This is a genomic window from Pseudoalteromonas issachenkonii (assembly GCF_002310795.1).
GTDB classification, from domain to species: Bacteria; Pseudomonadota; Gammaproteobacteria; order Enterobacterales; family Alteromonadaceae; genus Pseudoalteromonas; species Pseudoalteromonas tetraodonis.
In genome coordinates this window covers 230,686-288,356 of record NZ_CP011031.1, presented here as the reverse complement: position 1 = coordinate 288,356, position 57,671 = coordinate 230,686, and the positions used below count along the sequence as shown (strand labels likewise).

General features: G+C 38.4%; 50 protein-coding genes (2 of these 50 only partly in view). 13 read left to right on the top strand and 37 right to left on the bottom strand.

Translation table 11 applies throughout. The annotated features are described in order from the left end of the window. The 19 genes from PISS_RS16950 to tagH form a co-directional block, all read right to left on the bottom strand. A protein-coding gene (locus PISS_RS16950) for a hypothetical protein (RefSeq protein ID WP_036955207.1) crosses the window boundary here: on the bottom strand, nt 1–239 show its 5' portion. Its footprint begins 121 nt before the window's first position; 239 of the gene's 360 nt are visible here — the first part of the coding sequence; the start codon lies at nt 237–239; its stop codon lies beyond the left edge, outside the window. Continuing rightward, complete coding sequence (gene tssI, locus PISS_RS16945; RefSeq protein ID WP_058155795.1) at nt 239–2,092, bottom strand: type VI secretion system tip protein TssI/VgrG; 1,854 nt, start codon at nt 2,090–2,092, stop codon at nt 239–241. The genes PISS_RS16950 and tssI overlap by 1 nt, the downstream gene beginning before the upstream one ends. Nucleotides 2,093–2,165: 73 nt before the next feature. Beyond that, nucleotides 2,166–2,645 carry an Hcp family type VI secretion system effector gene (locus PISS_RS16940; protein WP_013462973.1) on the bottom strand — a complete coding sequence of 160 codons (480 nt, stop codon included), beginning with the start codon at nt 2,643–2,645 and terminating at the stop codon, nt 2,166–2,168. A gap of 220 nt (nt 2,646–2,865) precedes the next feature. After that, a complete protein-coding gene (gene tssH / locus PISS_RS16935; protein ID WP_058155793.1) occupies nt 2,866–5,484 on the bottom strand; it encodes a type VI secretion system ATPase TssH in 2,619 nt (872 codons plus the stop codon). Between the two features lie 23 nt (nt 5,485–5,507). Next, the gene (gene tssG, locus PISS_RS16930) at nt 5,508–6,497 is read right to left on the bottom strand and encodes a type VI secretion system baseplate subunit TssG (RefSeq protein ID WP_033102982.1); all 990 of its coding nucleotides are present in this window, start codon (nt 6,495–6,497) and stop codon (nt 5,508–5,510) included. Next, the gene (gene tssF, locus PISS_RS16925; RefSeq protein WP_013462970.1) at nt 6,494–8,320 is read right to left on the bottom strand and encodes a type VI secretion system baseplate subunit TssF; all 1,827 of its coding nucleotides are present in this window, start codon (nt 8,318–8,320) and stop codon (nt 6,494–6,496) included. The genes tssG and tssF overlap by 4 nt, the downstream gene beginning before the upstream one ends. Next, complete coding sequence (gene tssE / locus PISS_RS16920) at nt 8,317–8,802, bottom strand: type VI secretion system baseplate subunit TssE (RefSeq protein ID WP_013462969.1); 486 nt, start codon at nt 8,800–8,802, stop codon at nt 8,317–8,319. The genes tssF and tssE overlap by 4 nt, the downstream gene beginning before the upstream one ends. Nucleotides 8,803–8,817: 15 nt before the next feature. Beyond that, nucleotides 8,818–9,597 (bottom strand): type VI secretion system accessory protein TagJ, encoded by a 780-nt coding sequence (locus tag PISS_RS16915; protein ID WP_024602744.1) that lies wholly within the window; start codon nt 9,595–9,597, stop codon nt 8,818–8,820. A gap of 2 nt (nt 9,598–9,599) precedes the next feature. Further along, nucleotides 9,600–11,126, bottom strand: a complete 1,527-nt coding sequence (tssC, locus tag PISS_RS16910; RefSeq protein ID WP_028834236.1) for a type VI secretion system contractile sheath large subunit — start codon at nt 11,124–11,126, stop codon at nt 9,600–9,602. A 37-nt stretch (nt 11,127–11,163) separates the two neighbouring features. Then, nucleotides 11,164–12,654, bottom strand: a complete 1,491-nt coding sequence (gene tssC, locus PISS_RS16905; RefSeq protein ID WP_013462966.1) for a type VI secretion system contractile sheath large subunit — start codon at nt 12,652–12,654, stop codon at nt 11,164–11,166. Next, nucleotides 12,651–13,154, bottom strand: coding sequence for a type VI secretion system contractile sheath small subunit (tssB, locus tag PISS_RS16900; protein WP_010389380.1), 504 nt, complete (start codon nt 13,152–13,154; stop codon nt 12,651–12,653). Before tssB ends, tssC (PISS_RS16905) begins: the two co-directional genes overlap by 4 nt. A gap of 15 nt (nt 13,155–13,169) precedes the next feature. Further along, nucleotides 13,170–14,285, bottom strand: coding sequence for a type VI secretion system protein TssA (gene tssA / locus PISS_RS16895; protein WP_024602746.1), 1,116 nt, complete (start codon nt 14,283–14,285; stop codon nt 13,170–13,172). A 203-nt stretch (nt 14,286–14,488) separates the two neighbouring features. After that, a complete protein-coding gene (locus PISS_RS16890; RefSeq protein WP_058155791.1) occupies nt 14,489–15,286 on the bottom strand; it encodes a PP2C family protein-serine/threonine phosphatase in 798 nt (265 codons plus the stop codon). After that, the gene (tagF, locus tag PISS_RS16885; protein ID WP_024602748.1) at nt 15,279–16,007 is read right to left on the bottom strand and encodes a type VI secretion system-associated protein TagF; all 729 of its coding nucleotides are present in this window, start codon (nt 16,005–16,007) and stop codon (nt 15,279–15,281) included. The genes PISS_RS16890 and tagF overlap by 8 nt, the downstream gene beginning before the upstream one ends. Continuing rightward, on the bottom strand, nt 15,989–19,498 hold the full coding sequence (gene tssM, locus PISS_RS16880) for a type VI secretion system membrane subunit TssM (RefSeq protein WP_058155789.1): 3,510 nt from the start codon (nt 19,496–19,498) through the stop codon (nt 15,989–15,991). The genes tagF and tssM overlap by 19 nt, the downstream gene beginning before the upstream one ends. A 10-nt stretch (nt 19,499–19,508) precedes the next feature. Next, a complete protein-coding gene (gene tssL, locus PISS_RS16875; RefSeq protein WP_036955228.1) occupies nt 19,509–20,789 on the bottom strand; it encodes a type VI secretion system protein TssL, long form in 1,281 nt (426 codons plus the stop codon). A 22-nt stretch (nt 20,790–20,811) separates the two neighbouring features. After that, on the bottom strand, nt 20,812–22,140 hold the full coding sequence (tssK, locus tag PISS_RS16870) for a type VI secretion system baseplate subunit TssK (RefSeq protein ID WP_058155788.1): 1,329 nt from the start codon (nt 22,138–22,140) through the stop codon (nt 20,812–20,814). Between the two features lie 15 nt (nt 22,141–22,155). Further along, nucleotides 22,156–22,620 (bottom strand): type VI secretion system lipoprotein TssJ, encoded by a 465-nt coding sequence (tssJ, locus tag PISS_RS16865; protein ID WP_013462959.1) that lies wholly within the window; start codon nt 22,618–22,620, stop codon nt 22,156–22,158. Between the two features lie 15 nt (nt 22,621–22,635). Beyond that, nucleotides 22,636–23,907 carry a type VI secretion system-associated FHA domain protein TagH gene (tagH, locus tag PISS_RS16860; protein WP_058155787.1) on the bottom strand — a complete coding sequence of 424 codons (1,272 nt, stop codon included), beginning with the start codon at nt 23,905–23,907 and terminating at the stop codon, nt 22,636–22,638. Between the two features lie 393 nt (nt 23,908–24,300). On the opposite strand from tagH, the gene PISS_RS16855 reads away from it, so the two are divergent. Then, nucleotides 24,301–26,274 carry a serine/threonine-protein kinase gene (locus PISS_RS16855; protein ID WP_058155785.1) on the top strand — a complete coding sequence of 658 codons (1,974 nt, stop codon included), beginning with the start codon at nt 24,301–24,303 and terminating at the stop codon, nt 26,272–26,274. 176 nt (nt 26,275–26,450) lie between these two features. Then, nucleotides 26,451–26,795, top strand: coding sequence for a PEGA domain-containing protein (locus PISS_RS16850; protein WP_028834242.1), 345 nt, complete (start codon nt 26,451–26,453; stop codon nt 26,793–26,795). 47 nt (nt 26,796–26,842) lie between these two features. Here the strand turns inward: PISS_RS16850 and PISS_RS16845 are convergent, their stop codons facing one another. Continuing rightward, the gene (locus PISS_RS16845; RefSeq protein ID WP_058155783.1) at nt 26,843–27,208 is read right to left on the bottom strand and encodes a DUF1294 domain-containing protein; all 366 of its coding nucleotides are present in this window, start codon (nt 27,206–27,208) and stop codon (nt 26,843–26,845) included. A 51-nt stretch (nt 27,209–27,259) separates the two neighbouring features. Between PISS_RS16845 and PISS_RS16840 the strand changes: the two genes are divergently transcribed. Further along, nucleotides 27,260–27,790, top strand: a complete 531-nt coding sequence (locus PISS_RS16840; protein ID WP_013462954.1) for a hypothetical protein — start codon at nt 27,260–27,262, stop codon at nt 27,788–27,790. A 104-nt stretch (nt 27,791–27,894) separates the two neighbouring features. Here the strand turns inward: PISS_RS16840 and PISS_RS16835 are convergent, their stop codons facing one another. Beyond that, on the bottom strand, nt 27,895–28,437 hold the full coding sequence (locus PISS_RS16835) for a carboxymuconolactone decarboxylase family protein (RefSeq protein WP_058155781.1): 543 nt from the start codon (nt 28,435–28,437) through the stop codon (nt 27,895–27,897). Nucleotides 28,438–28,550: 113 nt separating this feature from the next. Between PISS_RS16835 and PISS_RS16830 the strand changes: the two genes are divergently transcribed. Continuing rightward, nucleotides 28,551–29,138, top strand: a complete 588-nt coding sequence (locus tag PISS_RS16830) for a TetR/AcrR family transcriptional regulator (RefSeq protein ID WP_058155779.1) — start codon at nt 28,551–28,553, stop codon at nt 29,136–29,138. A gap of 124 nt (nt 29,139–29,262) precedes the next feature. Here PISS_RS16830 and PISS_RS16825 read toward each other — a convergent pair whose 3' ends face one another. The 5 genes from PISS_RS16825 to PISS_RS16805 all read right to left on the bottom strand — a co-directional run bounded on the left by PISS_RS16825 (nt 29,263) and on the right by PISS_RS16805 (nt 34,746). Next, a complete protein-coding gene (locus PISS_RS16825; protein WP_058155777.1) occupies nt 29,263–31,380 on the bottom strand; it encodes a methyl-accepting chemotaxis protein in 2,118 nt (705 codons plus the stop codon). Nucleotides 31,381–31,493: 113 nt separating this feature from the next. Then, nucleotides 31,494–32,714, bottom strand: a complete 1,221-nt coding sequence (gene arsJ, locus PISS_RS16820) for an organoarsenical effux MFS transporter ArsJ (RefSeq protein ID WP_058155776.1) — start codon at nt 32,712–32,714, stop codon at nt 31,494–31,496. A gap of 15 nt (nt 32,715–32,729) precedes the next feature. Next, a complete protein-coding gene (locus PISS_RS16815) occupies nt 32,730–33,743 on the bottom strand; it encodes an ArsJ-associated glyceraldehyde-3-phosphate dehydrogenase (protein ID WP_058155774.1) in 1,014 nt (337 codons plus the stop codon). 16 nt (nt 33,744–33,759) lie between these two features. After that, entirely contained in the window at nt 33,760–34,116 is a 357-nt protein-coding gene (locus PISS_RS16810; RefSeq protein WP_013462948.1) for a metalloregulator ArsR/SmtB family transcription factor, read from the bottom strand. Nucleotides 34,117–34,317: 201 nt separating this feature from the next. Next, the gene (locus PISS_RS16805) at nt 34,318–34,746 is read right to left on the bottom strand and encodes an organic hydroperoxide resistance protein (protein WP_013462947.1); all 429 of its coding nucleotides are present in this window, start codon (nt 34,744–34,746) and stop codon (nt 34,318–34,320) included. Nucleotides 34,747–34,875: 129 nt separating this feature from the next. On the opposite strand from PISS_RS16805, the gene PISS_RS16800 reads away from it, so the two are divergent. The 5 genes from PISS_RS16800 to PISS_RS16780 all read left to right on the top strand — a co-directional run bounded on the left by PISS_RS16800 (nt 34,876) and on the right by PISS_RS16780 (nt 41,437). Further along, a complete protein-coding gene (locus PISS_RS16800; protein ID WP_024602753.1) occupies nt 34,876–35,310 on the top strand; it encodes a MarR family winged helix-turn-helix transcriptional regulator in 435 nt (144 codons plus the stop codon). Nucleotides 35,311–35,357: 47 nt separating this feature from the next. Then, nucleotides 35,358–36,452, top strand: coding sequence for an L-dopachrome tautomerase-related protein (locus PISS_RS16795; protein ID WP_013462945.1), 1,095 nt, complete (start codon nt 35,358–35,360; stop codon nt 36,450–36,452). A gap of 429 nt (nt 36,453–36,881) precedes the next feature. After that, nucleotides 36,882–38,228, top strand: a complete 1,347-nt coding sequence (gene astB / locus PISS_RS16790; protein ID WP_036955249.1) for an N-succinylarginine dihydrolase — start codon at nt 36,882–36,884, stop codon at nt 38,226–38,228. A 258-nt stretch (nt 38,229–38,486) separates the two neighbouring features. Beyond that, the gene (locus PISS_RS16785) at nt 38,487–39,167 is read left to right on the top strand and encodes an SDR family oxidoreductase (RefSeq protein WP_058155772.1); all 681 of its coding nucleotides are present in this window, start codon (nt 38,487–38,489) and stop codon (nt 39,165–39,167) included. Between the two features lie 182 nt (nt 39,168–39,349). After that, nucleotides 39,350–41,437, top strand: coding sequence for a bifunctional diguanylate cyclase/phosphodiesterase (locus PISS_RS16780; protein WP_058155770.1), 2,088 nt, complete (start codon nt 39,350–39,352; stop codon nt 41,435–41,437). A gap of 26 nt (nt 41,438–41,463) precedes the next feature. On the opposite strand, the gene PISS_RS16775 is transcribed toward PISS_RS16780, so the two are convergent. The 5 genes from PISS_RS16775 to PISS_RS16755 form a co-directional block, all read right to left on the bottom strand. Then, nucleotides 41,464–42,261, bottom strand: coding sequence for a response regulator (locus PISS_RS16775; RefSeq protein WP_013462940.1), 798 nt, complete (start codon nt 42,259–42,261; stop codon nt 41,464–41,466). A 120-nt stretch (nt 42,262–42,381) separates the two neighbouring features. Then, nucleotides 42,382–45,309 (bottom strand): TonB-dependent receptor, encoded by a 2,928-nt coding sequence (locus PISS_RS16770; RefSeq protein ID WP_058155768.1) that lies wholly within the window; start codon nt 45,307–45,309, stop codon nt 42,382–42,384. A gap of 256 nt (nt 45,310–45,565) precedes the next feature. Then, the gene (locus PISS_RS16765; RefSeq protein WP_013462938.1) at nt 45,566–46,381 is read right to left on the bottom strand and encodes a TlpA disulfide reductase family protein; all 816 of its coding nucleotides are present in this window, start codon (nt 46,379–46,381) and stop codon (nt 45,566–45,568) included. A gap of 155 nt (nt 46,382–46,536) precedes the next feature. Beyond that, nucleotides 46,537–47,256 carry an SIR2 family NAD-dependent protein deacylase gene (locus PISS_RS16760; RefSeq protein WP_024602760.1) on the bottom strand — a complete coding sequence of 240 codons (720 nt, stop codon included), beginning with the start codon at nt 47,254–47,256 and terminating at the stop codon, nt 46,537–46,539. 279 nt (nt 47,257–47,535) lie between these two features. Continuing rightward, nucleotides 47,536–47,781 (bottom strand): YfhL family 4Fe-4S dicluster ferredoxin, encoded by a 246-nt coding sequence (locus PISS_RS16755; RefSeq protein ID WP_058155766.1) that lies wholly within the window; start codon nt 47,779–47,781, stop codon nt 47,536–47,538. Between the two features lie 122 nt (nt 47,782–47,903). Here PISS_RS16755 and PISS_RS19135 point away from each other — a divergent pair, with 122 nt between their 5' ends. Continuing rightward, nucleotides 47,904–48,026, top strand: coding sequence for a hypothetical protein (locus PISS_RS19135; RefSeq protein WP_257720507.1), 123 nt, complete (start codon nt 47,904–47,906; stop codon nt 48,024–48,026). Nucleotides 48,027–48,075: 49 nt separating this feature from the next. Here PISS_RS19135 and PISS_RS16750 read toward each other — a convergent pair whose 3' ends face one another. The 5 genes from PISS_RS16750 to PISS_RS16730 are packed head-to-tail and all read right to left on the bottom strand — an operon-like array spanning nt 48,076 to nt 52,437. After that, complete coding sequence (locus PISS_RS16750; RefSeq protein WP_036955265.1) at nt 48,076–48,690, bottom strand: class I SAM-dependent methyltransferase; 615 nt, start codon at nt 48,688–48,690, stop codon at nt 48,076–48,078. A 36-nt stretch (nt 48,691–48,726) separates the two neighbouring features. Beyond that, nucleotides 48,727–50,403: a bifunctional protein tyrosine phosphatase family protein/NAD(P)/FAD-dependent oxidoreductase gene (locus PISS_RS16745; protein WP_036955268.1), complete on the bottom strand. Its 1,677-nt coding sequence runs from the start codon at nt 50,401–50,403 to the stop codon at nt 48,727–48,729. After that, nucleotides 50,400–50,750 carry a protein tyrosine phosphatase family protein gene (locus tag PISS_RS16740; RefSeq protein WP_016900098.1) on the bottom strand — a complete coding sequence of 117 codons (351 nt, stop codon included), beginning with the start codon at nt 50,748–50,750 and terminating at the stop codon, nt 50,400–50,402. The genes PISS_RS16745 and PISS_RS16740 overlap by 4 nt, the downstream gene beginning before the upstream one ends. A 13-nt stretch (nt 50,751–50,763) precedes the next feature. Next, nucleotides 50,764–51,618: an MBL fold metallo-hydrolase gene (locus tag PISS_RS16735; RefSeq protein WP_016900097.1), complete on the bottom strand. Its 855-nt coding sequence runs from the start codon at nt 51,616–51,618 to the stop codon at nt 50,764–50,766. Nucleotides 51,619–51,630: 12 nt separating this feature from the next. Then, entirely contained in the window at nt 51,631–52,437 is an 807-nt protein-coding gene (locus PISS_RS16730) for a sulfite exporter TauE/SafE family protein (protein ID WP_058155764.1), read from the bottom strand. 274 nt (nt 52,438–52,711) lie between these two features. Here PISS_RS16730 and PISS_RS16725 point away from each other — a divergent pair, with 274 nt between their 5' ends. From PISS_RS16725 to PISS_RS16715, 3 genes are all read left to right on the top strand, one after another. Further along, a complete protein-coding gene (locus PISS_RS16725; RefSeq protein ID WP_058155762.1) occupies nt 52,712–54,781 on the top strand; it encodes a TonB-dependent receptor plug domain-containing protein in 2,070 nt (689 codons plus the stop codon). A gap of 16 nt (nt 54,782–54,797) precedes the next feature. Continuing rightward, complete coding sequence (locus tag PISS_RS16720; RefSeq protein ID WP_058156106.1) at nt 54,798–55,304, top strand: DUF2938 family protein; 507 nt, start codon at nt 54,798–54,800, stop codon at nt 55,302–55,304. 124 nt (nt 55,305–55,428) lie between these two features. After that, entirely contained in the window at nt 55,429–55,776 is a 348-nt protein-coding gene (locus PISS_RS16715; RefSeq protein ID WP_051894365.1) for a rhodanese-like domain-containing protein, read from the top strand. A gap of 633 nt (nt 55,777–56,409) precedes the next feature. Here PISS_RS16715 and PISS_RS16710 read toward each other — a convergent pair. After that, a protein-coding gene (locus PISS_RS16710) for an amino acid ABC transporter ATP-binding/permease protein (protein ID WP_036955276.1) crosses the window boundary here: on the bottom strand, nt 56,410–57,671 show its 3' portion. Its footprint extends 388 nt past the window's final position; the window shows 1,262 of its 1,650 coding nt (coding positions 389–1,650); its start codon lies beyond the right edge, outside the window; its stop codon occupies nt 56,410–56,412.

Sequence of the window (57,671 nt, the reverse complement as noted above, 5' to 3'; positions counted from 1 at the left end):
AAGTTTGAAATTACATTTTCACTATTAAGTGCATCACTTAAATGAATAAAAAACTGCTGAGCATAATAGCCATTCATGGCTTTTAAATGACTTAAAGCTGGGCTTAGTAATGGATCGTCTGGCCTGTTTATCGGTAAACACACTAAATGCGGTAAACCATAACGGCAGTAAACAACGTGCCCGTTATTTGCAATGCCGTTTCTAAATCCTGATTGAAAGTTATTGACTATTTCCATCATTAATTTAACTTAATTACACCAGCAGATAAGGTAATGGCACTGCCATCTACTTTTACATTACTGCCTTTAATATCAATGTTTGTACCTTCAATAGTAATATTACCACTACTGCTCATTTTAATTTGCGCAGAGCCTGTTTTAATCACTATTTCGTCACCGGCTTCAATATTAAGTGTTTTACCGACTTTTAAGGTGTCATTTTCACCCATTTCAGCAACACGGTTAGCTGTGACTTTGAGATTATCGTTATTAAGGATTTCAACATTACGGTCGTTATCTATTTTTTCGTTTTGATCGTTTTTAACGTAAAGCTGTTTATCTTTTTCGGCTTGCATATACACAAGCTCGCTGCCTTTTTTATCCTCAAAACGTAATTCATTAAAATTATCTGCCCCACCTTCTTTAGTTGAGCGGGTTTTAATACCACTTTGCGTTTTTTCGCCAGGTAATGCGTACGGAGGCATTAGGTCTGCGTTATAAACAGCACCGCTTATTATAGGTTGATCTGGGTCGCCATTAATAAAGTCGACGAGTACTTCTTGACCTACGCGGGGAAAGAAAAAGGCGCCCCACTTTTTGCCAGCCCAGTTTTGTGCAACTCGGATCCAGCATGAACTTTTAGAGTCTTTTTTACCTTCACGATCCCAATCAAATTGCACCTTAACGCGGCCATATTGGTCAATCATAATTTCATCGGCGCTATCACCCGTTACTAGGGCTGTTTGTACGCCGTTGATAACCGGTTTCTTTTTGCTCACTTGCGCTCTGTATGGAATGTCTTTTGGCACACATTCAAAGTGGTTAGAATACACTTCTTCACTCGATGCCTGTGCAGCGCCTGATTGGTTTGGTACCACAATCGACGTCATCATCGAGGTGATAGCAAAGGTTTTACCTTCAAGGCGTGGGTCTTCATGTTTTTTGAAACTAAACAGTTTACCAACAGAGAATGAGCGGCAGTCACTGCGCCCGCTCGAGAGCTTCATGTCTCTTTGCAGTGACTCTAGTTGAACTGATGCCAAATTAGCCGCGCGGGGATGACACTCTGCTTCAGCTGTATATTCAAAAATTTCTGATACCGATTGGGTCGGTAATTCTGCGTTTGCTTGCTCTGCATCAGGGTAACGTGATGGCTGTTTAAAATCGTAGCCCAAACGTTTGAAACTACCTGGCGCTAAGCTTAATCCGCCCTGCCAACGCGAAACATGAGACTCACTTAAATGGCCAGTTGAATGAACAACTTTAGCCTCACCACACATTTCATATGCGGTAATATCATCTGCTAAAACTAATGTATGATTACTTTTTGTATGCTCAAAGAAGTAAAAAATCCCCTCGCTTTGTAATAAGCGTTGGATAAAGTCAAAATCTGACTCTTGGTATTGCACACAGTATTCGTATTTGGGGTAGGTTTTACTGGTTTTATCTGAAAAAGCCACATTGTGTTGGCCAAACAAATCAGCAAATATATCTTTAATTGTTTTCTTTTGGAAAATGCGACTGTTTTTACGATTACGCATAGAAGCGGCAAAAGGTACAATGGTAGCTTGATAATCAATGTAATTTTTTTGCTCATCAACATCCGCCGTACGGCTTCCGTTAGAAACAAGCTGACTCACAATACCGTGATAATAACGCTCTCCGCCACCCTCGGCATTTTTTACCTTGATAGAAACAGGCTTGCCAACCAGATCTTCATGTGCAATTTGTTGGCCTATGGTGTACATATTGACCGACATAACAAACAAATCTGACATGGCTTCTTGCGCAACGAAGCGTGTTAAATAAAGGGCGTCTTTACCAACAGGAGTACTAATTTGAATTACGTTTTTATCTTGTGTTGCTTTTTGCATTCCTTGCTTTTCCCATCCTGAAGATCAAAAAAAGCCCTGGGCAAAGCCCAGAGCTACAATCGGGTAACAAATATTACATTTGTTGACCTTTAACACCGCTGTAACCATATACAAGTGGTGCAGTGATGTTGTTTTGGTCGTCAGTAGGTGTAACAGTCATCATCATTTCAGTGTAGCTGATAGTGATTGTTTCAATTGGACGGTCGTTTTGAACTGATACTGAGTAGCTAGAGATCATGGCATCTGTAAGTTCGATTTTCATGATTTCTTCAACTTTATCACCTTGTTTAGTGATATGGAAAACAGCAGGTAGACCTTTACCAATAGTTGCTTCTTTGAAAAGATCCGGAGATGCTTTATCTTGAAGTTTAGTAATAGTCACATCGCCTAAACGAGTAGAGCTAGATTCACGATCCATCGCCGTACCAGTCGCTGCGCTAATTTCACGGCTAACGTTCCAATCTAAAGATAAAACTGTAATTAAATCTTTGAAAGACTCAGCAGTAGTTTCGCCTTTGATTGAACCGTATTTTAAATATGTATTTGCTTGCATTTGATAATGCTCCTTTTTATTAAACAATATTATCCATTATGTGGATTCGTTTACTTTGGTTACCCAAAATTCCTTGAAATCATTATCTTTAAAACAGCAATGAAAAGGTCTTCAGAATTCCTTTCCCTAGATGAAGACAATGTCTCAAAAATTCCTTGTTTCTATATAAGACACACGAATTATAATGCCCTAAAACTAAAGAAACAACCTTAAAAACAAGTTATTTTGAATTAACTTTAGTTAATTCAACATCGAACTCATTATCTTTAATTAACAATGAGATAGATGTTACTTTTTCACCTTCAACCATGCTTGAAAGCAAGATCTCAGACAATAGAGGTAGTACTTTATTCTGTAATATGGTGTGAATATTTCGTGCACCCGATCCGGCATTTTGACAATTTGCAATAATGTGCTCAATCACATCATCGTTATACGTTAATTGCGCATCATAGTGCTTTTTAACACGCTTAATTATTTTACTAATTTGCAACGCAGCAATCTGGGTAAGAATTTCATCACTTAACGGAATATATGGAATAACGTTAATTCGTCCTAAAAATGCAGGCTTAAATGCCCCTAATAAATCATCTTGTAATGCTTTTAATAAGCCTTTAATACTTGGCTTACTTTCTTCATCTTCAAATAAGCTCATTGTGGTATCAGTACCCACATTTGAGGTCATAATAATGATGGTATTTTTAAAGTCGATATCTCGGCCTTCACCGTCTTTTATGGTGCCTTTATCGAATACTTGATAGAAAATATCTTGCACGCCAGGATGCGCTTTTTCCATTTCATCAAGTAGCACTACACTGTATGGTTTTCTTCTTACTGCTTCGGTTAAAATACCGCCTTCGCCATAACCAACATAACCTGGAGGTGAGCCAAGTAGTAATGACACTTTATGCTCTTCTTTAAACTCAGACATGTTGATAACCGTTACGTTATCTTCACTGCCATACACTTCTTGTGCTAGTGAAAGTGCGGTCTCTGTTTTACCCACTCCGCTTGGGCCTGCCAGCATAAATATACCATTAGGGCGACTTTCATCTGCAAGCTGAGCACGGGAGGTTTGTACTACTTTAGACATAAGTTCAAGCGCATGATCTTGGCCAACTACGCGTTGTTTCATTTGCTCAGCTAAATTTAAAATGCCATGAATTTCGTCTTCATGCATTTTACCAACAGGAATACCAGTCCAATCAGAAATAACCTGTGCAATCAACTCTTCATCAACTTGCCAATGCACCATATTATGTTCGTACGAGGCTAGCTTAAGCTTGCTTTCTTTTAACTGCTCAAGTACTTCAACAGAAGAGTCTGCATCGTTGGTGTTAATCGATTCAAGCGCTTGGTTTAATTCTGCAACGATGCCTTTTTCAACGTTGAACTGCTCATTTAATGGTTCAAGTTGCTGTTCAATCTCAACTAGTTCAGATTTAAGTGCTGATAATTGTTCGCTGTGATCTAAACCGGTTTTTTGCTCACGATTTAACATTAAAACTTGCGCTTCAATTTCACTAAGTCTATTCATTAACTGCTCAATCGCATTAGGTGTCGATGCTTGGCTCATAGCAACGCGTGCACAGGCTGTATCTAGTAGAGCAACGGCTTTGTCTGGTAGTTGTCTAGCAGTAATGTATCTGTGTGATAAATGGACCGCACTTTCAAGTGCTTGCTCTGAAATAAACACTTTATGATGCTTTTCCATAACAGGAACTAAACCACGTAGCATAGCAACCGCTTTTTCTGGCGTTGGCTCTTCAACCTTTACCACTTGGAAACGACGTGTTAGTGCAGCATCCTTTTCAAAAAACTTTTTATATTCAGCCCACGTTGTTGCTGCAATTGTACGTAATTCCCCTCTTGCTAAAGCAGGTTTTAGTAAGTTAGCCGCATCGTTTTGACCCGCTTGTCCGCCACTACCAATCATAGTGTGAGCTTCATCGATAAAAAGAATCACAGGGTCAACAGCGTTTTTAACTTCGTTAATTAACGACTTTAAGCGATTTTCAAACTCACCTTTCATGCCCGCACCTGCTTGAAGCAAAGCCAAATCTAGGCTGTGCAACTTAACGTTTTGTAATACTGCAGGTACGTCTTTTTGGGCAATTCTTAGGGCAAGTCCTTCAACCACAGCGGTTTTACCTACACCCGCTTCACCCGTTAGGATTGGGTTGTTTTGACGACGTCTAGTTAAAATATCAACCATTTGACGTATTTCAAAATCACGACCTAGAATAGGGTCTATTTTCCCCGCTTTTGCTTGAGCGGTTAAATCAACTGTAAATTGATCTAAGCTTGGTGTTTTAGATGAACCATTTGCAGGTGTTGTAGCACTTGCAGTGCTGGTATTACGTTCTTGCGATTGGGCAACAATTTCAGGCCATGCGTGTAACAGTTGTCCAGGTTCTATATTATTGAAAAGCTTACTACAACGCGTTACTAAACTAGACAAGGTATCATCTTTTGTTAGCGTGTAAATAACGTAAGCACTACGAATTTGCTCATCGGTGAACTCAATACTGGTACTTAACCATGACTGCCTTAATAAGGTAGTCACATGCACTGATAGGCTAGGCGATGAATCACTGCCCGTTTTAAATGACTCTAGTGATTGGTTTAAATCTTGCTTTACCTGATCAATATCAATATCGAAAGAACCGAATATGAGTCTAACATCGTCTAGTTGCTGCTCAATCATAGCTAACAACCAATGCTCTAATTCAACCGTAAAATGGCTGCGGCTATTACATATTGCAACAGCTGCCTCTAAGCTTTTTCTACAATCTGGACTTAGTTTTTCAACTAATTTATTTAATGTCATCGTTGACATACGCTGTTCCTTTTAATTTTTAATTATCCTTTAAACGATAACTTAATAGGGTTAAATTTAGGGGTGTTTTTACTCGCCATTAAAAAGCTATTAGCGCCAAGTTGGCATTCCCGTTTAGACAACTGCACCGCATCAAGTTGTTGAAAATCTGATTCGATGATAAGTCGAAATGAAATCGCATTGCCCGCATAATCTTTTACAATCTTTGTAGCTAACTCAAATAACTTGCCTTTCGGTAACAAGGATTTTGCTTTATCAATATCAGTAGTGCTGATATGAATCTCAATATTAGAAGAAATATCCCATATCTTTTTACCTATTACGGTATCAACGCCTAAGCGAGCATGTTGTCCCTCATATAGGCGCTCACTTGCTAAACAAGTTTGTTCTTGTGGTTTCAGATCATGCCACTTTCCTACCATTTGTTTGATAACAACATCACAACCAAGGTAAGAGCTCAATACACTTTTTAAATCAAAAGCGTTGCGAATTTTTCGGCTATAAAGGCCTGAAAAGTGCAACTGATGATCATTGTAGCCGCCACTTAAAAGTCCCAATATTTGTGTATATGGGTCTTTGTTTTTATCTTTGTTCACATGATTTAAAGACGGCTTATATTTTTTCCACGCTCGATAATATAAAGACACCAAACGATGATTAAACATATCGTAAAAGTCACGCATGGTGGTATCTTTATAGCGAAGACGCTGCATCACCAGCTCGCTGTAAAATTGGGGTAAAGCACCTGAGCAACCCGTTAATCCCATAAAAGAGATCTGCATGTTGACTTTATGCAACCCATCTTCAAAGCTAGCTTGCTCTAATTTTGTGATAGCGTTACCTGGGTAACCAAATTTTTGTGTTGCGGTAAATTTAATTAACTCTTGCTTTGGGCTACTGTCATACCCTACATAGCGATATTCTAAGCCATGCTTTTTAAGCTGGTTTTCAATAATGAAAACAGCTTTATAAAAATCAACTTGTGACGCTTGAGAAATAATATGCTGGATCATATTAACGGGCTTTCCCCAACTCGGGCAGGCCATTGATAATACACTTGCTCTTGTTCTTTGAGCCTTAAACTAACACGCGTGAAACTATTGATTGCCGCAAATTGTGCAAAGAAATGATCGAGGATAGAAGCAAAGAAAAACATACCACTTCCCGAAAAATCATCATTGGCAAAGGTAATTTCTATTTCGCTTCCCGTTGCGAAGCTTACTCGTCCTTTTTGTACGACACGCGCCGTTGCTGGTTCTACAATCACGCGGTAAATATTATCGATAAGGCCTTTTGTTTGCGGTGAAGCTCTAAAGTCATACAGCCGTAACACTTCTTTAAGCTTGTTACATGCATCATCTCCACTAAACGCATCAAGGGTTAAATGATTAACTAATTGCCAACGAGTTGCATCGGCTAATATCGGTCTAACTGCATGAGTAAATGGGATTAAACAACGTATTTTTTTAATTACATCGCCACGTTCAGGCATTAAAAGCCCGAGTTCATCATCTCCAAAGGGCATGCTTGCAGGAAGGTTTCGATTACTGCAATTAGCACGTACTGTTAATACCGTGTTCCCTTCAGCATAATCCATAGCGCTATTTTCAAATCGTGCATCTACTAATGATAGAAACGATTCCGTACCTGACTCAACATAGCCACCGGCCCATGAGGCGGTTTCTCTGCGGATGTGCCAAAATAAATCATCATGGCCTTGGTATCGTGGATGAGTCTGCCCATAAAAAGGACACACTATTTGTTTGTTCCCTTTGTGATCAAACGCAATAACTTCTGAGATACCAATCACCTCTGAGATTTCAGAGTCCATATAGCGTGGTGTTAATTGGTATTCGTATTCACTCAGCTCTGGGCGAATCGGTTCTAGTTCTTGCTCAAACATATTGATAATGGGTGTACATCCCATTAAAAACATATTTTTGTCTACTTGCTTTTCAAGCTCGGTTGACTCTGAATCAAGGTAAATATACACACTGCATTTGTTAGACTTTTTAGGCAGTGATGAACGAATATTTTCAAGCTCAACAAAGCGAAACTTTTCCGGAAAGGTAAAGTTTTCCACCAGTAACCGATAACCAGCACTTGAGCGCTGCGAATAGGGCACCACCGCTTCATTTGCATCAAAGCCTACGGCTTTTAACTGGTTTTTAGAAAGGTACTTTATACCCTCTTCACCATTATCAAAAGCAATACCAATAGCGTGTTTAAATAATAGTTCATACACTTTAAGCGTATGATGCCATTGGCCATTTATAAATAATCGTAATTTTTCCAGCCCGGTTTCAGCTAATGATACACCCGGATATTCACCGGTTAGCTCAAGTTTGAAAATTGACTTAGCTTTTTCATGCCAACGAGGCTTAGGGGCAACAAACGGACTATTATCAAATTGGGCACTTGTGATCTCAACCGGCCATAAATAAGTTTCGTAACAGGTTTGAAACTTACATTGCTTCATCGACTCAACATTGGTTTCTACTTCACTGCCTCTTGGAATGACCACACCCGTGGTGGACAGATTTTCAGCTTCTAATTTTACCACCGACATAGAAGGGATAGGCGCTTGGTAGTCTGGCAGCATCTGTCCCAATAGAGCATCAGTTAGCTCAGGAAAGCTGTCATCGAGTTTTTGCCTAATATTAGCAGTTAAAAATGCGAACGATTCGATTAGTCTAGATACATGAGGGTCTTCAATATGGTCATCGCTTAACTTTAATCGCCCAGCAACTTTAGGGTACTTTTCAGAAAAGTCTTTACCCATGTGGCGAACAAACGCTAGTTCGCGGTTGTAGTACTTTAATAACTCATCGTTCATAAAGAGGCCTCAATAATCTTCATACCTAAATTAACCGGCTCAACTTCAGAATCAAAGCTAATAAATTCAGGTTCTGGATCGGCATACAACAAGGCGTTAATCCTTAGGTTTAATACTCTGTTCACGGGTACTTCATCATCGGTAAACACTTCTACCTCAATAAACCGCGGTTCAAATTTTAAAATTGTATTTCTTACGGTTTCGCATAAAAGTGCACGCCCTTCGTGTGAGCTTACAGACATACTCGAAAAGTCAGGCAAACCATATGATAAACAAGAAGTCGACAACTCAGCATATTGTGATGGCCAGGTATGCCACTGAATTCGAGCATTTAGCAGCGCTTCTATGTCTCTACGCACATTTTTTCTCAGCTCACTAATGCTGATCCCCTCAGTACGAGAAGGTGCATCTTGAAAGTCAGGCTCATCGTCAATGAGCCTATCTAAAATAGATGCTTGGAGTTGCTGCTTATGTTCAATCATAATCGTTTATTGCACTTACTCTGCTGTTTCAACGGCGTTGATTTTTAGACTGGGAATAGTGATTGCTTCATCGTTGACAAATAACATTTTCATTCCTTTACCTACAATAAACTCATCTTGTAGCTCATCCCAATCAGAAACCTGACCTAACTTTTCCAGCTCAGTATTTGAGTTTGCATAAACCAGCGGTAAATGTGCCGTGCCTGACGGACCGTCTTTGATAGTGATCTCAACACGTAACCAGATGCTCTCTAATAAAGACGCTACAGGTTCTACTTTTAATGTTTCAATTTCATTAAAGTTTGCAAGATAAAACTCGCCATTCGTGCCTAGCACTTCCAAATATGGGCTTAAGCTATCATCTAAATCTCTAATTGCTGAATGCTCATCATCAACGCTTTCAAGACGAAGCGCTTCCATTTGTTTTGCAAGCGTTGCCGCTTCAGATGTTTCGCCTTCAAGTAGGGCTACGTGCATTTTTAAGAACAAGGTGTCTAGCTCATTAGCTTCATGAAAGAGTTTAGGAATGCCCTTACCTTGATAAAAATCTACACGCGATTGTTGTGCGCGAATTAAATGCCTAAGATTAACCGCACCTACAGCAAATTCAGGGTTCTTTTGCACCATAAAATCTAGCTGTTTATCTGCTTTTTCAAGTTCACCGTTAATGCAAAGTAATTCAGAATAAAGACTTCTAATATCAAAATTTAAAGGCTCATCTTGCAACTCTGTAGCGCAACATAATAAAGCATCAGCAAGTTTTCCCTCGCGAATTAAACTGTGTATTTTCTTCATGACTATTCCTTTATTTTATGATGAGGACTGAGCTCTGTTATTAACTTAATACTCGAGACCATTTGGTCTAACTGAAAATGGGGCTGTAACTGCAAAACCGAAAAGTAATGACCCGGATTAGCCTTGTTTTCACTTACTTTTATTTTTGCATTACTGAGTGGGTATTTACTTCTAATGTGCTCAGACGCAGAGTCTGACGCGGTTGTGTAGTTATTGATCCACGCTTGTAAATCTCTTTCACAGGCCTGTGCTGTGCTATAAGAACCAACACGATCTCGGGCCAATAATTTTAAATAGTGCGCAAAGCGCGATACACATAAAATGTATTGCAACATAGACGATAAGCGCGCATTGATATTAGCAGCGCTTGAGTCGTAATTTTTTGTCTTTTGAACCGACGCATTACTGTAAAAAACAATATGTTCGGTATTTGTGACCGAAGAGGCTGGGATAAAACCGAGTTCAGAAAATTGCTTTTCAAACTTACTAGTTACTAACAAATCCAGTGGCGGCTTGGCTTCTTTTTGATAAGTATCATTAGCAAAACTATCGCGAGCTAGCCCTGTGACTAAGCCTTTTGACACTTTCCCTGGCTCTATACCACGTATATGCCCAAACCAGCCGCTATCGCAGTAAGCTCTGATTATTGTTGATACAAATTGATAGGCTGCATTCCCCCAAAGCATATCTGTTTCTGGATTAATAATTTGTTCTTTAAAATAGAATTCTTGATGCCGCTTGCCATCATTAGCATAAGGCGGCCTAACTAGCACATGAGGGAGTGTAAAACCCATGAATCTAGCTTCTTCCATTTTTCTAAAGCTTTGCCATTTTATATATTCAGGTTGCTCAAAATGATTAAATAAATCAGAGTAATAACCTAAATCTGAAAAGCTATCAGCGCCAAATAAGTTAGCCGATGCCGAACATATAAAAGGAGAAAATGCGGCGGCAGCCGTTCTTGACACTTCTTTAATCGTATCTATATCGTTGTAAATAGTGCCCGCTGAGCAACCATTACTAATTTCATAATCACCAATCACAATACCAAAGGGCTCGCCGCCGGCACTGTCAAATTCGTTTTGATAGAGTAATTGAAAAAACGTACTTTGATCGAAATCTATCGCTTTATTTACGTCTTTTGAGAGCGTTGGCCAGTCACAATTAAGCAATTTAACTTTTACTTTTTTTTCTTTGTCTTGTTGCTCTGTTTGTAATAATAGCCACCATAGATTTCGCCAACTAGCTTCTAAATTTTGAAAGCTTTTTGCATGAATTATATGATTGAGTTGTGCAGAAATCAGTTGATCGAGTTCAATGATCACACGCTGTAAATAAGGACTCAATGACTCCTTATTCCAAGAAAGTGGAGAATCAGAAGAGCCTTCAAGCCATAATAATAACGCTTTATCTAGGTTTTTTTCGTTCAAAAACCTATCGAGTAAAGCGTCATTATCACTTATTCGAGACTGCGACTTTTGTTGAAAAGTGAAGTCTTGATTGATAAATGAAAACTCTTCGTGATTCATTCTATTGCATCATCCTTAATGCGAGAGAGCGGTATTATTAACCGATCTCTGGGATTTTAGCTACAAGGCGTAAAGAAGAAGTAAGCTCTTCCATTTGTAACCAAGGTTTAAGCCAAGCAACAGCGTTATAAGCACCAGGTTGTCCTGGGATCTCTTTTACAGATACTTTCGCATCAGCAAGAGGGTAACGTGCTCGAATATCTTGACCACCGCCCTCTGTCGCATTTACATAAGACAGGATCCAACGGTTTAACCATGATTCAACGTCTTCGGCTTCCATAAAGCTACCAATTTTATCGCGCGCCATTACTTTAAGGTAATGAGCAAAACGAGAAGTCGCCATTAAGTAAGGTAAGCGTGCTGAAATGGCAGCATTAGCAGTTGCATCAGGTGTTGAGTAGATTTTTGGTTTTTGACAGCTTTGGCCACCAAAGAAAACAGCATAATCAGTGTTTTTATAGTGACATAAAGGCAAGAAACCTAATTGGCTTAGCTCAGCCTCACGACGGTCTGTAATGCCAATTTCTGTTGGACATTTAAGATCTGGATCGCCATCATCACTTGTAAATATGTGCGTTGGTAAGCCTTCTACTTTACCACCACCCTCTGCGCCACGAATAGCAGTACAGAAGCCGTATTGAGAGAAAGCAGCGGTCATGTTTGTTGCCATAGCGTATGCGGCATTACTCCAACAGTAATCACTATTATCAGTGCTGACTGAACGGCCATCTTTCGCTTCAACTTCAAATTCTTCGTAGTTAAATTCTTCAACTGGTTTTGACGCTGCACCATAAGGTAAACGCGAAAGGAAACGCGGCATAGTAAGTGATACAAAGCGTGAATCATCGCTGTCTCTAAATGAACGCCATTTAGTGTATTCTAGTGATTCAAACACTTTTTCTAAATCACGTGGCTTAGTTAATTCTTCCCAATTATCAAAGCCAAATAACGACGGTGATGATGCGGCAATAAATGGACAGAAACCAGCGGCTGCAACATTAGACATTAAACTTAATGTTTCAACATCTTCTGGGTGATTCGTAAATTCAAAGTCACCTACAATCGTGCCATACGGTTCACCACCTGGGGTACCAAATTCTGACTCATATATTTTCTTAAAGGTTTGGCTTTGATCAAACTCAACAGCTTTACTTAAGTCTTTATGCAGCTCTTTCTTTTTCATGTTTAAAACACGAATTTTTAATGTAGAGCTAGTTTCAGAATTCATCACTAAGTGATGTAATCCACGCCATGAGCCTTCAAGCTTTTGAAACTCATCCGTGTGCATTACGACACTTAACTGCTTTGAGATTTTTTGATCGATTAATTGAATTGCTTCATTAAACGTCACAGTCATGTTTTTGTTCCATTGAACTGTGCCTTTTAATGCTTCTTCAGTTAACGTTTTCAGTAACTCTTCAGCACGGCTTGACTCTGTTTGTTTAGTCGCACCAATTGCTTGCTCTAAAAGTGAAGAACTAACTTCTGCTACTGATTCTGATTCTGTTGCTAATTGTTCAGTGCTCATTTATCAGTCTCCTCTAAGTTAAGTTCTTTCGCCATCGAATCTAAGCTTGCTGTATTACTTAAAACTTCTTCTAGTACGTTTTCAAGTTCTTCTGAGCGGTCAATCTTCGTCATCAAGTCACGAAGCTTGTTACGCGTTTCCATCAATTTGCGTAACGGCTCTACTTGATTTACAACGGCTGCAGGCTCGAAATCGTCAATCGATTTGAAGTTCAAGTTAACTTCAAACTGAGAACCATCATCCGTTAATGTGTTGTCTACTTTTAAACGTAGAGATGGGCTCATACGCTTTAAAACATCATTAAAGTTATCACGATCAATTTGAATAAAACGTCTATCTTTTAGTGGCTTAAGCGCTTCTGTATTATCACCAGAAAAATCGCCCATTACACCCACTACAAAGGGTAATTCTTTTTTTACTGCCGCGCCCTCAGTTTCCACATCATAAGTGATATGTACTCTAGGTTTACGAACTCGTTTTAACTTATCATGGATACTCATTGAGAACTCCTTTTACTATGTTTCAGTTTCGCTGATCTTAATGCCAGACAACTTAAAGTATCCAGTCCTAGCATCACTATCTGTAATTAACTCATTTAATAACTCAGGTAGCGATAATTCGCTCCATCGAATAACTTGTTCTATTGTGTAAGACATTGGTGAATGAGGTTCAGTCTTTCTGAAAAAAGTCGCAATTTCTTGAAGTTTTTTAATTGCGTTTTCTCTTGAATTAATCTCATCACTGCTAAGCTTTTTAGGTTGCTCTGAGTCAGCTTGAATCGCATCCTCAACGAGTTCCTCTTCAGGCTCAGCGTTAGCTTTATCTAGTGCAGTTTGCGCTGCTTCAAGCTTATCTGCTGCTACGTGTTTTACCGCCGCTAAGCTCACTTCTAATGCTTGTTTGATGTTAGACGTCGGTTGTGGCTCACCTGTCACCTCATCCATAACTTCGCTCAAGGCAGCAAACTGCTCTATCGCATCTTCAATATCGTTTTTTAAAGACACAAAAAATTCGGTACTGGTCTCAGCGGCACTTTTTTCTAATTGCTCAAAATCAACTGCGCCTTGGGCTATTTTCTTTTCGCGCTTTTCATCATTTAAACGCGAAATATCATACCCTTGCTGATACTCCCAAAAAGAAAAAGGATCCATACTGACACTGTCTGTCATATAAATGCTTTTTATTGGGATGATCAACGTGCCTTCACCGGCGGTACCATTTAAGCCAACTAAGGCAGATACTTTGTCTGAAATTTCATCACCGTCATCAAGTGTTGGATAAAGGGATTCAAAATGGTGTTCAAGCAAATACTTGGCAACGCGAAAACCAAACGCTATTCCTTTAAACCCGTGAACGCGGCATAAACCTTCAATTAGCCATGCAAGGTATTCAATATCCTTGCTTTCGCTTTTAACTGCCTCACTGCATTGTTCAAGTAATGGCAGCCAATCTCGCGAAAGTGAAGCAATTCCCTCTTCATCGACTAAGGCATTTCTTTCAGCCGCACGAAGTTGGTTTCTTAAATCTTTTAAGGCATAGTAAGTAGACGTTGGAGAGACGTCTGAGCGCGGATCAATACCTGCAAACTCAGCATCTGAAATAGGGGAAATATACTCTTCAAATAAAAACATTCCATTGTCCTAAATATTATCCATGTGCTCTAAGAAGCAAAGCGGAAATTATATTACATTCTTTAAATTAAATTACAAGCCTTGACGCTATTATGCCGATAAGCTGGCTAATGTTATTTTATAAATAATTGAAATAACAGTTTTTTTGTTCCTGATTTATTTACAACTTTTTTTCTTGATTATACTAAAACAGGCTTAATCAGCTACTTAGTGAACAATGGAATCGTTGCCTCATCTTGCAAATTGCAAGATTGTATCGATTGATTGGCATCCACATCATCATATTTTACTAAAATACAGGTCACGTTATCTTTGGCTCCTCTGACTAACGAAGAATGCATTAACGCCATTCCTGAATCAATAATACTAGAGGGCTCTAATGACAAACATATTTCTTCATCTGATAACTCGCCAGTAAGACCATCTGAGCACAGTAAAAATATATCGCCTGTGTTTATATCCCCTTCAACAACATCAACTTTTACTTCATCCATTACCCCTACGGCACGGGTAATTACATTAGATAGTGGATGATTTTTAGCTTCTTCAACAGAAATCATTCCTTCATCTATTAAGTCGTTAACTTGGCTATGATCTCTAGAAACTTGAGTCAACTTACTATTGCGCAACAAATAAGCTCTGCTATCGCCAACCCATAAAATGTAATAGCGCTCATTTTTAACAAACAAAGCTGTCACCGTGCTGCCCGCTGTTTTGTTGCTTAAGTATTGCGCGCTATATTCAGTTAATTGTTTATTTGCATCTTCAATGGCTTTAATAATGTCACTGACGTTTAAATCTTCTAGTTTAAACTTTTCAACATGGGTTCTTATAACATCAACAACTAATTGGCTGGCAACTTCACCCGCTTCATGTCCTCCCATACCATCAGCTACTACCCATAAATTATGGCTGTTAATTTCTACATGCGCGTCTTCGTTAAGTTGCCTAACAGCACCTCGGTGGGTAATGGCATAACTTGAGCTTAAATTATTAATCACTATTTTTTACCTGTGTAAAATTCCATTCCCAATGTTTCCATCGTCCATCTAGCATAGCGGCCACTTGATTTACAGGCGGTAGAGCCGAAGTGATCAACACCATAGGCTTAATATTGCATGAGCCATGAGTCCACCAAACACTGTAATCACCATACTTTTTATATAAAATGGCATGCATGGCATCTTGTAAAATGTGATCACTTAATTCGGTACCAGAAAACTCCAATGCTGTAGCCTGTTTATTCTTATCTAGCGAGTTTGCAAAACTAACTTGCTTTTTAGTTGAAGTAATTTCGCTCAAAGTATTAGCTAACTCTTTGCGCCAAGAAAATAAATCAACGGAGCCATCAAGTACTTTGAGTACTGCATCTTCGTACTCCAACGAAAAAACACCAGAATGAAGCACATCGACAGGAGCAATATGTGTTGTTCGCGTTACCGTGAGAGGATAATGCCTCCCCACAGCATCCATACTTGGCAATAACGTGCCCATAACGCCAGTATCACCCACAATATTTGGGCTTAAGGCAAAATGCCAAACGGGACCTGTTAAATAGTTTTCTTGCCAAACATCACCAAGCTGTTCTTTACTTACAGCAATGGCAGCCTGAAGCCATTGCTCCCAATGCTCTGAAAACTCTTTAGTAACATTATCTTGAACAAAGTCGCCTAAACAAGGGACTTTGCCAAGATAACCAATATCTACAATCGGGTCGGACATGAGAACTTCTCTACACTGCTATTCCAAAAAGGATGCCTGATTGAACTCGGCAATAATTCTACTTTTGCATTGTTACCCATTAGTGAGAAATGCAGCTCTAAGTCTTCTCGCGTTTTACTTCGCTTTTCACTCAGTTCATCTAACATTCTGTATAGTGACCACTCACCTTGGTAGGTGGTGTTAATTGAACGCCCACCATTTGGTGGAGTAAACACCACTCGAGTTTTGCTTTGACCACTTGCACCAGGCCAAACAAAATTGGTCACCTTAAGCGGACCATGACGATAAATCATAGATTGGCCATCAATTTCAATCATGAAGCTTGAGACCGTTTTGTCTAATTTAAAGGTACGCAAGCCAAACTCAATTCTTGGAGTATTACTACCACGGTCAAAAAATGCGGTTTGAATTTTGTAAGCATGCTCGAACATTTTTAACGTGTTGTTGCTAATACCGATATCTTTTTCAAACTTCCAAGGGGTTGAGCTCATGTCCACACTCGGGGCTACGTAGCTATTGAAAAAGTTGTCTATGGTGCCATTAGGACCAAAGAAGCGGGTAAAGTCTTTAATGCTGACTTCTTTTTCAGCCTGCGGAGCAAATGGGTAACGGCCCACAATCGCCGCGTTATACTCGCGTAAAACTTTACTTTTCCAAATTTCATTTAGATGCCTGTTAGCACTATTTTTGGTTATGTTGCTAGTATCTCTACTAATATCCAGTAACCAACTATTAAATGGATAAGGTAAGTCGCTGCTTTGATACTCTAATTGGCGAATAAAGCTAGGTTTACTCTTACCGCTTATTTGATCTTTAATGGAGTACTTAAGCTGATCGCCTCTATCAAGCTTGGTTAAATAAATATTTAACTCTCTTAAATTTTTCTGAATATTATCAAGTTGCTGAACATCAATATCAATAATATCTTCAAAGGCTTCTTCTACTTGGTAACCTGGTAGATCAATTTCAAATTTTGGAGCTTCATCAGGTAAAAAGCGCTTAATTCGATTTGCTTTAGTTTGCATAGCGACTTTAGCGGCATTGGCTGCCACATCACCAGCTACTTTTTGATTTTCAGATACTGGTAGTTTAGTAAGCTGAACATTCTTTTTCACCGCATTGATGATATTTTTAATCGGTGCTTCAGAGCCTGCTAGTACATCAGTAATATTGACGCCTTCAGCGGGTGAGCTGTATTGATTAAGACTCAAGTCATCTAAAAATGACTGCCAATAATAAATATAATCTTGGAAATAGCGCTGCTCTAGTTTCTTCTCTATCTCCGCTTTAGAAATATCGTAAGTTCCTGAGGCTTCTTGCCCGTAAACCCAGCTACTAGCCATTAAGTTGCCAAGCATTTTTCCTTTTTCAATATTAAAAATGCCATGAAAACCATTAAAAGTGTACAACCCTGGAATGCTTCGCGTTAAGTCGCCGTTATTACGAAAAGTAAACTTTTGTGCACTTTCAAAGCTAATAATATCGGTTAGTCTGAAAGGCGGAATACTACTATCGAGAAAATCAGCTTGAAGACGCTGGTATGCTCTTTCCGCAATCGGTAGTTTAGTTAACTCTGCACGTGCAACTCGCACAGCTTGGTTATCTATTTCGGTTTGCGTGATTCCCTCATTGAGTAAAGCTGAAATATGATTCATTAACTCACCACGCGTTTGCATATTCAAATCACCGGGTAAGTTTCTGTCTAAATAAGCACTGAACCACACCACAATATCTTCACTTTCAAAGTATTCAGGTTTAAACAACATTAAGTAACACTTTAGCGTTTCATATAAATAGCTTAAGTGTTCTGGATGCGCTTCCATTTCCTTAATTAAAGTATTAGCAACAAATGGCTCTAAATACGTTTGTAAAGAACGCTTGTAAGCATTAGTAGAAGATTCTTTAATTTCGGTTAACTTATTAAAACCAACTGATGAAGCATCCTCAGGGTTAATGAGCTCAGGGTTAGTAGCAGGTAGATTTCTCAGTGCATTTAGTCTGTCGTTCAACACCAATAAATTATTTCTATCAAACGAAGAGGCATCGAGCTCTTGGTAAGTAGTAATTGCCTCATCGGTGGCGTCTATTAAGTTGCTATTCCATGCAAAACTAAAGTACCACGAAACTGAAAAACCTAATAAAGCAACACACGCAGCTGAAATACTTGCAACGCGAAGCCATTTATTTTGCTTATCATGATGTTTGTTAGTGCTTGCTAAGTTTTGCTCAGGAAAAATAACACTTTCTAAAACATTCTTAATAAAGAAACTTTTAGATTGATTTATGTAATCTGTTTTCCCTGCGCTCGCATCATTTAAAAAGCTTGACGGTGTCCCTTCTTGCGTCGCACTGGTTAAGTACACCCCTCTGAACATGGGTAATTCTTCATAGGCATTGGGGGTGAAAATTTCTTTTAAAAAGTCATCACCTACGCCCTGCAATACCCGTAACTGTCGAGGGAATTCAAAAATCTTGGCACGAATAGCTTCGTTTCGCTCATTGATAAGCCGACGATTTAACATCTCTGTAAGCTTAGAAATTAAAGCATGGAACTCTTTATTGAACGCATCTACCTGAGTATCTTTATCTAAATCAAGTTCGAAGGTAATTCCCCAAACCTGCTCACATTCTTCTTCAGTTAGCTCAGCAAAAAACTCTCTAAAGCCTTCAATTAAATCAACTTTAGAAAAAATAACATAAACAGGAAATGTCATCCCTAGTTGGTTTTGTAATTCTTGAAGACGCTGTTTTATAGCACGAGCATGTAGGTTTCGCTCAGTTTTGGTCTGGCTCATTAGCTCAGAAATACCCATGCTGATCATCACGCCATTAATAGGACGTAACGGGCGATGCTTTCTTAATAACCCTAAAAAACCTTCCCATGCTCTTGAGTCATGTTTTGCGTGGCTACTTTGTGTTGTGTAACGCCCTGCGGTATCAATTAATACCGCTTTATTGGTAAACCACCAGTCACAATTACGGGTACCGCCTACACCATGAACTAAGTCAACGCCTAGCTTATCTTTTAATGGATAATCGAGGCCTGAGTTATGAATAACCGTTGTTTTACCTGCACCCGGAGGGCCAATCATAATATACCAAGGTAACTGATATATATTTTTACCTTTAAATAGCTTTACATCTTTTAGTAAATCTATAGCTTCATTCATTCTCGTTTTAAGAGTAGTAATTTCTTCGTTTACTTCACTACTATTGGCATCATTGTTATCAATTAACTCATCTGCCATTTTTTCATCGCGCTTATTTTGCTGCATAAGACGATAAATTTTGGTCACTGAAAAAACTAATAATACCAATAAAATAGTTAATAATCGTGATGCTACACCTGCAAGCGGTACATAGTCTGCCACTGCGATTAAAGGGCCACCAAACCAAATTAATAATGATAAGGCTAAAAAGCCGATAATTAATATAGCGGTTCGTGATGTTAGTGCGTAGGTTATTTTTTTAAATTTTTGTGAGAAACTCATTGCAGCCTCATTAAAATAATAGATCGATTTCAATTCGTCGGTTTAATGACCGAGAAGCTGAATCTGAATTGCTGGCGATAGGCTCTGCAGCGCCCTTTCCTTCTGGCCATAAACGACCGCTTAAGTTGGTACTTTTAGCCATTAAATTAGCAACCTGTGTTGCTCTGGCTAAAGAAAGATGCCAATTAGAAGGATACTTATCTGTACTAATTGGTAAGTCATCTGTGTGGCCCGTTATAAGCACTCGCCCTTTAGTTCCCTCTAAGCTTAACGCTAACTTTTCTAAAATAGGCTGAAATGATGGAAGTAGTTGAGAATCCCCTTGTTTAAACAAATTTTCACTGTTTATCGTTATGCGGATCCCATCGGAATTTTTTGCAACAGCAACAATCCCCATTTTAATTTCTGTTTGCAGTAACTGTTCAAGTACACGCAGCTGCTGATCTTTTTTATCAACCGTTTGATTAACAGCTAACGGATGAATGGCCGCTAGTTTTTCATTAATCGCAAAAACATCGTTATTTAGCTTCATATTTATTGATAGATAAATCATCAATAATATCAGCCCCAGCACAGAAAATATGACCCACAGTGGCACTTGATTTCTTAGTTCAACACCTGCAGCAACTCTTTGTTGCCAGTTTGGAGATAGTTTATTATTAATCGGGCCATCAAGCTGATTGAGTAAATGATAAAGCTGTGAACGATACTCTTCGACTTTTGTATCGCCGCCGGCATCTAATCGATATTTCCCTTTAAAGCCTAAGTTTAAACAGTGGTATTGCAACTCCAAAAACTGTTTGTTTTTTTCAGGTTGCCCTAACCCGGCATCAAGTAGAGTATAAAAATACTCACCACCAAAGGTTTCTTTGTGAAAAGTCGACAGCAGACTTTCATCAGCCCACTCCATTGAGCTCCACTTTGAATTCAATACAGACTCATCAAGAATAGCGCATAGGCAATAGCGTGAATTATTAATCACTTCTTTTGATAGGTGCTGGTTACGGACTTCCACTTCAAAACGCTTTATAGCCTCAACACAGCGGTGCTTGAGCGCTGCTAGATTGCTCATTTCAAGCGATTGATTTATGGATATCACAAGAGAAAAGCAATCTGTTGCCGCTTCTAACAAGGGATTTTTAAAAATTGATACCTTATTATTGCTCATCGGCTTTGCAGAGGGTGGCTCAACCGACATAACGGTTTTATCAGCATCATTTTGCGCTGCACCACTGCTTGGGGTATTTCGCCCTAGTCGGCCAGGGCGTGGTTTTATAATGGTTTCGTCCATTGAAACTCTTCCTTTTAAAAAGTTAAGTTCTAATAGCCCAAAGGCTTAATTGGAGTTCTGGGTAACTTCCTGAGAGGTGGATAGCAATTCCTCCGCTGGAGCGCAGTTTTTCCCAATGTTCACCATGGCGATTTAATTCAAAATAATGAAAACCAGCATGGTAAGGGATCTGTCTTGGCGCTGTTGGCAAGTTACTAATTGTAATACCTGGGATCTGGTTGTTAACAAGATCACGAATGGTTTCAACGCTGCCAATTTTAATTTGCGAAGGTAGAATTTTTCTCAACTCTTCATGCGGAACGCTTGCTTTAATTGCTAAAACAAACTGCGCTGAATTTAAAATAGATTTATCTTTTAAGGCACCAAACGAAATACCAAACTTACTTTGTTCAAGCTTAATTTCAGTCGCGGTTTGCTCAATTACATGGCTTAATGATTGGTATAAAAAGTTAACCACTTCACTAAACACTTGCCCTAAATTTGTGTGATCATAATTAGGTAATTTAGGCACTCTTTTATTAGCCGTGCTAAAGGTTGATAACTCACCTGCCAGTTCAATTAAGCGGCTATAAAACACGTTCGGATGTAAACTATTAACGCTGAGCAAATTATTAAATATCGCGTCATATTTATTTAGTGTTTGCAGCATTATAAAATCTGCAACTGACGTACTACCCGCATAACCTTGGCACAACCTAGCAGCAATGCTTTCAGCGCGTTGCTTTATCATTGAGCCAATTTCTCTCACTAGCCCCGATAAAGGTTTACACAGCCCTACTTTTAAAGAGGGAGGAATGTACTTTGCATCTAACTTTATTTGCCCTTCGCTGCTCACATCCACTATTCGTGCTAAAGGCAACACGATATACCCTGAATGATCATCAGAAGACAGCATCAACTTACTGTATACTTTTGCAACTTGAATTATTTCTTGAGACTGCGCTCCCAATAAGTCATCACTCACTGCCAAATCGTTAAGCTTATAGCGAGTAACCATATTATCGTCAGTTGACGATATATTAACGCCACTATTTTTTAGCGCAGGAATAGCCAAATAAACAACTTCGTCAAACACATCTTTATTAACCACTAAAGGCTCAGGTAAAGAGGTTGACTGAGGCATATCAATTGGCAGTAGATCCGGAGTAATTGCAGTTAATGAATCCACAGCGAATTGACCACTGTTAAGTAATTCATTATCAATACTAATATCTATTATTCCCCATGGATCAGCAAGGTTTCCACTGCATACTTGCTTAATCACATTTGAAATATATTTATCTGATTGCTGAAAGTGCTGAGGTCTTAAAAACATCCCCTCAGTCCAAGCAACACGAGTGTTATCACTCATTTTAAAAATCCTTTTTTATTGCTCTCTCATGTATGTAGCAATCGCTTCTACATTTACATTGATGTCGTCATAACCGGTGGGGTCAACTTCAATAACCGCTCTCCACCTTGCTTGGTCTATATTTCTGTAAGCAACAACAACCCCAACATAACGAGTATTACGATTAAGGCTCATTTTATATTGCTGTACTGAATCAGGCTGAAGCTCTAACTCATCCTTTTTTAATAAATCAGGGCCTAATATCTTTTCTGGCGTATCGTATAAACTAAAAAAATCCTGCGTGTCAAAAATTGTTCTTGAGCTCAACTCAAAAATTTTCATCACCACCGGAGAAGGGCGTTCTGATGTATCCGGATTAACATTTTTAGATACATTGATGATCAGATCTGTAGAAGGAGGTACGATTTTATTCATCGTAGTACATCCCAGTACCAAAAATAGTAAACTAAAACTCATTAAATAGAGCTTAACTTTATGCATTATTTACTTTCCTTTCTAGAGCGTTTCTTTGATTCGATCGTTATATGCTTTTAAAAAATCATCAGACATAGCCATAGCGCCTTTCGCGTTAACTTCCTGAGAAATATCATCATATAAACTTTGATATAACTTCCAGCATTTAGACTCTATTTGGCCTGGAATAATTTTTAACACGTTAGAATTATCGTTTGCCTGTTGATTAATTTGCACGGGAGAAACTTGCGATAACATCCCTTTGAGCACGCCATCTGCACCAGCGAGCAGTGCTTGCTCGTGCTTGCGTGTATCTACAAAGCTTTCTTTAATAGATTCATTCGAAGACAGAAAGCTTGCACTATTTTTTATGAACAAGTTCTGAATAACATCATCAATATTGGCAGAAAACTTCAATGGGTTGTTCTGTTCGGTCTGAAACATTGTATGGTTCAGTCTTAATTTGTTCTTTACAATCGCGCGTTGGCGTAAAGATTCCATGAGCTCTGTCAGTAATAAACTTAAGCCCTGCCCCATCTCAAACCACAGCTTTTCATTATCTAGAGCACTTTTAAGCTCATCCTTAATCCCCAATCCGTTTAAAAAGGCATCACAAAACACTTTATCATTTTGAGCAAAGCTTTTTACAGGCGCTGTTTGTTTTACAGCTTGCTGCTCAGCATTATAACGTTTAGTCGGCGCACTTTCTTTTATTGGAGCTGGAGTGTCAACTGGCGCTGAAGAATTCACTTCGTCATTACCAAGATCAAACTCATCGGTATTCATAAGGCGAGTTAGTTCATCCCAATCTTCTGGAATATGATTATCCGCTGTTGCTTGTTGTGAAATTACAGATACCGCAGGCATAGACTCATTCATAATTGAATCATTGAATAACGGCGCAGACTCTGCAGTTTGACTGCTATGTGAAGCAAATGTATTTGCTTGTTGAGAACTGTTTGAAGTAATAGGATTACTAATATCTGCGTGTGACTCGTCAGCTAAACTAACATCAACCTGAAAATCACCAATAGTTAAGACATCACTATCTGACAAACGTTGTTTATTACCTTGGCCTAAAGGCGCCACTGCAAAATTAATAAACAAGCCATTGGTTGAATTATCGTATATGTAAAAAGAATCGCCTTCTTTTTCAATTTTACCGTGCTTACTTGAGATAATTTTTTCAGGATCGGGGAGATGCCAATCGCATCCCTCAGAACGACCAAAAGTGAGTGAATCTTTTACAGTTTTGGTAGCTTCGATTTCAGGCGAAAGTCTGTGATAACTAGTGATGTTTAGTATCAGTTCCATTTGATAAGTCTGTCCCTATAGCATTATTGTGAACAGGATAAAGTAGAAGCGAAACTATTGTCAACATTGAAATTAACACAGAGAAATGTCGCATTGTAGATTTTGTCTCTAAAACAATACGCCCTATATACTCATCGACGGCGTTTGTTACTTTTCTTTTTAATGCTTTTTAACTAGGCCAAAAATAAACACTTTAGAGACATCTTCTGGCTTTAAACCGACTTTTTCAATTCACTATAAAGCGAGTTCACCGGCAACAATATGCTATTCAGGCATTGCTATAATTGTATATTTTTGTAAAATACATGCTTATATCAGAGGGAAAATTGATAGGTAAGTAGAGATTATTTACCTTTGTAATTATTTAACTAAACACAATAAAAGGATTTTTTAATGAGCAATATTAATGATAACAACGATAAAACTCAGATTGCTTCTCTAGACTCCAGCACAAAAAAAACATCAAGCATCCATAAACAAAACCTCCTCGGCAAAAAGATATCCGATCGCTACCTAATTGAAGAGCTCATCGGGCAAGGTGGAATGTGTTACATATATCGTGCGCGAGATACCTTTTTAGAAAACAGCGGTCGCTCTGAAGCATCGGTCGCTATAAAAGTGCTCCAAGAAGAGTTTTCCAACTCTGAAGAAGCTATTTCATTATTGAAAGATGAAACAGCAAAAACACAACAACTTGCTCACCCTAGTATTGTAAAAGTGTACTCAGCAGACTCTGATGGCGATTTATATTATGTCACTATGGAGCTCATTGAGGGAGAAACTCTAGAACAAATTATTAAGCGAAATAAACCATCAGGTTTAGCGTTTAAAAAAGCGAAAATTATTTTAGAGCAATTAACTGACGCCCTTATATATGCTCACTCACGTGGCGTAATACATAATGATCTTAAGCCTTCGAATATTATTTTTGACTCTAATGGTAACCTCAAAGTGCTTGATTTTGGTATTGCTAAACACAAAAGTTTGGACGACCAATATGCTGTTAAAAACGAAAGTGAGTTTGCAACCATTGGTGGTTATACTCCAACGTATGCTAGCCCTGAGCAGCTAAAAGGCGGCGAAGCATCCATTAAAGATGATGTATTTTCATTTGCCTGTATTGCTTATGAGCTTCTGAGCAGTAAGCACCCATTTAACCGCATTGCTGCAGATAAAGTCCCTAAAAATACTACTGTAAAAAAACCAAGTAATTGCCCTCTCCTTTTATGGAAAAATTTACATAAAGCATTATCTTTAAGCGCCAGCCAAAGACTCGATTCACTAGAACAAATTTCAAAAACGCTAAAAGTGAACTTAAAACCCGCTATTTTTGCCAGTGTGGCTAGTGTGGCAATTATTGCCTTAATCACTCAAAATTATTTTTCAAGCTCAGATAATACCAAGCAATTACAGGCACAACTTGATAACGCCAAGGCAATCAACCAACAAGTGGAAGCATGGATGTCTTGGCAAGGCCCTACTATTTTAAACAAACTAGAACAAATTCCGCCACAGTATGAGGTGCTTAAACAAGGATTACTCAGATCAAATCAGCAAAGTATATTAGATAGCTTTAATGATGAAGCAAGCCAGTTTAATAATATTGCGGGCCGTAAATTTAAAGATTTTGATAAAATAATAGCGGTCTATTCTAATGCACTGAACTACTATCCCGATTCAGAAAAGCTTTCGATGCAATTAGAAAGTGTATTGAGGGAGCGCCAATCAATTATTTTTGATATTACCGCGAGAATAGATTTATTACTCGAACAATCACGCTACAACGAAGACCAGCCCAATAGTATTGCTCATCTCGTTAAAGATCTAAAAGAAGTAGATAAAACTTACCGTTATCAACCAACAGATCTGCATCTTGATAACTTTACTGTTGCGTTAAACACAGCCATAGAAAGCGATGATGTCATCTCACAAAAAGTACTTTTAAATGTGGGTAAAATTGTATTTTCAAATAACAAAAAAGCAGAAGAGCTTCTTGCTAATTTAATGAAGCGTGAGTCTGCAATTAATGCACTGACCGCATACCAACAAAAGATTAATTTAGGCGAACAAGCTGAGTTTCCTCGTGCCGATGCGGTCGTTTTTTATGGTCCAAAGTTTCAACGCTTTTCTGCACAATTAGAAACTATTGAAGATCATAAAGCTTTAATGGAATTTGAAGAGTTTATTAAATCCGAATCGACAGCACTACCCAACGATTTTTCTCTTTTAGTATCGCTTAGAAAAGAATTATCGAGACGTTACATTAGTACAGCGAACGATTTAATGAAAAAAAGAATGTATAAAGCAGCTGAACGTTTGGTTGAAAAAAGTGAGGCCATCACGCAATCGTTAGACAATATGCTTTAAACAACTCTTATTTATTGCTCAAAAATAACACAGATATAATTGAATATAGATTAGTTAGCTATTAGACTAACCCAAAATATACATAATAAAGTCAAGGACGACGAGTGCATTTTCATCATCATACACTCCGCCAAGATTTTAAAATATTTAGACTTTTTATAATTAATGGAGTACCTATGAAAAATTTAAGCTTATTAGCTGCAGCCGTTATACTTACGGGTTGTTCGACAACTTCTAGTGTAAATAAAACAGAGGAAGTAGTTATTGAGCCAACGCCTCAAGTTAGCGAAGAGAATGCGCCGATATCACTGACTGTTATTACTAACCCTGCTGACTCTAGAGTACGCATTATGAATATAGTGCCTGTATATCAAGACGCTATAGAACTAGATGCAGGTAAATATGATATCGAAGTAAGTAAGGCAGGCTATGTGACTTATAGAAAATGGGTAACGGTTGACAAAAAAACCATCTTAACTATTGAGCTAGATGAAAAACAGCTAAGCCAGTCTGCGCAATAAGCGAATTATCAATTTAAAATGCCTTTATTACGCTCAATAAAGGCATTTTAAATACGGTAATAGGCAAACCACGCATAACTAATTACACTAATATTAAGTACAATACATACCCATAGCACTGCAATAAAAACTCGTTTTTGTGACTTATGCCGTAAACTTTGCTGCGCTATAAGTGCACCGGGCCATCCTCCAAATAAAGCCAATAGATGTAAGTGTCGTTCAGGTATACGACTGACTTTTTTATGGCTTGATTGTACCGCTTTTCGCTTATCCCATGCGTAATATACAAATGTAATACAGCTGATCGATGAAACATATATGGGTAAGTACATTTCAACTTCATTATTTAAGTAAGCTAACCAAAATAAGGCTATAAACAAGCTGGAAAATATAATTAAGCTACTTTTTATCAAAAAATAATCGCCTATAATGAAGATAATTAAAAGAAACACCAAGGTTAAATTATGACATATTTAAAGGCTTCGATGCTGCTGTTTTCACTATGTATATTCAGTATTCAAGCAAATAATAAAACGGATTTACTAGAGCCTGAGCTTGCGGTATTCACTCCTTACTTAGGTACTTGGCAAGCTGATTTTCATATAGATAAAAACCCGCTTCCAACTCAAGATGTGACCAAATGGGAGCGCACCTTAAATGGTAAAGCCATTCGCACTACGCATTCTATAAATGAAGGTGAGTATGGGGGCGAATCAATGATTTTCTATGATCGCAAAAAACAGTCATTAGTATTTTATTATTTTACTACGGCTGGCTTTTATACCAAAGGAGTCATGAAAGTGTTGAGCCCAACACAATTTGTTGCTTATGAAGACGTCACTGGCAGCCAAGAGGGCATCACTAAAGTTAAATCAACTAGTGAATTCAAGGATGAGCAATTTGTTGTTTCCACCAGTTATTTAAAAAAAGGTGAATGGACTAAGCCGCAAATTCGCACCTACCATCGCAGCAATAAAGAAGTAAAGTTTAAATAAGTTTTACTTATTGCCTTGTAATACCTAAAAACGTATTAGTTCTTTTAAAAACAGTGTTCTAGCCATTAATAATTACGATTTTGAACTAGAACACTGATCTTAAGTTACTTTATAAATTTTTTAAACGCATTATCAACAGGCGTATCTGCAAGATGGTTGGTGTAATTACTCATCACCTTTTGCGCAAGACCCAACACAATTTCAAGAAGCTGTTGTTTTGTATACCCTGCTGCAAAAAACTTTTCCTGCTGTGACTGACTTAACACACCACGTTCTCGTGTCATTTCAAGCGTTGTCTCACGAAGTGTCTCAAGTTTAGGATCAGCAAGCGGGGTTTTATTGACTAATGCATCCACAATATTCTCATCAACCTTCATGGCAGCCGCTATACCACTGTGTGCTGGCACACAATAATGGCACTCGTGCTCAACATTAATTGATTGCCAAACAACCGTTAACTCTTGTGCATTAAACGATGTTTTTTGAAATAACTCATGCAGTACTTGATAACCCTTTAGCAATGTTGGTGCCTCAGCCATCACAGCATGAAGATTAGGCAACATTCCAAAAGCGGCGACAGAGTCTGCTAGTAAAGGTTTTGCCTCTGCTGATGCATTTTCTTGCGTGTATAAGGTAAATTCAGCCATAGTTTGCTCCTATATAATAAATAGTATTAAGTCGTGTTGAGAAACATATTATTTGATTTTGAGCGGTCGCTCAAGTTAAAATTGAACAGTCGCTCAAATTAATAGAAACTATTATGGCCAATAAAATTAAATTTGAACGTGAACATGTTGTTCGCGTGGCAAGTCAGCTGTTCTGGGAGAAAGGCTTTCATGCTACTTCTACCCGCGATTTGCAGGAAGCTATAAATATGCGCCCAGGAAGTATTTACTCTGCATTTGGCTCTAAAGAGGGGTTATACAGCGAATCTTTAAAAGACTACACCGTACAGATGAAAAGCCAAATTGAGGGCTTTATAGCAAACTCTGATTCGATTTTAGGTGGTTTGCGGGCATTTGTTGAAAATGTAATTATTAAAACCAAGGACTGCAGTCCAAGTGCTATTTGTATGTTAGTAAAAGCAAATACCGAATTTGCTGAAAAAGACACGGCTTTAAGTGAGTTAAGCGCAGGATTACTGACTAAATTTGAATCTTATTTAACCACATTGTTTACCCGCGCTATTGAAAATGGTGAGCTAAGCGTTGATTTAACTGCAACTGCATACGCACAATTTTTCCAAGTGCAATTTACAGGATTACGAGGTTACTTTAATCGCCCTGCAGTCGAGCATTTGGCGATGCCGATGATCAACCAAATGTTTGTACTAATCAAAAAACTGTAATCCTATTGGGTGCTTGTCTTTGCGCTTAAATAAACTCTTTTTATATTCAGTTTGATTATTCAGCGTATAAAAAAGCGGCTAATCTGTATTAAATTAGCCGCTTGTTTAACTCTAAATAAAAAATTTACGTTTTCAACTTATTCAGCTCAGCGTCTTGCTGTGCAACCAACTTATTGAGTTCTTGGCTGCTATCGCCTGCCTGAGCAGATAAATCAGAGAGCTGAGATGCCGCATCAGAAATAATAGTTAAATTACGATTTATTTCTTCAGTGACCAAACTTTGCTCTTCAGCTGCGGTTGCAATATGGGTGATTTGGTTAGTTATTTCATCCACTTTTACAACAACACTGTGCAGTGCATCAAAGGCAGTAGAAGTTTCATCAACTGCATTTTCAGCACGTACAACGCCTTTTTCGATGACAGTTGAGGCATTTCCTACTTCTGATAACAAGCTATCAATTAGGCTGCTAATATCGTCGGTGGATGAGCGAGTTTTAGACGCTAAAGCCCTAACTTCATCCGCAACAACAGCAAAACCTCGACCATGTTCACCGGCACGTGCAGCCTCAATGGCGGCATTCAATGCCAGTAAATTTGTTTGCTCAGAAATAGTTCGGATCACATCCAAAATTTGCGTAATATCATTACTACGTGAGGCCACTTTTTCGACTGCTTGGTTGGCTTCTTTGATTTCCTCAGACATTGTTTTAACTTGGGTCATCGCAGAAGATAAACTCGACTCGCTGCTAACCACTAAGGTATTGATTTCATCAGCTTGTTGCGCAGATTGCTCAGAAGCTTTTGCCACTTCAAGTGCTGTCGCGCTCATTTCGTTCATTGCCGTCACCACACTTTCAATTTCTTTAAACTGTGCCTGAACATTATGCTTGGTTTCTACGGCAATATTTGAGGTAACTTCGCCTTGATGCTTGGTTTGATCCGAGACCGCTTTTAGCTCACTAATAAGTTCACGCAGTTTTGATAAAAACTTATTAAATCCTCCGGCCAAAGCTATAAGCTCAGCATGCGTATCCACATGTAGTGTTTGTGTTAAATCACCTTCAGAGCTGGCTAGGTTATCTACACGTTCTTGTATTTGTTTAAGTGGCGCTACAACACTGCCTACAACAAGCTTCATTACTATAAATGCCAATACCGCAATCACAGTTCCCGTGATCAAAATAATCACACCCAGCTCTTTTGCAGCCTCAGACATCCCAGCAGTTAATTGAATAGGTCCTTCAAAGGCAAGTTCAGCGGGTACTTCAATTAGCAGCATCCATTTCACATCAGCAAGCTTAATTTCAATCGGGTAAGACACCATTATTTCAGCGCCTTGTTTGTTTGTTCCTTTGGTGCCTTTTAGAGCTTTATAACTCTCATAACTTTTAGCGCTAACCGCTTCTTTTAAAGGGCGACCTAGTTTTTCTTTGTAGTGGCTCGTACCGACAATTAAACCTAAATGACTAAGTAACGTTACTTTTGCTTTACCATCGTAAAGCGCTTTTGAAAGCTCTTCTGTCAATTTTTGAAATACAGGTAGTGTAATATCCGCGCCTGTTACCCCTACAAACTGGCCTGATTTAATAATAGGCACCACTAAAGAGGTCATCATTTCAGAATAACCCGGTGTTATTTCATAGAGGTAGGGTTCCATGATACAGGGTTTTAATTTGTCTTTTGCACACAAGTACCATTCGGCTTCACGTAAACCGAATTCATTAATTTTATCAACATATTTTTCTGAGGCATCTTCTACTACTTGTTGTTCAACAACGCCGTTCGAATTTCTCGTTAGATAAACCTCTAGTGTGCCAGCTCCAGCAACTGAGTGATCGTACCCTTGGGTAAAATCACTATCTTTGCCATCAAAGCCATTTTTTTCAAACTGTGAGTAAATACTAGAAATAACATCATTGCTTTCTAGTATTGAGCGATTTAGTAGAACAACAGATTCTCTGTCTATGGATGTTTTATCGGCGTCTTCTAAAATACTGCCAAGAGCGTATGGGATCCGATAAGCTTCATTGATAAATGCAGCAATTTTCTCACCGTATGCGGCTGCATTTGCGGTTAAGCGACCATCTACTTCACTGACAATTAATGTTTCTGCCTCTGAAGAGGTTTGTGCATTACTTGATGATAATTTAGACCACAATATTCCTGAAAATAGTACAACCGTTAAAAGTATACTTCCAACACTTATCCACAATAACTTTTTTGCTAACGCTATTTCCCGCATTAAAATTACCTTACCTTACATATGTATTTTTTAGTTTAGACCAATTAAAAGAACATACTATAAAATATTTCAGAAATACCGTTTAGTGACTTATTTTAGTATTTAGTGTTCGGCTAACTTTGTTTAGTTAACCGCTGAGTGATTAAACAAACGAGCAAAAGTAAGCTAGCGCTTACCCACAAACAGGCCTGCAGTCCATATACTTTATACATAAAACCAGAAAGTACTGTCCCGACCAGTCTTCCTGCAGCGTTAGCCATGTAATAAAAACCTACATCCAGAGAAACACCATCACTTTTAGCAAGGCTGACAATCAAATAACTGTGTAATGATGAGTTAATAGCAAATGCAGCACCAAAAATAAATAACCCAACAATTAGCGTAGTGTTTACAGCTATATTCAACTGCATCAAACAGGCCAATAACAAGGTGACACACGCCAATACTCCCCCCCAGTAAAACGCTTTCTTTATCGCATCATTACTGACAAGTGACTTACCCGTAATTTTTGGTGCTTGAGATTGCACTACCCCATAAGCAATCACCCATAGTGCCATAAAACCACTAACCCACCAGTGTGGCCAATTAAATTGCGAGGCTAAATAAACAGGCAGTGCAACAACAAACCATACATCACGAGCAGCAAATAAACAAAACCGAGCGGCACTAAGTAAATTAATTGCCCTAGACTTAGAAAATAACGCTTTAAATTTTGGTTTATTTTTAGCTTTGCCTATATCACCCTCTAAATACACTAAGCTAATGATCCAAGCGATAGTTAAAAGCATAATTAAAGCAACTAACGCTCCAACAAATCCTAGTAAAGTAAGTAATAGCCCCCCTAAAAAGAAGCCAACTCCTTTTAATGCATTTTTAGAGCCCGTTAATATAGCAATCCATTTGTATAATTGGCTTTGCTGATTATCACCTTCGGGAACTAAATATTTAATCGCACTTTTAGCGCTCATTTTATTGAGATCTTTGGCAACCCCACTTAATGCTTGCGCTAACATTACATAACTTACCGATAACCAATCGCTTGGTGCACACAACATAGCTAAGGCCACAACTTGCAACCCTAATCCTATGTTCATGGTTTTATTTAAACCTAAATGCGCACCTAACCAACCGCCAATTAAGTTAGTAATAACCCCAAATAACTCATAAAACACAAACAGCATGGCAATCGCGAGCGCGCCATACCCTAACTGATGAAAATACAGCACCACCAGCATGCGAAGTGCGCCATCTGTTAGCGTAAAAGCCCAGTAATTACCCGTAATAATGCCATACTGTTTTAAAGCCGATGGTAAATTGGCGATTTGTGAAAACATCTTCAATACCCTGAACTAGTTTACTAAATCACTTTGTCCTACTTTGAGCATCAGCTCAGCAGTCCGGTTGGCATAACCCCATTCATTGTCATACCAAGCATAGAGTTTAAGTTGAGTATGGTTTATAACCATTGTCGAAAGCGCATCTATAATTGTGCTACGAGGGTCTGTTTTGTAATCAATAGATACCAATGGCTTTTCTTCATAGCCTAAAATGCCTTTTAGCTCGTTATTAGCCGCTTGCTTAAACCATCCATTCACTTCTTGTTCGGTTACACCACGCTCTAGTTCAAACACGCAATCAGTAATTGATGCATTGGTTAGGGGGACTCGAACCGCATGGCCGTTTAATTTTCCTTTAAGCTCAGGGAATATCTGCGTAATAGCCGTTGCACTGCCGGTAGTGGTAGGAATTAAACTTGTTCCGCATGAGCGCGCGCGACGTAAATCTTTATGAGGTGCATCTATAATGGTTTGGGTGTTGGTAATGTCATGAATCGTTGTTATGGATCCATGCTTAATCCCTACTTTTTCTTGCAATACTTTTACCAAAGGCGCTAAACAATTTGTTGTGCATGAAGCCGCGGTAACAATTTTATGTAACTGCGGATTATAAAGATGATCGTTCACCCCTATTACCACATTCAAAACACTCTCTTCTTTAACTGGGGCAGTAACAACCACACGCTTTACACCTTGCGCTAAATAAGCGTTGAGTAATTCTGTTGTTTTCATTTTACCGCTGGCTTCAATCACCACATCACATTGTGACCAGTCAGTCTCTGCAATCGATTTATTATTCGTTACTTTAACCGTATGCTTTGCTACAGAAAAACTATTATCATCGGCTTGCACCTCATATTTTAGGCGCCCGTGAACCGAGTCAAATTCTAATAAATGGGCATGTGTTTTCGCATCAGCAGCCACATCATTAACATGTACAAATTCAACCTCAGGCCAATCAATTGCCGCTCGTAAGGTTAAACGTCCGATTCGTCCAAAACCATTTATGCCTACTTTAATCGTCATTATAAAATTCCTTTAGTTAGTCACAGCATTTTAAAATTCGCTCAGGACGCTTGCCCATCACATTTAAACGCTGTAATTGATGCTCATAAAATGTAGGGGTGGCATGTAATGTTTTTGTAATTACATCTTTCGCCCAATCAGGTAGTGATTTATTTAAGCTATAGAACACCCATTGATTTTGCTTACGATCAGCAAGCAAACCGCATTGACGTAATACAGCTAAATGCCGTGAAATTTTAGGCTGGCTTACATCAAGTGCCGCCACTAATTCACATACACATAACTCATCTTCATGCGCAATAAGCAGTATTGTCTTTAAGCGGGTGTCGTCAGCGATACATTTAAAAAAATGCAGAGGATTTAGTTGATTCATACAGTGTAGTCTTGTTTTGCATACAACAACAATATATGAAAAGAAAGACATATGGAATAGTGAATATATGAAATTTCATATATTCAGGTAAAGTTATCTATTTTCCGCGTCAACTCAAGTTTGGCTTTTAGAGGTGTGCCCAATAAAAAACACGCAATGATCACTCATGGCGTGTTTTTATAAACAATATAAAGAGGTTAATTAAATAACCGACAGCTCTACTTCAATATTGCCACGAGTTGCATTTGAATATGGACATACTTGATGTGCTTTCTCTACCAAGGCTTGTGCCGCTGCTTTGTCCATATCACCTAGTGATACAGCCAATTTTACAGCAATACCAAAACCGGCATCAATCGCACCAATAGACACTTCAGAGTTAATGTAAGTATCACTTGGTAACGCAATTTTTTCGCTACCCGCTACAAACTTAAGTGCACCAATAAAACAGGCAGCATAACCTGCTGCAAATAATTGCTCTGGATTAGTGCCTTGTCCATCGTCACCACCTAACCCTTTAGGTGTTGATAAGTTAACATTTAAACGACCATCATCCGATTTAGCAACGCCTTCACGTCCGCCTGTTGCCGTTGCTTTTGCTGTATAAGCTACATTTTGTAATACATTCATAGTGAACTCCTAAGATTAAAATTTCTAAGTTAATTACTTTGCATGCAAAATAATAGATCAACTAAATTCCGATTGCAAATACTTTGCATGCAAACTAAAATACTCTGTATTGAAATGAAGGATAAAGCGATGTCGTTTGAACAGTTAAAATTAAAAAATCAGTTATGCCATCGTTTATATATGGCGTCCAACAGCATAGCCCGTGCCTATCGAGAACCTCTAGCTGAGCTTAACCTTACCTATCCTCAGTATGTTGTTATGATGGCGCTGTGGGAACAAGATGAAGTAACTATCGCTGAGCTAATAGATAAAACCGCAATTGATGGTGGCGCGCTTACTCAAATATTAAAAAAAATGACCGACAAGTCATTACTTAACGTTATAAAAGACGAACACGATAAGCGTAAGCGTTTGGTGCAACTGACTCACACGGGTCACTCTTTAAAACTTGAAGCTGCCGACATCCCAAAAAGGATTTTTTGCAAATTTGACAGTATCGACACAACCCAAGCACAACAATTAATGCAGTTACTCGACTTAGTGGTCAATGATCTGACCGACTAAAAACCCAGCTTTACCCAGCTATAACTTAACAAACAAGGCGTTAATTAATGACTCATTTAAAAAAACGACTTATTGCTATTACTTACAGCATTACATTACTGGTAAGTAATGGAGCACTTGCCAATAATAGTGAATTAACCACTGTTGCGACATTTGATGCACAACACCCGCCTGGCAACATAGCCATTACGCCATCTGGCCGTAAGTTTTTATCTATACATGGTTTTTATGGGCAAAATCAAAAAATCATGGAGCTATTAAGTGATGGCACCACTAAACCCTACCCTAATGAGCAATGGGCTTACGCATACAACAAGGGTAAAGGCTTTTACGGGGTACTCGGTGTTAATGTATCAAGCGACGGCATACTGTGGATGCTTGATACCTCAGGGCCTGATCATGCGGGGCGATTAGTTGGTTGGGATACCAACCAAGAGCAACTGCATAAAATTATTTACCTAGCCAAACCAACAATTACCGATACCTCGTTTTTAAACGATTTAGTTATCGATAATAAACACGGCGTTATTTACATTGCCGATACAGCACAAGGCAGTCAGGCTGCGATTATTATAGTAAACCTAAAAACCGGTGAAGCGCGAAGAGTATTACAAGATAGCCAATACACCACCGCCGAAAATATTGATATGGTTATTAATGGCCGAACAATGCGCCTAGGCGGACAACCTGCGCGTTTAGGTGTTAACCCAATTACGCTTGATCCTAACGAAGACTGGCTTTACTTTGGGTCAATGTCGGGGACTTCGGTTTATCGTATTGCCACCAGCGCAATTAACAACGAGCAGCTTTCAGCAAAAGCGCTAGAAGCTAAAGTAATGCGCTACGGCACTAAACCCATTTCCGACGGCATTACGGTGGATGGGGGCGGTAACGTCTATGTGACCGATATAACCAATGGTGCAATTGGCGTCGTAAAACCAAATGGCGACTATGAAGTGTTATTTAAAGATGATCGCCTAAGCTGGCCAGATGGCTTTAGTTATGGTGCAGATCATAAAATATATTTTACAGTAAACGATTTGCACAACTCGCCGGTGTTAAGCAATGATAAAACTCAAAACCCTAATAAGTTTAAAGTGATGTCGTTTACGCCCCTTGTAAAAGGTAAAGTAGGTCGTTAATAACCTAACGCAATTACCCTAGCCCTGTCATGTAATGCAGGGCTTTATAACATCACACCAAAAAAGTGCATATTTTATAATCACTCCCCCAATTTGGTGCCTCAACCAAACTAGGTATTAAAGAAATAATAGTAAATATCTGATTTATATTCATAAAATATTCAATAAACAATTGGCATACTTCTTCCTTATATTTAATTGTCATTAGTTACACCAAGGAAAAAAATTATGTCTAATTTATACAACACTCTTTATTTTTTATGGCGCTTAGATATCACAGTGTGGCAAGTTAATGAGCCAACAAATACGCATACCACCAGTGAGAAAGAGCGTATCTACTCGCGTTAAAAACTATTTTTGAACAGACTTTGCAAGCTAAGTCATAGCGTTGTATTGTAAAAGACTATTTAATTGGTTAGTGGAACGTGTATGCATGCTTTAGAAGTTAATTTTGACGGCTTAGTCGGCCCTACTCATAACTACGCAGGTTTGTCGTATGGCAATGTTGCCTCGTTAAATAACGCGGCGAGCTTTTCAAATCCGCAAGAAGCAGTATTGCAGGGCTTGGCTAAAATGAAAGCCATGCGCGATAAAGGCTTAACCCAAGGGGTATTTGCGCCTCATGCTCGCCCAGATTTAAATGTATTGCGGCGTTTAGGGTTTACTGGCAACGATGCACAAGTCATTAATAAAGCCTTTAAAGCCGATCCTATTTTATTGCGCGCTTGTTACTCTGCCTCAGCCATGTGGACCGCTAATGCAGCCACCGTATCGCCTTCACCTGATACTAACGACGGCAAAGTACACTTCACTGCGGCTAATCTAAATAATAAATTTCATCGCTCTTTAGAGCCAAACACCACTACACGTTTGCTCAAAGCGATGTTTAATAACGAACAATACTTTGCACACCATTCACATTTGCCTGAGCAAGGTTTTTTTGGTGATGAAGGCGCAGCAAACCATACTCGCCTGTGCGACAGCCATGGTGAAACCGGGCTAGAATTATTTGTATTTGGTGCAAGTGCCTTTAACAGTCAGCTTGTTAAACCCGTTAAGTTCCCTGCAAGGCAAACCTTGGAAGCGTCTGAAGCCATTTGTCGATTGCACAATATAAAAGATACCAGCCAAATACTATTACAACAAAACCCTGATGTGATTGACCAAGGGGTGTTCCATAATGATGTAATCGCGGTGGGTAACGCTAATGTTTTATTATGCCATCAGCAGGCGTTTTTAAATCAAACGCAAGCATTAGACGATATCCGCGAAGCCTATGTAGGTAACAAACAGCTTTATATTATTGAAGTGCCAACCAGCAAAGTGAGTATTCAAGATGCCGTTAGTAGCTATTTATTTAATAGCCAACTGGTTAGCCTTAGTGACGATAAAATGTTGCTCGTTGCCCCACAAGAATGCCAGCGTAATCCTGCTGTAAAAGCGTATATTGAAGAAATGATTATTGACGATAACCCCATAAATCAAGTGCAGTTTTTTGATTTACGCCAAAGCATGCAAAATGGCGGCGGACCTGCTTGTTTGCGTTTACGCGTGGCGCTTAATAGCCAAGAATTAGCAGCGGTAAATCCTGAGGTTATTTTAGATGAGCAAAAGTACACCCAATTATGTGATTGGGCTACGCGCCATTACCGCGATAAACTCGGTGCTAACGATTTTGCCGATCCAGCGTTATTAACCGAAAGTTATCAAGCGCTTGATGAGTTAACCCAGTTACTTAGCCTAGGATCGGTATACCCATTTCAACTAGAAGCTTAATTGCTTTCGGCTACTAGGGTTTGAAACATACGTTCAAACCCTTATCGCTAATCTCTCTAAATTCAATTAAGGTTAAGTTTATATAATTATACTTATAGCTTAACTATTCAAAAAAATATGATTCTATCTATTAGGGTAATGAATTACTCCTGATAGCATGCTTAAACGACATTACTGTCACTTAATTAACCCTAACTAACTCATTTAATTGAGTCTATACACTCAAGCTTGGCAGAATTCCAAAAAAGGAGACAAACCATGGCAACACAGAAAGTAATTTTAATTACCGGCGCATCGAGCGGCATTGGCGAGGCAACCGCTAAAACATTAGTTAATAATGGCCACAAAGTGATCTTAACCGCGCGCAGCGAAGATAAACTCAATAAACTAGTTGACGAGTTAGGCCATGAAAATGCATTTAGCGTTTCAGCCGATGCCACTGCATTTAATGAACTTGAGAATGTAGTGAGTAAAGGCGTTGAAAAATTTGGCCGATTAGACGTAGCATTCGCTAACGCCGGCATGGGTGTGTCATCACCTGGTACAGAGAATGGCGATCCTCAAGAGTGGTCAGCCATGGTTGACCTTAATATTAAAGCATTGCTTTGGACTGCTAAACTCACTTTGCCTCATTTACGTGAAAACCAAGGACATTTTATTTTAACCAGCTCTGCAGCAGGACGAAGACCCATTGATGGCTCTATTTATGGTGCCACTAAATGGTTTGCTCATGGCTTTGGTCAAAACCTTGCAGAAGAAATGAAACCTTGGCATGGCCGATGTACAACCATAGCCCCAGGCATGGTGAATACACCATTTTTTGATGAAGCAAAACCAGATAAGCTCGACCCTCAAGACGTGGCCGATGCCGTTTTGTTTGCCATTGAAGCTAATCAGCGTAATAGCGTACGCGAAATCTATTTAATGCCCACCAACTAATAATAAAATATAAAGGCCAATGTTTATTGGCCTTTACTATAAAAGTGCTTACCTGTGCTTTATTCAAATCACTATCTATTCAATCAATAAAAAGTCACTCATTGAAACGCCGCTTACCATGCTAAATCACAACTTTATGTCTATTATATAAAGAAAGTAATTCAATAACTGGAACCCATTTAATGGCTCCCAATAAAACTAATAATATGCCAGCTCATCAATATGTTACTAATGACCCGTTGCATCAACTTTTTGATGCTGTCGATTCTATTTCAGTACAAGGTTACGATGAGCAACGACGTGTTATTTATTGGAATAAAGGCAGCGAATTACTTTATGGGTATACACACCAAGAAGCCATTGGCAAAAAACTCGAAGATTTAATTATACCCGCGCCAATGCGAGAGCCCGTTATTAAAGCGCATAGTAATTGGATTAAGTATGATATTGAAATTCCCGCATCAGAACTAATACTCAGCCATAAAAATGGCAATGATGTAGCCGTATTTTCAAGCCATGTTATGTTTACCAATCAGTACAATACCAAACAAATGTACTGTATTGATATTGATCTGTCTGAGGTGCACAAAGCACAAGCAGAAGCCGTATTTAATGCCACCATGCTCAAAACTTTATTTGAGGCAATTCCTGATTTATTTTTTGTATTAGAGCAAAATGGCACTATTACTGACTACCATGCAAATAATGAAAACGATTTATATATTTCACCTAACCAGTTTATTGGTAAAAAAATGGTGGATATATTACCTGAAAAAGTAGCGAAAAAGTTTCAGGTTCATATAGAAAAAACGATAACACAAGACAGTATGGTCAGTTTTGAATACGAATTAAGCATGCCTGAAGGCGTAATTTATTACGAAGCGAGATTGCGTTTACTGCCCAAAAAAAACCAAATTATGGTGATTATTCGTGATATTAGCGAACCACACCGCTCCGCTGAACTAATTCGCCATCAGGCCCACTTTGATAGCTTAACCGATTTACCTAATCGCTTTTTATCTCTAGACCGCTTATCACAAATATTACTGGAAGTACAAAAGAGCCACGAAAAAGCCGCAGTGTTCTTTTTAGATCTTGATGACTTTAAAAAAGTGAATGACTCTTTAGGCCATGAAGTGGGCGATGAACTATTAATTGCGGCAGCAGCAAGATTACAGCAAACACTTAAAAAAAGTGACACAATAGGCCGATTAGGCGGCGATGAGTTTATTGTTTTAATATCCAATTTAAATGATGAAAACGATGCTTTAGCGATTGCTGAGCGGTTACTTCAAGCATTTAGGAAACCCTTTAAACTTGTAGGTAGAGACTTAATACTGACATTAAGTATTGGGATTGCTATTTCCCCTAAGGATGGCACCTGCGCCTCTGTGTTGTTACGAAATGCCGACACCGCTATGTACCAAGCAAAAACTATGGGGCGAAACACGTCCTCTTTTTTCACCCCACAAATGAACGTCGCCATGCGCCGCCGCTTTGAAATAGAAGAGCAAATGCATGGTGCACTGGAGCGTAATGAATTTGAGCTTTATTACCAACCACAAATAGATGTAAAAACAAACACCATCGTTGGCGCTGAAGCCTTGCTTCGTTGGCATAATATAGTGTTAGGGGAAATAACCCCAGATGAGTTTATCCCAATTGCAGAGCAAACCGGCTTAATTACGCCTATTGGTGTATTTGTTCTTCAACAAGCCTTACGCTTTTTAAATGAATGGCAATCAATTAACAAGCAAAACTATACCATGGCGATTAATTTATCACCGCGCCAATTCAGAGACCCGGAACTGGTTAATATAATTAAACACACTCTGCATAAAAATAGTATTAATAATGAATGTTTAGAGCTGGAAATTACCGAAGGGGTGCTGATGAATAGCCAAGCGTCAATTCATGATGCCTTATTGCAAATTGATGAGCTGGGCATAAAACTGTCAATGGACGACTTTGGCACAGGGTATTCATCATTAAGTTACTTACGAGAATACCCTTTTGATGTGCTAAAAATTGACCGCAGCTTTATTACTGGCATAACAGATAACAAGGCAGACTGTAATTTAGTGAAAGCGGCCATAGCTATGTCACACAGCCTAGAAATAAAAGTAGTGGCTGAGGGGGTAGAAACCAAAGAGCAGCTAGATTTACTCAACGAGCTAAACTGCGATATTGCTCAAGGATTTTATTTAAGTAAGCCCTTGCCGGCCGCCAAGCTGCTCAATTTTTCATTGCGTTACTTAAAAGCACTTTAGTTAAAAAGTGCTTTTATAGTTATGTTTTAGCTCATGATTTTAAAGAGTAAATCGCGCACAGTAGCGGGCTCAAACGGTTTGTCACATATTGCGTCCACACCCGCTTGAGCAATATTAGCTAAATGGGTATCGTTAGCTTCTGAGCTCACCATCAAGATTGGAATATGCGAGTACGCATTCGATTGCCTTACCGTTTCAGTTAATTCTTTACCGTCCATTTCTGGCATATTGTAGTCAGTAACAATTAAATCAAATGATTGGCTGTTTAACATTTCAATTGCTTGTTTACCGTCTTCGGCCTCTACCGGTGCTGGAATTCCCATCCCCGCTAGCACTCTTATAATGTGTTTTCGTGCAAAACGGCTGTCATCAACTACAAGCACTCTAAGAAGCGTCACATCAAAGTGCTCTAGTTCCACTTCTTGCTCGCTAATAATATCCAAAGTCGCTTTAAGCGCTCGGGTTATTTCGTCGGCACTAAACGGTTTAGGTAAAATCGCTAATACCCCCGATTGCCTAAGTTGCTCTAAATGGCGCTTATTACGCTCGCTCGATACCAACATAAATGCCTGTTGCTCAGTATTACTATTACTGCGTATTGCCTGTAATAAAGAATCTGCAGTACCGTCACTAAAATACATACTACTAATGACTAAATCAGGGTGATAATTTGATAAAGCAGCCAGCGCGTTTTCTTGAGTGCTGGCCGTTTCAATTTGTGTAACACCGCACTGAGCCAGTGATTTTTTTATTAGCTTTTGTTGAACTTCAGAAGGCTCAACTAATAAAATAGATAAGTTGGCTATTGCCGTTAAATCACTCATTTCAATCCTGTTAATATTAATTCTATAATTTTTATAACGCTCATTATAAAGTAATAACTTACAAGAAAAAGCTAAAACAGCAACAAAACAGCTTGTTTACCTAAACTCAACACACTCAGCTTAAAAACGGTAGTTTATGCCCGCATAATAACGTCTTCCCGAATAGCTTGAGTTTAATAACCGAGACTCTGTATCGTTACCTAGGCGCTTTACCGACTCAGATTTAGTTAAATTAATAACTGCAGCGGTCAAACTCAAATCCTCTAATAAATTAATCGAAGCATTTACATCAACTTGCTCGTATGGGTCTTGGTATACATTTAAGCCGCTATTTAAACCCAACACAGTTTCACCGCGTTTATTATAAGAAGCTCGAATATTAAAGGCATCTCCCTCATAATATATCGAGGTATTGTATTGATACTTAGCACTGCCTATTAGTGGCGATTTACCAAACTCTTTACCATCCACTTCTACATCGGCTTTATTGGTTTTGTTATAAGTGTAGTTTGCATAAAAACCAAAACCACTATCAAAGGCATGCTGTATAAATACTTCCGCCCCTTTAGATACGGCATCAGTGCCATTACCTACTGTGCTATATGGCGATATAGTAATATTTCCTGCCTCAACAATGCCCTCTTTACCAGCAAAATCTTGTTGTACATCAATGACTAAGGGTACAACAAAATTATCAACAGTTTTATGAAACAGCGCTAAACCAATGGCAGAGCCTTCGCTGTAGTAATATTCAATAGATAAATCAGCTTGCACCGACTCAAATGGCTTTAAGTTTTTATTACCGCCACTGCCACTAAAACCCGGAATTTCATTAAACTCAGCTCTATCGTCTGCCCACTCATCTGAGACAAACGTAATGCGTTGTTGTGCGCCTAAATCGGCATAATCAGGTCGTGACATCACTTTAGCAACCGCGCCTCGTACCACTACATCATCACTTATATCCCAAGCAATATTAAAGCTAGGAAGAATTTGAGTATCGGTACTCTCTTGAGTAATAAGTTGATAGTCTTCAACAAATCGATCATCTCCCGTTACCGGCTCGCCGGTGTCATCATTGGTATGATCTAATAAATAAGTATATAGGTCGGTTGATGATGTCATGGTTTTAGTGCGCACCACACGCACCCCTAAATTACCTCGCACGCTATTAAACTCAAAGTCACCTTGCAGATAAAACGCCGCTATTTGCTCTTCAATATCATAAATAAAGTTATCTTCTTTGCGTGTATACGGCACATAATGACTGGTCACAATGTCACGATATTTTTGCCAATCAATACCGGGCATTTGGTTTATATTAAAACCACCAGCAATGTTACCCTCGTTAATAAACACGTCTTGTGCTAGTGGCATACCGTTGTTCCACTGATAACTGTCAAAACGTGTGATCCCCCCCTCGCTGGCTTCTCCTGCAGCAATATCAAAATTAGGATCTAAAAAGAAGGTATTACCGGTTTCGCGATGCAGCGTAGCTTCTCGGTACTTTACGCCGGTTTTAATTGTTCTTAAAATGCCCCAATCGGTATAAATATCAAAGTCAGCTTGGTAGTAATCTTCTTCGAGTTCACTGCGTACAAAACTTGAATTTGACGAGCCCGGATCGCGACCGCCTCCCACGCCATTAAGTAGGTTTGCTAGCGTATTTGGGTCTATATTTAAACTAATGTCGTTTTCATTAATTTGCCAACCCGCTGTTTGCGATGCATTTTCTATACGGCTTTCATTTTCACCGGCGTTTGAACTTTTATACGCCGCTTCCCAACTCTCCTTTGGCCCGCCTTCAGAGCGCGTATTGCCCGCCACAAAACGGGCTTTAAAATAATCGCCTTCATAGGTTAAATTAAAATCAAAGGTGTTTGAGGTCGACTCTTCACGCACATAACGGCCTCGCATCCACGGCAATTGCATATCATTCTCTGCGCCACTCGCAGCTGCATCAAATTGCATCCCATTGATAATAGTGCCCGACTCATCCAAACTTACATCGGTTAAAAAGTCAGGATTTAAAGACCACTCAGGTATATCAATCACCGACTCTGTTCTATTTTTATCAAGTGAAAATCCAAAATAGTTAAAGCCAATTTCAACACGGCTGGTTGGACGCCACTGCGTGCTAAATTGCACCCCTTCTCGCTCACGTAATTCGTTTACAATTGAGCCACGAACCACTTGAGGAAACCAAACATCGTTATAATTATTACCCTGAGCATCACTTATTGAGCCCCACTGATTATTGTTTTCAACCAGCTCGCCATTGGTATCTACCGGGTTATCACCGGCAAAGCGCCATACGTTTGCATCTGTGCCTCCTGAGAGAGTTCGGTTAGTGCGTTTTTGTGAGGTATAACCAAACAACATGCCAAAGGTATCAGCCTCGTTCTTCCAAGAATAAAGCGCGGTTAACTGCGGCTCAGATTCTTCAGTCACATCGGCATAGGTGCTTTCAATGTTAATTACTCCAGAGTTTGCCTCCATACTCAGCGGTTTACGACTATGCATTAATACCGTGCCGCCTACGCCCCCCTCATCTAAACGCGCTTCTGGCGATTTATACACTTCCACGCTTTCAATCATGGCTGAGGGCAGTAATGCATAATCAAATGAGCGAGACGGCTCACCTGGTGATGACGCAATAAAATTACCATTTAGCTGAGAAAAGGTTAGCTCAGATGATAACCCCCTAATACTTACCGATGAGCCTTCGCCTCCGTCACGGTCAATCACCACGCCAGGTACGCGTTGTAATGAATCAGCGACATTTTTATCAGGAAACTTACCAATATCTTCTGCTGTTATGGCATCAACCACAGAGCTCGATAAACGCTTTATATCTAAATTAGCCGCCATACTGGAACGAATACCACGCACCTCAATGACTTCCATATCTTTGCTTTTTAATGTTTTATCTTCTGCTTCATCAGCATATGCATGATTGACAACAGATAGAATAGACACGCATAGCGTTGATTTAATAAAAAGTGGAAGAGAGTGATGTGCAGCGTGGGTTATCCGATGAGCGGTCATAGTTTTAACAGTTCCATTTAAAATACAGTTAATACTTAAAGATGAGCGTACCGGCTAAAGCTGATACGAAAAAAGTAGCTGTATTTTACACAACCAAACTTAATAGTTTGTTAATGTAAACTGATAAGTAACTGAATAAACTATCAAAAAATAGTCAATTCGAATAAAGGTAGGAAGTTAAGCAGCAAAATTGCTATTTAGCTGCTTATTAAAAGAGCATAAAAAAGGAATGACGCGATTAAACAGCAATACACCATTATTTTTTATCACTAATAGCCTGAATATAATAGCCTAAACTCGCATGAGAAAGTTCTCCCATATGACTGGTAACTAACTCACCTTGGCTATTATAAAACAAAGTGGTTGGTAAGCCCGCAGCACCTGATTCGCGACTCACATTACTACTTTGATCAAAAAACACATGATTTAGGTCGAGTTGCTGTTCATCAAGGAACGCTTTTACCGTGTGTAAGTCTTCGCCTTGATTGACAAATGCCACCGTGATATTCGGGTTATTTTTTTGAGCCGCTTGCAGTACCGGCATTTCTTTTCGACACGGCGGACACCACGACGCCCAAAAGTTAATCACCACCGGCTTACCTTTGAAGTTTTGTAAGTTAACTTGCTGCCCTTGAATATTATGCACAACAGACTGCGGTAACTGCACACCCGTTTGATAAATAGACAGCGCAAAATTAGGAATAATCATTGAACAAAAACCAACAAACCCAGCAATAGCGTAGTTTTTCATTACCGCTTTTTTACCACGTGCATAAAACGCTAAAACCACTATACCGCTGAGCCAGCCATAATAACCAATAAAGCCGCCATCGCTAATATTAAAAAGCTGCCACCAGTTACCTTGATAGGCATCCCACATAGTAAAAACAAACGCTAACCGAGAGACTAAAAACCCCACCACAATTGCTTTAAAAACAGTGTCTAAAATCGCTTTTTGTAATGGATGTTGGCGTGTCAATAAATAGGTAAGCCCCCAAAAAATGCCTAACCCTAAAAAAATGATCAACTGTGAAATGGAAATAACCAAAGGCCCAAGAGAAATACTTAACATTGCTGTCGTCTACTTATAATGTATTTTAGTACTTAAAATAACCGGTACATAGTGTGAATTAAAGGCTAACAATAACATAGCCTAAACTGTACTGATTATTAATAACGCATAATAGGTTATGTATACCAGCAGCAATACAAAACCTATTTACCTAGTTAACCTTGTTGCTGTATGTACTCCAACGCAGTCATTTTTTTATAACTTACATTTGAGTGCAATACATGAGTAGGTTCAGGATCAACAATTTCAATAGGAATAGCGTAATTACGTGCAATCTCTAATGCCATTTGGGTAATATTAACGCTGAACGAAGTACCCATAAACACCATTTTATCGGCATCAATCATTCGCTGCTGCGCTTCAGTAATGCGGTATAGCTCGGTGTAATATTCATCAAATAACAACACAAAGGGCTTTAAAGAATGATTAAGCTTTGGCTGATGGTTTTCAATATTGAATAACGCAAGTAGAGAGCGATGTAAGTTGCTCTCATCAACATTACTCCATAGCGTAGCTTGTGGTGTAACGTTATCACCTTGATGATGAAATACAGTCATTTGATCAAGCCGACCATGAATCGCAATGTAATTTTTATTTTCCGCCTTACCATCTAGCCCATCAATATTTTGAGTTATTAAGTTTTTATCACTAAGCCAATGATGCACTTCGTTAGGACCATGATGACGATAAGTTGCAAAGCGATGATAATACCAAGCTAAAAACTCACTTGGATTATTTTCATACATTGCACGTGTCGCCATTTCCATTGGCGTATAGTTTTTACTACCAATAGTCCAAAAGCCATCTTCACCGCGAAAGGTGGGAATACCGCTAGCAGCACTTACACCTGCTCCAGTAATGTATAATGTATTCATAAAGTCATCTCTTATATTCAATAACCCTATAATACTTTATAAGATTGTATATTTGTGACCTTTACTCTTTAGCTATTAAATTATTTAAGCTTCGGCCATTTAGCTGAAAATAAAGTTGGGCACCAAGAAAGCTCTTTATATTTTTAATTTCGCTCAAGAGCACTTTAAATCCTTTTTTAATTGTATGTGGGAACTATGCCAAAAATAAACAATAACTAATTAGTTACAATGCACTTAGCTTTCTCAGAAAAACATATAATTAATCTACATATTAAGTAACTAACCCATTAACCTCACATATTTTTCTGCCAGCTCATCTATAGTTTCTCGGTGATTAGGGTCGGGCTTTATACAATCAATGGGGCATACGCTCACGCACGTTGGCTTGTCGTAATGACCCACACATTCGGTGCATTTATCTGAATCTATTTGATAAATTTTAGCGCCCATATAAATGGCTTCATTTGGGCACTCGGGGTCGCACATATCACAGTTAATGCATTTATTATTTATTAATAAAGCCACTTTCTAACCTCATTGCTTATTACTAGCATAAAATTACAGTCGTAAATTATGCACTTTATTCTTTGTTACTTTATTGATCTCAAACAATAAAAAATTTTGAAATTACTCGACTAATTTCATTCATGCAGCTATTACTTTTTTGGCAAACACTCGACGACTTAACTCGTTTATATGACTTAACAAAAGTGCCAACTCAAGGCAAGAATGCGCCAACGTCTATCGAACAGGTATTAAAGCGTTATTAAATAATATCGATTCAAAGTTTATGGTAGTTTGTGTTTTTAATTTTAAGCTTTAATTATGATCTCGATTTAACGCGACGAGTTGCAATGTGTTACTTTTACCACAGTGATAAACCCCTTCACTTATTTCTCGCTCTACTTCATGAAAAATAATAAATGAAAGTGCTGAAAAATCATTAATAAACATTGGTTGAGTATATAGAAGCGATTCGTCTTTTGGGCCACCGGTGTTGTTATTAAGTTGCAAAGGCGTATAACCTTCAATTATAAGTACACCATTGTCTGATAATCCAGACACACACTGAGAATGCACCTGCCTTCTAATTGCTGGTGGAAGGTGTGCAAATATCATAATAATTGCATCCCAGCTATTTTCAGCTATTTGATACTGTGACAGATCACTTTGAACAATTGTTATCTCAACTTGTTGCTCTTGTGCTAAGGCTTTAGCCTTAGAAAGGGCGGCACTTGAAAAGTCAACTAAAGTAACTTCGTAACCTAGCTTGGCTAGATAAACAGCATTACGCCCTTCCCCTTCAGCTAAACACAATATTTTTTCGCCCGTAATGTAATGTGTATTTGCTTTTAAAAAATCATTAGGCTCTTTGCCATAAGCATAGTCACTTGATGCAAATCGGTCGTCCCAAAAGTCAACAGGATTATTCATTATTAAGCCTTATTGTTATCAAAGTTAGTAGGGTTGCTAGTCTGATTTATCTGATAACTTCTCTGGTTTTGCCATCCACTCTCTGCCTTTTAACATGCCTAACCAATAAATAGGCGGCAACAACTTTTCTTTTAGTAGCCAAGCAAGTCTAGATGGGCGTTTACCATTAATAATCCATGACGGAAAGCTATTCATTACTTTACCACCATAACCAAATTCAGCTAATACGACTTTGCCAAGTTCAACAGTCAGTGGACAGCTACCATAACCGTTATATATAGCTTGATATTTAGATAATCCTCTCGCATATAAAAGATTAGTAGCAACAACTGGTGCCTGCATTCTTGCAGCAGCAGCCGTTTTTGCGTTTGGCGCATTAGTAGCATCACCTAATGCAAAAATATTACTAAACTTTTTATGCTGTAGTGTTGATTGGTCAACATCTATCCAGCCATTTTCATCGACAAGTGGGCTCACTTTAATAAAATCTGGAGCAGATTGAGGGGGCACGACATGCAACATATCAAATTTAACTTTTTCCACAGATTCATTTTCGCCATTAACCACTTTAAAAGTCGCTATTTTTTGCTTTCCATCAACAGCAATTAACTCATGATTGAAATTCATATTGACATCGTACTTTTTAATATACTCTAGTAGAGCAGGTACATACTCTTTAACACCAAAAAGAACTTCGCCTTTATTGTAAAACTCCACATCTATATTATTAATTACTTTGTTTTTAAACCAGTAGTCGGATGATAAATACATGGCTTTTTGGGGAGCTCCGGCACACTTTATCGGCATTGGTGGCTGAGAGAACACCGCCTTTCCCTTCTTGAGGTTTTGCACCAACTCCCAAGTATAGGGTGCTAAATCGTACCTATAATTTGAGGTTACGCCATTTTCACCTAATGTTTCGCTGAGCCCATCAATTTTATGCCAATCAAGCTTAATTCCAGGACATACTACCAAATGTTCGTACTTAACCGTTCTACAACCGTCAATTATTATCAAGTTTTCATCGGGTATAAATGCAGCTGCTGCACCTTTAAGCCACTTTACACCATCAGGTATTACCGACGCTGTAGTTTTAACCGTTTGTTCAGGAGTAAAAACCCCTCTGCCAACTAATGTCCAACCAGGTTGGTAATAATGTATTTCATTGGGCTCAATGATAACTATTTCACTCTCTGGTGAACGTGACTTAATACTCGCAGCAACAGCGACACCACCTGCCCCAGCACCTATTATCACAATAGGGTAAGCAAAATCAGCTTTACTGATTTGCGTTTCACCATTATTTTTTAAACGTCTAATAACGCCACTTAAATCATAGCCCGCTTTTTGTGATAAATTTAAAATCTCTTCATGAGAATATGTTTTTGGTGCACTCATGGCCCATAACGTGATTGAGCGAGTACCTGTTCTACAATAAGCTAAAATAGGTTTCGGTAAGTCTCTAACAATATTTTCAAAGTTTTTAATATCATCATCGGTCACCTTACTACTTACAACAGGTAAGTAATGGCAATTTAAGCCTAAATTATTTGCTTGTTTTTCTATTGCAGCAAAACTAATTTGATCAGCCCCCTCACCATCAGGTCTATTACAGACAATAGATTTAAAGCCTTGCTCTTTTATATGCTGCAAATCGTTCAGCGTTATCTGTGCTGATACAGATAATTCAGGTGTTACTCGCTTAAAGGTCATAATCGTTCACCCTCACTATTTGCACTAACCATTGAATAAAGAATCCCTGAACGAGTGCCCGTTCTGCAATATGCAAGAATAGGTTTTGGTAGCTTACTAAGGGCAAACTCGAATTCTTGCTTGTTTTCTTCTGTAATAGCACCGCTAATGACTGGTAGATAATAAGTTAATATACCAAGCTCATGAGCTTGTTCATTAATAGAAGAAAATGAGGGCTGTGTTTCGCACTCACCATCGGGTCTGTTGCAAATAATGCTCTTAAACCCCATTTTTAATATTTCCGTACAGTCTTCAATATTTATTTGGGGTGAAACTGATACATCATCAGATAACTTTTTAATATTCATAACATCTCTCCAACTATATTGAATTAACAGGAACTCTAATAAAAGGTTTGCCTGTCTGTTCAGATATTAAAAATTGGCCATTTCTCAAGTTACATTGAATTGCTGGTAGTAGTAATTTAGGCACTGCTAATGTCGCATCTCTTTTTTCACGCTTGGTAATGTATTCTTGCATTGTTACACTTGGCGAGACTTGAACATTTTCAGATTTGGCTTGAGCAATTGAAATACAAGAGAGTGGTGATGAACCTTCTTTAGGGTAATCATGACCTAAGTAAACCTTTGTATCATCACTCAAAGTAAAGAATCGCTGGATTGTATTATATAAATCTTTTGCACTACCGCCTGGGAAGTCACATCTAGCAGTCCCAAGGTGGGGTGCAAACATGGTGTCACCGACAAAAATTGAGTTATTAACTAAATAGCTTGCGCAAGCAGGTGTATGACCCGGTGTATGCCAAACGGTTACATTAAGATCACCAATATTAAATGTATCACCTTCTTCAAATAATACATCGTACTGACTTCCATCGCTTGGCGTGTCATCACACATTTCGAATACAGGTAACCAAGTATCTAATACTTCTTTGATACCGCTGCCAATGCCTATTTTTCCTCCAACCTTTGTTTTTAGATAGTGGGCAGCTGTTATGTGATCTGCATGAACATGAGTCTCTAAAATCCATTCATTCTGTAAATTGTTGCTATTAATAAACTCAATCACTTTGTCTGCATTAACAGTTGATGACTTTCCTGAAAAAGCGTCATAATCAAGTACAGAATCAATAACAGCGCACTTACTTGTTGCTTTATCAACAATAACATAAGTAAAAGTAGCGGTTGTTGTGTCGTAAAATGTTTCAACGTTCATAGTTTTTTCCTTCTAGATTAACTCTTTAGAAATAATAAAAATGGCGATTATCAAAGTGAAAAAGGCAAAGAACTTTTGCAATGAAGCACCGTCTAATTTACTCGCTACTTTTGTTGAAATAGCCATACCGATAAAGGTGGCAACGAGCATAATTGGAAGCAACGGCACTTCGAGAGAAATACCTGCTTGTAAATCGCCAACAAATCCGAGTAATGATTTAAGCGCAATAATAAAAAGTGAAGCACCAACCGCGTTTTTCATCGGCATACCTAAAAACAAAACAAGTGCAGGTATAATTAAAAAGCCACCTCCAGCCCCTAAAACACCTGTCACTAAACCAACTACAGCGCCTTCAGTCATTATTAAAGCAACTCTAGAACTAGAGTTTGAGATAGCAGGTGCGGAGTTAGTTACAGTTTGAGATTTATACGCTTTACGTAACATCATTACAGCCGATGCCAACATTAAGATGGCAAATAAAACCATAATCGCTGTATTTTTAGTGATATGTATGGGCGACAAAAGTATGTCGTCAGGGATATTTGGCATTAAAAAAGCACGAGTAAGATATACAGCTACAATTGACGGTATCGCAAAAAGTATTGAAGCTTTTATGTCAACTAGCCCTTCACGAAAATATCGAATTGCTCCAAATGCAGCTGTAGCTCCAACTAAAAGTAATGAATATCCAGTTGCGATATCTGGTGAAATTCCCATTAGGTAAACAAGTATAGGAACTGTAAGTATTGAACCCCCTCCCCCTATAACACCAAGAATTAGCCCCATAAAAACGGCCATTAAATATCCAAGAATAACCATACCGCAAACCTCAAACCAAAAAGAATATAATATAATTAAATGTTATAACAACTGAGAGGGAATATGTCTAATTAAAAAAGGTGAATCACGCAATCTATTTTTAAGATAATGGAAAATCAGCCAGCGAAATAATTTTTATAAACATTAAAGCCATTGATTTATATGAATAAAAATCAATATTAGACAACCCTAATGTTTAAAACAAACAAACCCAACCTTGTCAATTTAATTTTTAAGATATAATATAACATCTTACTTTTTGTAAGGGCTAAGTATGAATCAAATTAAATTGATATTTTTTTTACTGCTGTTTTCTAATTCTTTATTTGCAAATCAAGACAAGCATAGTTATTCAGAAATAGACCGAATAACTGTAACCGCTTCTCCTTTCGCTACTAAGGTTCTTGATTCTGCAGCAGCAATAAAAATACTAGATGGGCAAGAAAAGAGATTAAAACAGACTTTATCTTTAGGTGATTCATTAGCCAGTTACAGCGGTGTTAGCTCAATATCAACAGGCAGCCAGTCTGGGAAGCCAGTGATCAGAGGTTTGAGTGGAAATAGAATAAAAATTTTATGGAATTCAGTGGCGCAAGACTTTTTACAGTTTGGTGTTCGTCATCCTCCAGGTTTAACACCTGTACTGGCCCAAAGAATAGAGTTAGTAAAAGGGCCGATGAGTGTCTTATATGGTGCAGATGCAATAGGTGGCGTTGTTAATTTAATAAGCAGTGATATTCCCATTGGCGCAGATAACATTATTTCTGATGCTAATTTAGGGCTATCCTATCAAACGAATAATTCACAAAAAGATTATAATCTTAGTTTGTCAGGTGGCTCAAACCGATGGGGCTGGAACGCAGCTTTAACGGAGTCTGCGGCTGATAATTTCAAAACACCAAACACTCAATCTTATTACGATTCACAAACACTAAATGCCCCGAAGTTTACAGGTGAAATTCCTTTTACAGACTTCAATATTAAAAATGCTGATGTCGCCATAGGGTATTCTGCCCACCACTTGGATGCGGATTTTCGCATAAATATTTGGAATAACGATCAAAACTTCTTACAACCGAATGGCCTTCCTACAGGTCAAAAGTTACGCAACGAAAACTTTGCAGCAAACTTAAATTATGAATTTTTATCTGAGTGGTCAGCTAATATTAAACTAAGTCTACAAAAGAATGAGAGGGATGCAGTAACAGGCGCTTCCTATCAACAATTAACGGAATATAATAAAGATTTAGCTATCTCTTTAGAGCGAAAGCAAGCCACTATTTCACTCAATCACCCACAAGTACATGGTTGGAAGGGCCAATTTGGCACTGAGCTTGTTAGTAAAAATCAGAATACCTCAATCGGCACACTTGTACCGGATGCTGACTATAATTCCAAAGCGATATTTTTATATGAAGTATTAGACTCAGATCTATATATAGCTGAGTTCGGTGCTCGCTATGACTCAATAAAACAACAAGCTATTAATAAAGAACAAGCATGGGTTAATGATTTTACAGAACACCAATGGCAGGCACTGAGTGGATCAATTGGTATAACATGGAAGCTTGACAACCAATGGCTATTGATGAACAGGGTTGCACGAGGTTTTAGAGCTCCTTCAATATTCGACCTTTACGCAAATGGTGTTCATGGTGGTGTGGCTGCATATCAAATAGGTAACCCTGAACTAAAAGAAGAATATTCCTTAAATAAAGAAATTGGCTTAACTTATTTAGGAAATAAACTAGGTAGTACAATAACCTATTTCCATAACAAAATAGACGACTATATATACCAAGCAAACTCCTTATCGTTTGATCATAACTCTTCGCTCCCCATATACGTTCAAAAACAAAACAACGCCACTATAGATGGTGTAGAAGCTGAACTAAATTGGAAGATTAATGAAAAAACGTCCGTCGAAGCAAACTATACATGGATTAATAGTGAGTTAGCGCAAACAACTGAAGAACTTCCTATGATGCCTGCGGATAGTGGCTACATTGCAGTGAATTATTTGTTTGACAATACAAAGCTAACAAAAAATCTACAGCTCAACGCTAACTATTCTTTTTATGCAGATAAACAATCAGCTGGGGCTTATGAGCCATTCTCCCAATATGATGATTTACCTTTTGGAACCGCGTCAACTAAAAGCTATGGACTTTTTGGGATTAGTGCATCGGCAGATTCGCTGTTGCTTGATAAGCCTTTTTTTATTCAACTTAAAATAGATAACCTTTTTGATAAATCATATCGAAATTTTTTAGATACTTATAAAGGTTACACATTAGGAATGGGGCGAAATGTTCGTTTATCTGTATCCATTCCTTTGGTATAACCCTGTGGAGATTAAAATGAAATACCTCGTCAAGCTCAGCTTTTATTCAATTATATTAGGTACTCTCGCAACTGCAATGTTAGATACTTGGAATTGGAGTCGACATTACCTATTTGATACCCCGTTGACCAAATATGAATTTATAGGCCGGTGGATGCTTTATATGTTTGATGGTCAGTTTTACCATGCTTCTATAAAAGCATCTCCAGCACTGCCCTATGAGCTATTAGCTGGCTGGTTAGGCCATTATTTTATAGGTATTGTATTTGCTGCCCTTCTACTCCTTGTATTTGGATTAAAATGGCTTGAAAAGCCAATGTTTAAACCTGCAATAATCATAGGTATGGTTACCGTTGTTATTCCTTATTTAATCATGCAACCGGGTATGGGAATGGGTATTGCCGGTTACTTAACTCCCAACCCCATGTTTGTTATTACAAAGGTAATTGTGTCTCATGTTGCTTTTGGGGTTGCACTTTACATCGGTGGAATATTAATCAAAAGCGTTAAAACTAACAGGTAAAACCAATGCAATAAGCTTCACACCAGCCGTATTACCGTGAGCTGAAAATTAAAAGCGAGTGGCTTTATGAAAAATATACTATCTAATATTTTTAATTTACTACTTTATAACCAAAAGTTGACCTATGAAATACACTGAAAAATTCCAAAACTTGGCAAATATAGCCCAAACTCAAGTCGAAAAAGTAGAAGCCAATACGGTCAACCAGTTGATTGCATCGGGGGCAATAGCACTTGATATAAGAGACCCTGATGAACATGCAAATGGCCATATTACAGGCTCATTAAATATAAGTCGGGGAAAATTGGAAATGCTCATAGAATCTAATCTTCCAGATTTAAATACTGAAATATTATGCTACTGCAATGCTAATAACCGAGGGGCATTATCGGCGGCCACCCTCAGGTCTATGGGTTATGTAAATGCAAAATACATTGCAGGCGGTCTAAATGAATATAAAAAAGTAGCATAAAAATTAGTTAGATTCTTGTTACAAATGCTTGTCCTGTCCAACGAAAAGGACCGGGATTAGAGCTTAGGTTAAAAGTAAGTACTAATTTAAACTTACTTTTAACTATATATTATTAAAGCCCTCACTTAACTCTAAAAAAACAATTTTTGATATTTAGTTTTTTCATATTATGAACGAAGAAAAGCTAATTACGTTAGGGTCTGTTGATCTTTCAAGGTTAAATTTGCAGCAGTCTGTTTGGTATTTAGGCAAGGCAGAGCCTATGTGGTGTGGTTATTCCCCATAAATAGGCGATAACGCAGCATCAATGCCAAACAGGCGCTGCCCGAAGGGTTCTGCCTAGAAACGATTTACTCTTTGTTGCCTACATGGATGTAGGTAAGGGGCGTGAGCAGGACGCGGAAGCTTTGCTTGGTTTTTACTTAGCCCACTAGGTTACAAACCTCGCGCCGCGATTAAACCGCCCCTAGTTTGAACAAATTTTAATCCGCAAAGGTCAACAGACCCTAATATCTAACCTTGAGTTATAGAGCATTTCGACTTATTCAATTAAATATTAACTTTAAGTATAGACTTCATTCAAAACTTATACTTGTCAGTCATCAAAAATCAACAAGTTAAAATTTACATAAATTAATCAAGCGATATTACTAAATTAGCAGTTTTATTCCTTAAAAATTGAGGGGTTTCATGAGTTAACAACACAATTGTTTTTTTAGCTAACCAAGGAGCCATATTAGCCCATACTCGACACGCCATTGATTCATCAAGATTACTAAAGGGTTCATCTAAAACAACTAGTTCAGGGCTTCGAAGTAATAATCTTGCCAAACAAATACGTCTTGCCTGTCCGCCAGAGACAATACCTCCGGTTTCACCCAACCAATAATTTAAACCATCAGGTAAATTAATCGCCCAATCGTATAGCTCTACTGTTTTTAGAACTGACCAAATATCACCCTCTGAAATGCCATCTAAACCTAATATTAAATTATAACCAAGTGTTCCTGAAAAAATGGCATCACTTTGAGGTAGGTAGCTCACTTTTTTATACCAACTATTAGATGCTATCTCTTGCAGGTTTATTTGGTTAATGTAAACACCTCCATGAGCTGAATCAATGCTTTCAATACCCATTAACAAATTAGCAAACGTTGATTTACCAGTACCAGAGCGGCCAATAATTGAAACACACTGGGTCTGTTTTATAGATAAACTAAGAGGCGTATCTAAGCTTTTAGGTATTTTATTATGATTTTTTATATCAATTTTAATATCGCTTAGGGGCTTAATCTCTTTGTATTTACTTGATGGATTAGAACGGGATAAAGCTGCTAGTTTTGTCGCTGCAAAAGAAGTCTGCCCCCAAGAGCTAAAATGATTAGGTAAACTTTGAACAACCTCATAGGTACCTATCAGCATCATTACGAGCATAATTGCTTGTGCTTCACTTATGAGCTGTTCATTAACTGCAAAAAAAGCACTCACAACCACAACAAACAATGCAATATTTAATAATGAATCAAAAATTAGCTGAACATTAGCAATTCTTGCATTCAGCTGTTCTTGCAGAGAGTTAAATAACGCCAATTCGTCAATAATAATCTGCTCATGATGTTGCATTAACCCTATTGACTTTAGCTCAAAGGCGCCACTTAAGTGCTCAATTATTTTTTGCCTAAACTCGTCCATCATACTGGCATATTTATATGAAAGCTTAGCTGTAAACTTGGTTGTTATTGCAATTACTGAGGTAATACCAAATAATAAAAACAAAGCAAAATACAATGCAAAGTCCAACCAAATAAAGCCGGTAAATACAGTTAATATAGTGATCAGTAATACTGAAATAATTGGCGGGACAATATAACGAAGAAGTAAACTATCAAGTGCAT

Coding starts and splice junctions, on each gene's coding strand:
- PISS_RS16805 (WP_013462947.1), bottom strand. CDS start 34,746: ATGAATGTATTACAAAATGTAGCTTATACAGCAAAAGCAACGGCAACA.
- PISS_RS16800 (WP_024602753.1), top strand. CDS start 34,876: ATGTCGTTTGAACAGTTAAAATTAAAAAATCAGTTATGCCATCGTTTA.
- tssL (WP_036955228.1), bottom strand. CDS start 20,789: ATGGACGAAACCATTATAAAACCACGCCCTGGCCGACTAGGGCGAAAT.
- arsJ (WP_058155776.1), bottom strand. CDS start 32,714: ATGTTTTCACAAATCGCCAATTTACCATCGGCTTTAAAACAGTATGGC.
- tagH (WP_058155787.1), bottom strand. CDS start 23,907: ATGGAACTGATACTAAACATCACTAGTTATCACAGACTTTCGCCTGAA.
- tssM (WP_058155789.1), bottom strand. CDS start 19,498: ATGAGTTTCTCACAAAAATTTAAAAAAATAACCTACGCACTAACATCA.
- tssB (WP_010389380.1), bottom strand. CDS start 13,154: ATGAGTATCCATGATAAGTTAAAACGAGTTCGTAAACCTAGAGTACAT.
- PISS_RS19135 (WP_257720507.1), top strand. CDS start 47,904: ATGCAGCTATTACTTTTTTGGCAAACACTCGACGACTTAACTCGTTTA.
- tssG (WP_033102982.1), bottom strand. CDS start 6,497: ATGATCCAGCATATTATTTCTCAAGCGTCACAAGTTGATTTTTATAAA.
- PISS_RS16720 (WP_058156106.1), top strand. CDS start 54,798: ATGAAATACCTCGTCAAGCTCAGCTTTTATTCAATTATATTAGGTACT.
- tssC (WP_013462966.1), bottom strand. CDS start 12,654: ATGAGCACTGAACAATTAGCAACAGAATCAGAATCAGTAGCAGAAGTT.
- PISS_RS16745 (WP_036955268.1), bottom strand. CDS start 50,403: ATGACCTTTAAGCGAGTAACACCTGAATTATCTGTATCAGCACAGATA.
- PISS_RS16735 (WP_016900097.1), bottom strand. CDS start 51,618: ATGAACGTTGAAACATTTTACGACACAACAACCGCTACTTTTACTTAT.
- tssH (WP_058155793.1), bottom strand. CDS start 5,484: ATGTCAACGATGACATTAAATAAATTAGTTGAAAAACTAAGTCCAGAT.
- PISS_RS16780 (WP_058155770.1), top strand. CDS start 39,350: ATGGCTCCCAATAAAACTAATAATATGCCAGCTCATCAATATGTTACT.
- tssA (WP_024602746.1), bottom strand. CDS start 14,285: ATGTTTTTATTTGAAGAGTATATTTCCCCTATTTCAGATGCTGAGTTT.
- PISS_RS16835 (WP_058155781.1), bottom strand. CDS start 28,437: ATGGCTGAATTTACCTTATACACGCAAGAAAATGCATCAGCAGAGGCA.
- astB (WP_036955249.1), top strand. CDS start 36,882: ATGCATGCTTTAGAAGTTAATTTTGACGGCTTAGTCGGCCCTACTCAT.
- PISS_RS16795 (WP_013462945.1), top strand. CDS start 35,358: ATGACTCATTTAAAAAAACGACTTATTGCTATTACTTACAGCATTACA.
- tssI (WP_058155795.1), bottom strand. CDS start 2,092: ATGCAAAAAGCAACACAAGATAAAAACGTAATTCAAATTAGTACTCCT.
- PISS_RS16725 (WP_058155762.1), top strand. CDS start 52,712: ATGAATCAAATTAAATTGATATTTTTTTTACTGCTGTTTTCTAATTCT.
- PISS_RS16715 (WP_051894365.1), top strand. CDS start 55,429: ATGAAATACACTGAAAAATTCCAAAACTTGGCAAATATAGCCCAAACT.
- PISS_RS16830 (WP_058155779.1), top strand. CDS start 28,551: ATGGCCAATAAAATTAAATTTGAACGTGAACATGTTGTTCGCGTGGCA.
- PISS_RS16750 (WP_036955265.1), bottom strand. CDS start 48,690: ATGAATAATCCTGTTGACTTTTGGGACGACCGATTTGCATCAAGTGAC.
- PISS_RS16840 (WP_013462954.1), top strand. CDS start 27,260: ATGACATATTTAAAGGCTTCGATGCTGCTGTTTTCACTATGTATATTC.
- tssK (WP_058155788.1), bottom strand. CDS start 22,140: ATGAGTGATAACACTCGTGTTGCTTGGACTGAGGGGATGTTTTTAAGA.
- PISS_RS16810 (WP_013462948.1), bottom strand. CDS start 34,116: ATGAATCAACTAAATCCTCTGCATTTTTTTAAATGTATCGCTGACGAC.
- PISS_RS16815 (WP_058155774.1), bottom strand. CDS start 33,743: ATGACGATTAAAGTAGGCATAAATGGTTTTGGACGAATCGGACGTTTA.
- PISS_RS16915 (WP_024602744.1), bottom strand. CDS start 9,597: ATGAAGAAAATACACAGTTTAATTCGCGAGGGAAAACTTGCTGATGCT.
- PISS_RS16765 (WP_013462938.1), bottom strand. CDS start 46,381: ATGTTAAGTATTTCTCTTGGGCCTTTGGTTATTTCCATTTCACAGTTG.
- tssE (WP_013462969.1), bottom strand. CDS start 8,802: ATGATTGAACATAAGCAGCAACTCCAAGCATCTATTTTAGATAGGCTC.
- tagF (WP_024602748.1), bottom strand. CDS start 16,007: ATGTCCGACCCGATTGTAGATATTGGTTATCTTGGCAAAGTCCCTTGT.
- PISS_RS16775 (WP_013462940.1), bottom strand. CDS start 42,261: ATGAGTGATTTAACGGCAATAGCCAACTTATCTATTTTATTAGTTGAG.
- PISS_RS16740 (WP_016900098.1), bottom strand. CDS start 50,750: ATGAATATTAAAAAGTTATCTGATGATGTATCAGTTTCACCCCAAATA.
- tssF (WP_013462970.1), bottom strand. CDS start 8,320: ATGAACGATGAGTTATTAAAGTACTACAACCGCGAACTAGCGTTTGTT.
- PISS_RS16760 (WP_024602760.1), bottom strand. CDS start 47,256: ATGAATACATTATACATTACTGGAGCAGGTGTAAGTGCTGCTAGCGGT.
- tssC (WP_028834236.1), bottom strand. CDS start 11,126: ATGAATCACGAAGAGTTTTCATTTATCAATCAAGACTTCACTTTTCAA.
- PISS_RS16770 (WP_058155768.1), bottom strand. CDS start 45,309: ATGACCGCTCATCGGATAACCCACGCTGCACATCACTCTCTTCCACTT.
- PISS_RS16825 (WP_058155777.1), bottom strand. CDS start 31,380: ATGCGGGAAATAGCGTTAGCAAAAAAGTTATTGTGGATAAGTGTTGGA.
- PISS_RS16940 (WP_013462973.1), bottom strand. CDS start 2,645: ATGCAAGCAAATACATATTTAAAATACGGTTCAATCAAAGGCGAAACT.
- PISS_RS16850 (WP_028834242.1), top strand. CDS start 26,451: ATGAAAAATTTAAGCTTATTAGCTGCAGCCGTTATACTTACGGGTTGT.
- PISS_RS16730 (WP_058155764.1), bottom strand. CDS start 52,437: ATGGTTATTCTTGGATATTTAATGGCCGTTTTTATGGGGCTAATTCTT.
- tssJ (WP_013462959.1), bottom strand. CDS start 22,620: ATGCATAAAGTTAAGCTCTATTTAATGAGTTTTAGTTTACTATTTTTG.
- PISS_RS16785 (WP_058155772.1), top strand. CDS start 38,487: ATGGCAACACAGAAAGTAATTTTAATTACCGGCGCATCGAGCGGCATT.
- PISS_RS16855 (WP_058155785.1), top strand. CDS start 24,301: ATGAGCAATATTAATGATAACAACGATAAAACTCAGATTGCTTCTCTA.